This is a genomic window from Bacillus cereus group sp. BfR-BA-01311 (assembly GCF_022664295.1).
Classification (GTDB): domain Bacteria; phylum Bacillota; class Bacilli; order Bacillales; family Bacillaceae_G; genus Bacillus_A; species Bacillus_A cereus.
The window spans coordinates 1-57671 of sequence record NZ_JAKUHC010000005.1 but is presented as its reverse complement, the minus strand read 5'-3'; the positions used below and the strand labels follow the sequence as shown (position 1 = coordinate 57671).

Sequence of the window (57671 nt, the reverse complement as noted above, 5' to 3'; positions counted from 1 at the left end):
ACTCTCTGCCTTACGTATATGACGCTGTTCTGCACGTAACACAGCAATACGATGTAATTCTTTCTCTTCTTCTGTTTCAGGGATAACACGCGGTACTGGAACTGGATTATTTCCCTTACTAAGTGCCACAAAAGTAACGAATGACGTTGCCGCTATACGCTTCTCACCTGAAATTAAATCTTCAGCTACTACCTTCACAAACACTTCCATCGAAGTTCTTCCCGTCCAAATTACGAAAGATTCATAACTAACACAATCTGAAGAACGAACAGGATGTAAGAAATCGACCCAGTCCATAGATGCTGTGACACATTCCTTTCTCGAATGTCTGGATGCTGAAATAGAAGCAACCATATCCATCTCCGCTAATATCTTCCCACCAAATAGCGTGTTATGATCATTTAAATCTGTTGGGAATACTCGGCTCGTTTTGAACACCCTTGACTCATTGGCTGTTTTCCCCTTTACTTCTGTCATTGTTATCACCCCTTTAATGATTTATCCCTAATATTTCAATAATCACTATACTAAATGAACTACACGTTTAATATTAACAACATTCAGAACTTTTAGTCCACAAAAAAGAACCGATTTTATCAATCGGCTCCTCTAAATACATATTGTTCTTTCGGCTGTTCAACTTTATTCCATTTTGTTACTTCTAATACAGGAATATTCGCATGAAACGGCTGATAAAACTCAGTAGTTATCTCTCCTTCTACTTGAATCCAGTCATCATTATTCCACTCTACGCCTTCTGGCTTTTTCACTAACATACCATACACACCAGAATCTGCTACGCAATGTATAATACCGAAACGGAATAAGAAGTATTGTTCTTTTTTAGAAGAATCATCCCTAAAAACAAACCCTTTAAAAGATAATTTTTTCCCAGTAAACTCGCCAGGATAATTATAAATTGTTTCCATACCCTTTAGGAAGTCTTCATCTTTCAAATTAATATTGTCTTTCGTAACAAACTCTTTCTTCCCTTTTTCCATTACACCACGGTATCCTTCTTTCCCGTAATAAATGCTCGTATCAGGTCTTAGGAATTGTCTTGTCATAAATGGATCCTTACTTTCTGCTTGTGCAACAGGAAAGTGAAATCCTTTCGCTTTAACAATATCCGAATCTAACGTCGCAATTGGGAAAAATAACCCTGAGATAATTGGAAAACAAAATAATGAGTATGAAAATGCTTTTTTCCACCATGTATTCTCATCTTTTGAATGATCATGCCCGCAATGGCTATGGTCACAACTACAATCATTTTTCTCTTTTTCCTTTTGGTGCTCTTTTTGGAAAACGACGATAATTTGTACAATCGTTAAGAAACCTAAAATAATTGCTGCTGTTGTTGATAAATAGGCATACTTCATATTGATATACTTCGTAATGTTACCGGAAATATGAAGCTGCGCAATTAATATTGTAAAACCTAATAATATATATGCTCGAAACATAACCTACCACCCCATCGCATAAATGAGTAGTGAGCTTGCATAAACAACAAGAGTAACTGTAACTGTAACAACAATTACAAATTTCGTTTTAAATGTCGCAAGCATCATAAACATATTTTTAATATCCACCATCGGTCCGTAAACGAGAAACGCGACAAGTGAAGCTGTTGAAAACGTACTTTGGAACGAAGAAGCGATAAATGCATCTGCCTCTGAACAAAGTGATAAAATGTAAGCAAGTCCCATCATAACAGCTGATGAAGAAAACGGACCTTGTCCAATAGCAAGAAGTGTTGAAGTTTGTACAAACGTTTGTACCGCTGCTGCAATTAACGCACCTAGTACTAAATATTTTCCCATCGAGAAGAATTCCTCAACAGCGTGTGTACATACATCCCACATTTTTTTACGTAATGGACGCTTATTATTCACTTCCGGGAAGTGATTATCTCTTAATTGATGTTCTTTAAACATAAAGGATAATATAATTCCAACGATAATGGCGACGATAATCGCTACAATAGAACGATACCATACCATGTGCATACTACTCCCAAAGGCAACATAAGTAGCAAATAATACAACTGGGTTAATAATAGGTCCAGTTAACATAAATGCAATCCCTGCGTATGGCGGAACGCCTTTTCCGATTAATCGTCTTACAATCGGAACAATTCCACATTCACAACCTGGAAACAACATGCCTAAAAAAGTAGCTAATAAAACAGACAGAAATCGGTTCTTCGGCATCCATTTTGCCACCATATCTTCTGTCACGAACATTTGAATGAATCCTGAAATAAATACACCAATGAGCACAAACGGAAGTGCTTCGATTAATATGGAGATAAAAATTGTATTCATTTGCAGGAATGCTTTCGGTAATTGAAACAATTCCATGATGTATTTCCTCCAACTTTTCATTAACAATATGTAATTTTAACCCCATTTCATTAATTGAACAAGGTTTATATGGAATACATACCCTTTATATACATTACATTGTACAAGTTATATTCTATTCAAAATTTGAGATTTCATAGCAAAAAAGCTGCTCTAGCGTAGTTGTATAACTATGCTAGAGCAGCTTTCTTATCGTTAAAAGTAACGTTTCTTCCAAAAAACAAAAGCTAACGTGAAAGATAGTGTTACACATATGATGAGTACAATTACAAAACCGTGTGCTTCCCCTTCAAACGGAACCTTTACGTTCATTCCAAAGAAACTAGAAACCATAGTCGGTAAAGATAAAATGATCGTAATTGACGTTAACAGTTTCATAACACTATTTAAATTATTTGATATAACAGAGCTAAAAGTATTCATCATTCCACTTAAAATGTGACTATATATTTCCGCCATTTCAATAGCCTGTTTATTTTCAATTAATACATCTTCTAATAAATCTTGATCGTCTTCATACATTTTTAAAAATGTACTATTACGCATTAACTTTTGAATTACAATTTTATTAGCCTTTAATGACGTTGTAAAGTATACTAAACTTTTCTCAAGGCCTAATAATGTGAAAATCTCTTTATTTTTCATTGACTGATTTAATTGATGCTCTAAATCAATTGTTTTTCGATTTATTTGCTTTAAGTATCTTAAATAATAAGTAGAAATCGTATATAAGAGCTGAAGTGCAAAGCGCGTCTTCTTAAACGTATAAAATTCTTTAATACGTTGATTAATAAAACGTTCAAAAATTGGATTCTCTTCTAAGCAGATTGTAACAAAACAATCCGGCATCACAATCATACCTATTGGAATCGTGTCATAAATCGAATTTCCTTCTTCGTCATGTCTAACTGTCGGAATATCCACGATAATTAAAGTATTATTGTCTTCCTTTTCAATACGAGAGCGTTCTTCATCATCCAAAGGGTCTTTAATGAAATCTAAGTCTACATTTAAAGTTTGTACTAGATATTGAATTTCTTCTTCTGTTGGATGAAGTACATTAATCCAGCACCCCTTTTGCATTTCCTCAATCTCTTGTAGTTTTCCGTTTCGGTCTGTTAAATATATATTTAACATACTATCACCCCGATTCTTTTTACATGTAGGAATCTACCTCTCTTAAATCACAGTTTTTAAACCGCCATTCTCAGCATATGAAACATACGTTTAAATTTCAATAGAAAAATTATTTTGAAAACGTTTTTATAGGAAAAATATTATAAAGTGAAACTTTAATCAGTAGGTGGCTTTATCCCCCGCTGATTATTAGCCCTCACAAATCGGGCTTTTACGGGTAGCCCGCCCCCCAACCAAACTTCTTTTCTTTCGCTGTATTTTGAGGTGAGGGTCTCAATGCCCGTTAAAGCGGGATAAACATAGAAAAAGACAGAGTGCTCTCTGCCTTAAAAGCTTATGTTGCCTTTATAACATATTTAGAAAGCATCCACAAGTTAAACCCGACTGAAATCGTATAGCCCACGTATGTTGAAATGATAAAACTTACATAATCGAAATACGGAAGCAATACAATATTTAAAACTATCTTTACAATAATTCCAATCACTAGTCCTAGCACCGTCTTCTGCTGTTGATTGATTCCTTGTAGCATAGCAGCCGTTACTGTAAAAAGAGAAAATAGTATGCAAGCAGGAGCATAATACTGTAAAATGATTCTCCCCATCTCTGGATCATTTCCAGCACCGAATAAAAGAGTATATACAGGTTTGGCTAACACCATCATTCCAATTGCCGCCGGTACCGTAATCGCTACTACTAATACATTTGTTCTCGTAAAATGTTTGTACAATAGCTTCGTATTTCCTGCTGTGTAAGCTTTCGTCATCTCTGGTACGAGAGACATACTAAAAGCAGTGGCAACAGATACCGGGATGAGCACAACCATTTGAACAAGACCAATTATCGCATTAATTTTTTCCGCTTCTCCTTGCATATATCCTATTTGTATAAGTAGTTTATTTATTGTAAATGTATCAATCGTCTGATACAACGGAATTGCTAAGCCCACCACAACAAAAGGAATAGAATATGTAAAGAGCTCCTTATAAAGCGAGAAAAAAGATTTCGTTGTTTGTGGTATACTTGCCATTTCTTTTTTCTTTAAGTGCCTTCTCCTTCTCATATAATACGCACTTAAAACAGTTAATCCACCTACCGCTCCCATAAAGGCACCAAATGTTGAAATACCAACCGCTAGCGAGACAGATGCTTTTAAAATATATAAAACGACAAAGCTTCCTATTAAAATTGTTAAAACCCGAAAAAATTGCTCTACAACTACACTTAATGCAGAAGGCCCCATCGATTGGAATCCTTGAAAGAAGCCCCTTAATAAACTCATTACTGGCACAAGTATTAACGCAAAACTTACAATTCGAATATTAGTAGTAACCGCTCCTACACTATTCCCCGTTTGATCATTCCCATCGATGACAAGCTTAGCTAAATGCGGAGCTAGCATATATAACGCAAAACACGAAATGACTCCCATTATAAACATAAACACGATTCCACTTTTCAACACTCTCTTAACCGTATGATAATCATTCAGTTGATCATATTTTGATACCATTTTTGAAACTGCAAGTGGTAATCCCATTGTCGCAATGCTGAGCATAATTGTATAGGGGCGATATGCATACGTATATAAAACGTACCCACTCGTACCGACCATTGCTGTAAATGGTATGACATATATAAATCCTAACATTTTTGATATCATCGTTGCCATCGTTAAAAATATCGTTCCACGTATAAACGGTGACCCTCTCATCACATTCCTCCGCTACGCTTTATTATTATACATTATGGACAACTCTTTTTTTTTAGAACTGAACCGAAACAAATAAAAAAAGCCAATGAAAAATCATTGACTTTAACGCGCTGCTTTTTTCTTTTTGAAATACTTTAAACCAAAGTATAGAGCAATAAAAAGAACAGCTCCTATAATTATGTAATGTGTGTAATCAGATGCATACTCTTTAATTTGTCGCCAATTCCCACCAAGTTTTTCACCTAAGTATATAAATAGAATTGACCACGGAATGATCGCTACAACCGTATAAAGTGTAAATAGTTTTAATGGCATCTTAGCTAGTCCTGCTGGAATAGAGATCGCATGACGTACTACTGGGATAAAGCGTGCAGAAAATATTACGCCTGCTCCATAACGCTTAAACCAACCTTCCGCTATGTCTAAATGATGTTTATTAATAAGTAAATATTTCCCATATTTTTCTACAACCGGACGCCCTCCGTAGTATCCAAGCCAGTATAAAAAGATTTGTGCTAAAGTACCACCAATCGTTCCGGCGATAACTGCACCAACAAAACTAATTTTACCATTCGCTACTAAAAAGCCAGCATACGAAAGTACAATTTCACTTGGGATTACTTCAATCATTAAAGCAAGAGCTACTCCAAAGTAACCTAAGCTTGCAAAAAATTGCAATAACTGATCTATTATGTTTGCTAACATGTTCTTTTTTATCTCCTTTTTTCTTCACATACCATCCCATTATTACATAAAGGCTGCAATCTGCCAATATCTTCATTTTAACAATATGTACAATTCAAGCAGGATTAATCTATTAATTTCTCTTTCTGCGGGTCTTTCATGTAGGCAAACATCTCTTTAATTTGGTCTTCTGTATTTCTAGCAATTGATAAATTAGGCAATTCATTTTCACCAAAAAACTCCACCTCTTCTGTTTCAATACTAGTTTTCTTTTCTCCACCAATAATCTCGCATCCAATGAAAATCTTATATACATGCGTCGCCGATGGAGAGGGTTGATGTTTTTCTTTATCAAATATAGCTAGTAACTTAAAATGATCTACCTCATAACCAGTCTCTTCGAAAACCTCTTTTGCTGCAACTTCGGTTGGCGTATAACCGACATCAGCCCATCCACCTGGCAATGCCCATTTCCCATCGCTTTTTTCTTTCACAAATAATAACTTTTCATTTTGAAAAACAACCGCTCTTATATCAACTTTAGGTGTTTGATAGCCTGTCTCACTTGCAAATAAATTCTCTACGACTTCCCAATCTGTTTTCGTGTAATGTGACATCATTGAAATAGAAATATCTCGTAATTGCTGGAAACGCTCAATATCATACACATCCTTAGAATACGTTAAACCCGCTTGAGCTATAGATTGTATTTGTTTTACCCAATCAATCCATTTAATCGTCATATATCCGCATCCCCATTCTCTATCAAATATATTACTTCATTTTTATTGATACATCTTTATTATACAAAAAAAAGAGATTGATAACGTTTCAATCTCTTTCAAAATTAATCCAATTCATGTAAGTGGTCTTGTATATACTTTCTTCTTTTATTTATATATTCATAAATCATATCAGCCTCTTGATCAAATGTTTCTAATTTTTCTTTCATGTATGGATCTTGTAGTAAATATGGGCGAATCAATGCACACAACCCTTCTACTTTCGGCCTCATAAACGAAACTGTAAATTGATTTTCTAATATTTCTTCCAAAATACTTCGATACTGCTTTCTAAATACAGGTATGTCTAGCAATCTTGCACTTAACGTATTATACCCTTGAATGCGAATATATTCATGATTAAGCGGTCTCCCTTGTACATCTCGCCCCCAAGTCGCATCATAATCCCACGGTATAACTTCAAATAAATTTGTTTCATCGTTATGATATAGTGCATAGTTATGAACAAAACCATCAAAGTTTTGCGTAAAAATAACTCCTGCTAACCATCGTAAATATTTATCTACATGTAGAAACTTCCCAATCTCTTTTTCATAGGCTTCCCTCGTCAAAGTATTCGCTTGAAATACAAATTCACTCAGTTGTTCTTCACTATTTTTATTCGAATATTTAAATTCATAACCCGCAAAGAGCTCTGTCTTAACATCTTTATCCCGTTCACTCATCAATGAAAAATTCGCATCATCATCTATCGCATAATAAATAGAACCACTCGGTAATCCTCTATTTTTCAAAAAATTTTCATCAACCGATTCTAACTGTAAATACACACCTTGAATTTGACCATTAATTTTTATAAATACATGTTGTGATTTTGGCGAAAGTACACCAATATCATGAAAAAAATCTAAAGATAATTTATTTCGTATGAGAGACGGATCCATAAACTCCGAATTCAAATGAAACTCTTTCGCACCTTGAAATTTTTTAGGCTTATAAAACATAACATGATAAGACTTTTTCTCAAATTCGCGAATATGAGCTCCTCGGTATACGATATCAATATCATACTTCTTTTTTCCATAAGTTAATTTTGCTGGCACTGGACTATCTGACCAAATGTCCTTTTTCAATTCCACTAAGTACATTGGATGAACAAAAAAATCATATGAAGGCAGCATGTTTTCTCATCCCTTCTCAGTTCTCTTCCTTCAATGTATGCGCCTTTTCTTGTCCATACATCCGCAATCATCTATTTATATAAAATTACACTCTTGTCCTGTTCAGAAAGATGCCTACATACATATCATGTTAAGGAAAAAGAATACCTTTTCACTTTAATACATGATAAGGAGGATTTCTATGAAACGTGATATTAGAAAAGCTGTCGAAGAAATCAAAAGTGCTGGGATGGAGGATTTCTTACACCAAGATCCAAGTACTTTTGAATGCGATGATGATAAATTCACTCATCATCATTGTACAACTGGATGTAAATGTACAACTGGGGGTAAATGTCCAAGAACAAGATGTACTCGCGTGAAACATTGTACGTTCGTTACAAAATGTACGCACGTAAAAAAATGGACATTTGTTACGAAATGTACACGTGTACGTGTTCAAAAATGGACGTTCGTTACGAAAGTAACGCGTAGAAAAGAATGCGTATTAGTTACAAAACGTACTCGCAGAAAACATTGTACATTCATTACAAAATGCATACGCTTTGAAAAGAAATTTTTCTGGACAAAACGAAGTTTCTGTAAAAAATGCGAATTCTTCCCTAACAGACACGGTCACTCTTGCGATGATTCATGTGATCATGGTAAAGACTGTCACGATAACGGACACAAATGGAATGATTGCAAAGGCGGACATAAATTCCCATCTTGCAAAAATAAGAAATTTGATCACTTCTGGTATAAAAAACGTAACTGCTAGTTTTTATACCACCAAAAAAAGGCCGTTTTGCGGCCTTTTTTATATTTATTGAAAGTGACTTATATCTGCAAATTGTTGCACTTTACCAATACCCTCTTCAAATTCTATTATGCTCAAACTGGCACTATGCATAAATGGATCATCCCACACATTTTCTATTTCAATTCCCGCGAAATGCCCTACAAGTAATTTTGCTGCTGCCGCATGAGAAACAATCAATATGTTTTGTCCTTTATGCTTCTCTAAAAGAAGCTGCATCCCTTCAATTACTCTTTCATAAACGGCCTCAAAATTTTCGCCTGATGTTGACTGAAAAAGATGTGGCTCATTCCAAAACAGATGTACTTCTTCTGGAAATTGCTTTTCTATATCCGCGATTGTTTGTCCTTCCCATATACCCATGTTGATTTCATAGAAATGCTCATCCGCTATAATGGGTATATCACGTTCCCCCTTTATTAACTCTGCCATATGAAGTGTTCTTTCGCTCGGACTACTATAGATCGCATGGATTGGTAAATCTTTCATTCGATTCCCTAATTGTTTAGCCTGAACTATACCATTTTCAGTTAAAGCAGAATTTTTCCGTCCCTGCATTCGCTTCGCTACATTCCACTCTGTTTCACCATGCCTTGTTACATATATAGTTGTTTTCATTTCTTACTCCCCCTCACCATGTTGGTCGTAATTCCCACGGTTCAACTCTCCCTACAATCCACTCCGCTCGTTTACTTTCAATCCCTTTTATAACTCCATCAGCTATCTCTTCATGAGTAAGCCATCTTCCATATGTATCTTCTAAAATAAAACCTAAAATAATTCTATGATAAATACATCGCGTACTCCCTATTTTTTGTGCAAGCATACGTGATGTTTTACTACCTAAAATATGAAATAAACTATATGTTTTAGACGACAAATCTAGTTCTTTACAAATATTTGATAGTGCATGCTTTGCACTTGTGTGTACCCATGCAACAACTAATGTGATTGGGCCATTTTTCTTAATTGTACTTTTAATAGCTAGCTTTACATCTTCATCATTATGATAATCTAACGAAAGGCATGTAATATTTTCTGGTGCAGAACTCATTCGCTTAACATTTTCTAATTTCACTTCATCTCGCCCGATAATAGAAACATAAAATCCTTTCTCACAAAGCCACAGAGAAACTTTCTTTAGCATTCCTGTTCCACCAATTACAAGTGCATGCAAATGCTATCCCTCCCTAATAAAATGTCATATGAGGTTTCTCATCTCTATAATAATTTAAACGGTCTTGCAGTGTCCCTGAGTGAAACTCAAATTTATGACCGTCAGGATCAACAAAGTATATAGATTCGCAATCTCTTACATCACGTTCTCTTCCTTGTAAAATATGAACATCATTTTCTTCTAATCGCTGTATTAGACATTTAAAGTCTTCTTGTTCAACAGAAAATGCAATGTGCGTATAAGATTGATGAATCTCATTTCTCGGAATATGCGTCTCTTCATTAAGCGCTATCCATACTCCACATATGTTAAAATAAGCCAATTTTCTTCCTTTAACTAATAATTCTCCTTCTAATACTTTTTCATAAAACATAATAGAGTTTTCTAAATTAGATACCGAAAAACAAATATGATTGATTCCCCTTAACAACTATAATTCCTCCTTATACAAATAAAAGATGAGCGAAAATTCACTCACCTTTTATTATACTATTTTTTTGTAATATATGCCCATTTATAACTGAAGTCCCCGCCAAACGTATGGTTAGCAATGCCTTTTACAAACGGCTTCTCTAAATAAGCTGTACTTTGTTGGTACGTAGGAGAAATTGCTGCGTCTTGACCAATTAAGATTTTTTCAGCTTCCGCAAGTGCATTCCAGCGTGCTTTATCATCTTTTAATAGCTCTCCTTTTGATTTCGCTACTAAATCATCATACTTCGGATTAGAATAATCCATTTCATTAAATGAGCTTCCAGTAACAAACATATCAATATAAGTCATTGGATCCGGATAATCAGGACTCCATGCAGATAATGAGAATTCATATTGGAATTTCTTTTCTAAATCTAGCTTCTGCTTGTATGGTTGCTGTTTCAAATTCACTTTAATACCAGGCAAGTTTTTCTCTAGTTCTTCCTTAATAAAGTCGCCCACTTTTTTACGGCTACCGTTATCATCGTTTAGTAATTCAACCGTAATTGTATCTTGACCAAGCTCTTTCTTCGCTTCTTCCCATAATTTTTTTGCTTTCTCTGCATTATCTTTACTATCACGGAAGTTTTTATTTACAGAGCGGAAATCTTTTCCATCCGGACCTGTCGTGAATTTTTCAGGTACTAAGAAATATGCTGGCAATGAACCGTCATTTAAAATGACATCAGCAATTCCTTTTTTATCGTATGCTAAATCAATCGCTTCACGTACTTTTTGGTTTTTAAATGTTGCATTTTTTTGGTTAAAACGTAAGAAATATATGCGTGGATCTAACTTCGTTTTAAATTCATCTGGCTTATTCTTTTTATATTTATCAACAAATTCAGAAGTTAAAATAACTCGATCTGCTTGATCACTATCATATAAATTTACTCCCGTGCTTGTTTCCTTCACAATACTTACATTAATTTCGTCTAATTTTACAGTATCTTTATCCCAATAATTAGGATTTTTCTTCAACTGATAATTTTGTTCATGTTTCCATTGACTCATTGTAAATGGTCCATTATATACTAATTTATCTGCTTCTAATCCGTATTTATCTCCTTGCTCTTTCACATATTTTTCATTTAATGGGAAAAATGTAGGGAACGACGTAAGCTCAAGAAAATAAGGTGCTGGTTGCTCTAATTCTACTACCAACGTTTTATCATCCTTCGCTTTAACACCCAATTGATCTGCTGGTAATTCACCTTTATTTACTTTCTGTGCATTTTTCACATCAAATAAAATGAATGCATATTCTGCCGCTAATGCTTTATCTAATGTACGTTGCCATGCATATACAAAATCTTGTGCTCGAACTGGATCACCATTTGACCATTTCGCATCACGTAATTCAAATGTATATGTCTTTTTATCTTCACTAATCTTCACATCTTTTGCCATACCTGGTGTTGGTTTATTATCTTTATCTAGACGATATAAACCTTCCATTGCATTTACAAATACACGGAAAGATACAGAATCTGTTGATTTAGATGTATCCATTGAAGGAATTTCAGCTGTTTCTAGCAAATTTAAAACTTGTTTATCGGCCATTCCCTTATTTGATTCTTTCTTCGTTGTCGAAGCCTTCTCACCATTCCCACATCCTGCAACCAATACACTCGTCGTTAACGCAAGTGCAGCAATTGTTGTTGTCTTTCTCTTCATTCTTCCTTCCCCCAATCTATATGTATAAGTTAAATCCTATATAATATATTTCATTATACAAAAGATTCTGATTATTTTAAATATTTATTTTAACAAACATAGAAAAAAGCGATCGGAAATTTCTTTCCAGCCGCTTTCTTGAATAGCATTTACTTGTAATCCATCCTCTATATCAAATGGATTTTGAACTTTAAATATTTCTTCCATCAGCTTCAAAAACTCTTCTTCAGTTTTAGATTCACCATTAACCATAAGTGAGTATGGTTCCACTTCACCTAATTTATAATCGACAACAAATTGAATCTTCACCTTTTGTCTTGGCGTTCCGGTGTTATATCCTTGGAATTCTACTAATTCTAACCCTTCCGTTCCACGATAATATATCCAACCTGAATTTTGAAAATAATTTTCGAAAGATTCACCTATTGAAAAGAAAGGATATTCATAAAGCGAGCTTGTACGAACCTTTTGAATAACGTCTCGATCAGTCGGAAAAAAGAAATGGCTAAAAAATATGCTAGCAACTGCTAAAATAGTAACAATTGTCGCTCCCATTTTGCTCGTTCCGCCGCTATCATTGATTAGATAGTTTTCAACTGATTTATCTTTTATTTCTCTTGCTTTTATTCGGTATATACGTCTTTCCGCAAATTGATAGTATAATCCATTTGCAAAAATCCCCATTCCAAACAGAATAAAAATGAGTAATAAAAACGTAAGAGGCACCATATTAATGATTGGCAACGCTACATTAAATCCCATATAATACGAAAATGCATCACACGCTACTAATAACAACATAAATAAAGCAGCTGGTACATAATACTTACGATATCCTAGCCAGCCTATATTGAAAATAGCAGCCCAACCATTCCAGCTCCACCTAGCAATCCGCTTATTCTCAAGATCCCATTTCCTTTTGTAATACGGATATTGTCTCCCTACATATACTTCCAGTTCTTTATCTATTAACGAGCTACCTTCCTCTTGTTCATTATCCAAGTTTCGCTGACAACTTGCACAATTTAACTGTTCCTCCTCGCAAGGTTGCCCACAATTTATACATTTCAAAACAATCCCTCTTCCCATCCATACGTCATTTCAAAATACCTTCGTGTTTTAATAACCACTCTTTCCTCCATAAACCACCAGCATATCCAACAAGCTTTCCACTCTTTCCTATTACACGGTGACATGGAACAATTATTGAAATTGGATTCCGACTATTTGCCCCTCCTATTGCCCGTACAGCTTTTGTATTTCCAACTTTCTCTGCAATATCTAAATATGAAGCACTTACGCCGTACGGAATAGTATAAAGTGCATCCCATACATTTTTTTGAAATGCTGTTCCCTCGGCAGACAGCGGGACTGTGAACTCTTTTCTATTCCCCTTAAAATATTCATCGAGCTCATTTATACATTGATCTATCATTTCATTTGTATGTTCTCCTTGTCTCTCATCAACAAATATAACAGACATAATTCCTTTATCGTTCGCTGTAATTTCTAGCAAGCCTAATTCACTTTCATAATAAGCCCGGTACATAAGTCACCCTCCAATTCAATTCATATTAATTATTGTAACACGAATAGACAAAATTTTTCGTATAAGCATTTTATTAGAGAACCAAAAAAGAGAATGATACAATGTAAGAAAATTCAATCTAGGAGGCTATTGGATGAATTCCGAACTTTTTTCACCTTATACAATTAAGGACGTTACATTAAAAAACCGGATTGTTATGTCACCTATGTGCATGTATTCGTCGGAAAACGAGGATGGCCAAGTAACGAATTTCCATCTCATTCATTATGGAACAAGAGCTGCCGGTCAAGTTGGTTTAGTTATGATTGAAGCAACAGCAGTGTTACCTGAAGGTCGAATTTCAAATAAAGACTTAGGCATTTGGGATAACAATTTAATTGAAGGCTTACAAAAAACGACAACTTTTATACACGATAATGGTGCAAAAGCTGCCATTCAACTCGCTCACGCTGGAAGAAAAGCAGAATTAGAAACTGATGCGTTAGCTCCTTCAGCCATTCCATTTAATGAAACAATGAAAATTCCAATAGAAATGAGCAAACACCAAATTAAAGATACTGTATTAGCTTTTCAGCAAGCCGCATTACGATCAAAACAAGCTGGATTTGATGTTATTGAAATACACGGTGCTCACGGTTATCTTATTAATGAATTTCTTTCTCCGCTTTCCAATAAGCGGACTGATGAATATGGTGGTTCACCTGAAAACCGCTATCGTTTCTTACGCGAAATCATTGACTCGATAAATGAAGTTTGGAACGGACCGTTATTTGTCCGTATTTCAGCAAATGATTATCATCCTGACGGGTTAACAGTTCAAGATTATGTTGAGTATACAAAATGGATGAAAGAACAAGGAGTAGATTTAATCGATTGTAGCTCTGGGGCTGTTGTCCCTGCGCGCATCGATGTTTATCCTGGGTATCAAGTACAATATGCTAAACATATTAAAGAGCATGCTAACATTGCAACTGGTACAGTTGGATTAATTACGACTGGAGTACAAGCAGAGCAAATTTTAAACAATAACGAAGCAGATTTAATTTTTATCGGACGTGAGTTACTTCGCAATCCGTACTTCCCGAGAATAGCGGCAAATGAACTTGGCTTTGAATTGCAAGAACCTCACCAATATAAGCGAGCACCAGGAAAAATTCATACGAATAAATAAAACCGAGAAGTCATTCTTCTCGGTTTTATTTATTCTATCGTTGTAATTTCATTTGAATTATAAGTATGGATACCCGATTCTTCTCGCAGCGCGGTTATATACATCCCTTTCGCCACATCTTTAGCTGAAATTGGTTTATATTTTTTGAAAGCCCCTTTAAAGATAAACGGAATAATACGAGATAATTTTTCAGCCATTCGTTCGCCGAAACGAAATTCTTGTCGATTTCCTACTAATAATGATGGTCTAAAAATGTGAATACCACCGATCACTAACTTTTGCAATTCTTCTTCCATTTTTCCTTTCACTTGTGAATAAAAGAAAAATGATTTAGGATTCGCTCCCATTGAGGACACGACAAGGAAATTTTGTACCCCTTGTTTTTCAGCTAAACACGCAGCTCGTAACGTATATTCATAATCTACTTTTTTAAAATTTGCTTTTGTTTTTGCTTTTTTTATTGTTGTTCCTAAGCAACTAAAAACATCATCCACAGCAAAGAACTCTTTATATTCCTCTAATACCGAAAAATCAACTTGTTTCTGCTGTAACTTCTCATGTTGCAATTGCATTGGCTCTCTTACAAAAATAGTAACCGAATCGTAGTAATCTGATTCAAGTAATAGACGCGTTATCTCTTGTCCAACTAAACCACTTGCACCAAGTATTAACGCTGTTCGCTTATTCATATATGCATATACCTCTTATTTTACTTTTCTCTCCTTCAGTAAAATACAACCTTTAGGAGTTTCCTGCTCTTATTTTACCACAAGTAAAACACTATGCGTACGCATAGTGCTTTACTCACTCTTTTTTCTCATCTCTCTCTTGTAATTTCGTTATTGTTGTAGCGTCCCCTAAATTACTTATTAATCTTCTTAAAAAAATTAATACGAAAGATAATGGCAATACTACCGCTAATATTAATAAAATAGCTTCCATTAAGTAACCCAAGCGCTCATCCCCCTCTTTACCTCCTTTTCAATATATGAAAACAACGTTGTCACATATGCATGCATTTGCAAAAATAATACACCTATATTTGACAACTTTATAACAAAAACAAATCGGAATGATTATTATTTATTGCAACTTTATTAAAGATGTATTATACTAAGTTCGCAAACTAAAACGTAATTATTCCGTTTTGTATTAAAATGATATTTTTCTTCTATAATTGGGGAAAATATATCCGTAAAAAAGAAAAGAGGAGAACTTCATGCCTAAAAGATTGACTATATTTTCATTCTTACTTATTTTTACCTTAATTTTCGCTGGCTGCTCAAATAAAAAAGAAAGTAATGCCAAGAAAGATGGAAAGCTAACAGTTTATACAACGATTTTCCCACTTGCTGATTTCGCAAAGAAAATTGGTGGCGACTATGTAAATGTTGAAGCAATTTACCCACCTGGTGCAGATTCACATACATTTGAACCAAGTCAAAAACAAACAGTACAAGTTGCAAAAGCCGATTTATTTGTTTATAACGGCGCTGAATTAGAACCATTTGCTGAAAAAATGGAAAAAACATTACAAAAAGAAAATGTTAAAATTGTAAATGCATCTAAAGGTATTGAGCTTCGTGCTTCTACTGAAGAAGAGCATCATGATCATGGAGATGGCCATAAAGAAGATGAACATCATCACGATAAAGACCCACATGTTTGGTTAGATCCTACTCTAGCAATGAAACAAGCAGAAAAAATTAAAAATGCACTTGTAGAATTACAACCTGAACATAAAAAAGAATTCGAAAAAAACTTTGCAGCACTTCAAACTAAATTTACTGATTTAGACGATGGATTTAAGGCAGCTGTAGCGAACGCAAAAACGAAAGAAATTTTAGTTTCTCATGCTGCCTATGGTTACTGGGAACAACGATACGGCCTAAAACAAATTCCTATCGCTGGAATTTCAGCTTCTGATGAACCATCTCAAAAGCAGCTTGCTGACATTACAAAAACAGTAAAAGAACATAATCTAAAATATATTTTATTCGAAACGTTCTCTACTCCAAAAGTAGCATCCGTAATTCAAAAAGAAACTGGTACAAAAGTTTTACGCTTAAATCACTTAGCTACTATTTCTGAAGATGATGCAAAAAATAATAAAGATTACTTCACTTTAATGGAAGAAAACGTAAATACATTGAAAGAAGCAACAAACTAATCCATTATATTTTCTAGGCAGCTGAATCTGTTATTCAGCTGCCTTTTTATGTATTTATCCTTGACTTGACCAAAATAACAAGTAAAATTATCCATATTAGCTTGAAAGCTATATTAATTTAGAAGGTGAGTTGGAATTATGAATCTTCACATTTGTGAAGTAACAGCAAAAAATTGGCGTTCAGTAGTTGCTTTAGACGTCGCAAAAGATCAGCAACAATTTATTGAAAGTAACGCGTTTTCTTTAGCAGAATCATTATATGAAGGAAACGGAACGTCAGTAGGTTTATATGATGGCGAAACACTTGTAGGATACGCAATGTATGGATGGTATTCAGTAAAACATAAAAGTGTATGGCTCGATCGCTTTATGATTGACCAACAATATCAAGGAAAAGGATACGCAAAACGTTTCCTTCGCTTACTCATTCAATTCTTACAAGAAAAATTTGAATGTAAAATAATTTACTTAAGTTTACATCCAGACAACAAACTTGCAATGGGACTGTATGAATCATTTGGTTTCCGCTTAAATGGGGATATTGATGATGAAGGTCCAGTTGTAGGTGTTGTAATGGAGTTACTAATAGACGAAAATACAAGCCTGTGAAAACAGGCTTTTTATTATACAGTTATCAATTTTTAGTTTCTTTCCCTTTTTTAATTCTGTTTTACAATCTAATAGAGTGCTCATAAAAAATAAGCCTGCAATTTACGCAGACTTATTTCACACACTCCTCGAAATGTTCTTGGAACCACTCTTTATTAATATCTCTTCCGATAAAAACTACTTCACTTACTCGCTCTTCTCCCTCTTGCCACTCTCTATCGTACGAAGCAGCAAATAACGTATGTACACCTTGGAAAACGATACGTTTATCTACTCCATCTATCGATAAAATTCCTTTGTAACGATATAAATATTCCCCTAGCTCTTGAACGACAGCTGACATCCACTCATTAAGCTTTTGTAAATCCAGCGGACGTTCTTCACGTAATACAAATGATTTCACACCTTCTAAGTGGTTATGTTCTTTATGAGGGTAAATTTGCAACTTATCTTTCGTTTTAAACGTTTGGATTTGTAATAAAGATGGTATATCTACCTCACAGTTAGTCGCCTCAATTAACTTTGCAGTCGGGTTAATTCCTTGAATTTCATGCAAGAGATTTTCTTTCTCATTCTCTTCAATTAAATCTAATTTATTTACTAAAACGACATCAGCAAACGCAATTTGCTCTTTTGCTTCTAATCCTTTTTCAAAATGTTTATGTATATGATAACTATCTACTACCGTTACAACACCGTTAATTTGGTAAGCAGATTGAATGACTGGATCTAAAAAGAATGTTTGAATAATCGGGCCTGGATTTGCAAGGCCAGTCGTTTCAATTACTAAACCATCAAAATCCATTTTCCCTTCCGCTTTTACGTCCAGTAACTGTTTTAAAGCAACGAGTAAATCTTCACGTACAGTACAGCATAAACAGCCATTTGTCATTTCCATAATTTCTTCTTCCACATTCATAATCAACTGATTATCAATGCCAATTTGCCCTATTTCATTTACAATCACCGCTAATTTCTTACCGTGATTTTCTGATAAAATACGATTTAATAATGTCGTTTTCCCAGATCCAAGAAAACCAGTTAATATTGTTACTGGAATCATTTCGTACATCTCCTTATAGCTATATGTTTCTACATTATAACATATAGAGAAAATCGTTTTTGTAGCAAAACATATTTATTGTCTGTACACCTAATTAACTATATAATAATATGTAGTAAGAAAGCCTTTTCAAAATAATAATCATTCATCAAGGGGGTACTTATAATGGAGCGAGTTCAAATGGCTGAAACGCTAGAATTTTCTCGTATTATTCAAGGATTTTGGCGTTTAGCAGAATGGAATATGACAAAACAAGAATTACTTTCTTTCATTGAAGATTGTATGGATATGGGAATTACTACTTTTGATCACGCTGATATTTACGGCGGATATACGTGTGAAGGGTTATTTGGCGAAGCTTTACAATTAAAGCCTTCCTTACGAGAAAACATGCAAATTATTACAAAGTGTGGAATCGCTCCCCCATCACCGAAATTTCCAGAACGATATGTTGCTCACTACAATACTAGTACAGAGCATATTATGCAAAGTGTAGAAGCATCACTTAACAATTTACATACAGATTATATTGACGTATTACTTATTCATCGTCCCGATCCTTTTATGGATCCAAATGAAGTGGCAAAAGCCTTTTCACAATTAAAACAAGAAGGAAAAGTTCGTCACTTCGGTGTATCTAACTTCTTACCTTCACAATTTAATATGTTAAGTTCGTACTTAGATTTTCCACTTATTACGAACCAAATTGAAGTTTCTGCATTGCAGCTTGAGCATTTTGAAAAAGGAACAATTGACTTATGCCAAGAAAAACGAATCAATCCAATGATTTGGTCACCTCTTGCTGGTGGTGAGATCTTTACTGGTCAATCAGAACGTGCTGTACGTGTACGCGAAACTGTGCAAAAAGTTGCTACTGAGCTAGGTGTTTCTAATATCGATACGGTTATGTATGCTTGGTTACTTGCTCATCCAGCTAATATGATGCCAATCGTTGGCTCAGGTAAATTAGATCGCGTAAAAACGGCTGCTCTTGCTACAAACGTTAACTTAGACCGTCAACAATGGTTTACAATTTTCGAAAGCTCTAATGGACATCCTGTACCATAATGCATAAAAAGAAGAGCTGTTTTCTTACAGCTCTTCTTTTTCATATGTATTTCTAGTCATGGCAAATACACACATATCCCTTAATCCGTTTCCATCTACCGCAACACTCGCACTTTCTAACGTACCTTCTAACTTAAAGCCTAATTTCTCAGGTATCGCTCTACTCTTCTTATTTAAAGAATCACAACGAATTTCTACACGGTTTGCTTTCAATTCAGAAAAAGCGTAATCCGTTATACCTTTCGCAGCCTCTACCATATAGCCTTTTCCGCTAAACCTTGTATCAATCCAATATCCGATTTCAAATTGAGGTATATCCCAATTAATACGATGTAATCCGGCTGAAGCAATAAATTCACCTGTTTCTTTCGAAAATACTAGTAATCTTAAATCCTCACGTTGCAAAAATTGAATATGTGATTTTCTAATACTTTCTTCTATTTCTTGCTCTGTTTGCTCTTTTTGTGCAAACACCATCCAAGGTTTCAGTTCTTGTATTGAAGCCTGAATTGCATCATATACAACTTTACCATCTCCTGGTTTCGGCATTCGAATAAAAAGCCTGTCAGTATAAAATTCAGAAGGAAAATCGAATAATAACGGATTCACTGTAAACACTCCCCATAATTCTTTTATATATAATAATATCCATCTCAAGTTATATAGTAAAGAATTTTCTGAATTAAAAACCTTTTACTCATTCACTTCCGCCGCTACACGAATTCCAGATTCAATCGCACCTTGAATCCATCCGTGATATAGCGTTGTATGATCTCCAGCGAAGAATATTCTCCACTCTGGTTTGACAATCGCTGGTTGCAGCTCAGATTCTTGACCTGCTTGAAAAAGTGCAAATCCTCCAAGCGCATACGGATCCAATGTCCAGCTTTTTGATATTCCAGATATAAACTCATCATACACTTGACCACCTAATATTGTTGCTAAGTTGTGTAATGCGTAATAAATACGATCACCTTTCGATAAACCATCCCATAACAATGCGTCATAAGACCATGTATAGCTACCTAACATCATAGCCGGTCCTTTCTCACCAATTCCATAACTTGGATAATAGGCATAACGAATTGGCAAATCTGTTATAATTCTGCCACCTAATTGTCCTTGTTCTTCCCAAAATCGGCTTTTAAATTGAATTCCTATTTTCGTCGCAGGCATATAATGTAATTCACGAATTGCTTTCCATTTTTCATGAGATATAGAATCAAACGGATCTACTTCTACAAAACGCATTGTCGAAAACGGAATGGTAACAATAACTAAATCTCCTGTAATACTGCTATATTCAAAAGTTTCCTCGTTCCGATAGAAAGCTGTCACACCATTATCGTGTTGATGTAACTTCATTAATTTTTGATTATATATAATATTTTCTTCTAATTGCGGTAAAAATGACTTTGGTAATCTATCATTCCCGCCCACAATTTCACAAAATCCGCTCTCCTCTTGCATAATGTATAGAAAGCGTAAAGTCTCTACAAACGACCGTTCTAAAAAACCTTCTAGATCTAATAGAACACCGATCATCTCAATTGTTACTGGCGAAAAGTAAGTATTATACTGATAAGGATGATACTTCAAAAATTGTCCTGTGGAATATCTCCCAAAATCCTTTACTACAACGTCCCAATTTTTTTCTGGGTTCTTTTTTATAAAATTTATAATGGGCTGTACCGCTAACAATAATAATTCCTCTGACGTTTTTCCAACTTCATTCATTTCCACAGGATATCTTAGAATACTTGGATCTTTTTCATATTGTTTTAACGTCGTTTTCCGTCCATTTACGTATATAATATCCGTCTCATTCCTATTAATAAAAGGTCTCACCTGTAGCCCAAATTTTCTTATATATGTCATCGTTAATGTATGCGAATATGGAATCCTCATTGCTCCAACATCTAAATATAATCCGGTATCTTCCATTCTAACCGTTTCTATACGGCCACCTACCCGGTTATTTGCTTCAAAAATTTTCACATCATGTCCTGCAGCCTTTAATAAAGAAGCTGAAACTAACCCAGCCATACCAGCTCCCACTACAATAATTTGTTTTGGGCTTATCGTCTTCTTCAATCCTTTATCTATAACTTTTAACGCTTCATCCATTTCAGTGTTATACATTATATCTTTCTGCACAATTCCACCCCTTACTTCATCAAATGGACGTTAGTGGTTTAATGCATTTTATTCATACATCCCCATAAACATAACACCATTGCAATTTGAATATTTACTAAAAGTACATAAGAGACAGATCTCACATTTCTTTATACTTCGTATAATATAGCAACTGCAAAGAAGGAGTGGTTAAAAATGAAACATACTTATGACTACCATGCTACAAAAAAACATTTAGAATTAAAGAAACAAAACTTATGTAAAAAACTTAACAATATGACACTATCTGAAAAAGAACGTGAACAACTAAAACGTGAAATTGACAACTATGAATATATTTTAAATCTAGTCGAAATGAATCATTATGAACGCGGATTTTCTCGTTAAAAGCGGAAATAAGATTATCCGCTTTTCATTTTGAGCATTTCACTACGCATTTTTCATAAGTAAATATATAATAGGATGTACATTAAGATTGAGAGGTATATTCTATGATCAAGTTAAGTGTATTAGACCAATCACCTATTTCAGATGGTAGCACAGCAGCCCAAGCTTTTTCACATACAGTTACGCTTGCACAAGAAGTTGAAAAACTCGGATTCACACGTTTTTGGGTATCCGAACATCATAATTCCGTAAGCTTAGCTGGTTCAAGTCCAGAAATACTTATTTCTCATATTGCAGCAAAAACGGACCGTATTAGAGTCGGTTCAGGTGGTGTTATGTTACCGCATTATAGCCCATATAAAGTTGCTGAGAATTTCCGTGTTCTAGAAGCACTGTATCCGAACCGCATCGATCTCGGTGTTGGTAGAGCTCCTGGTGGTATGCCAATAGCAACTCGCGCACTTCAAGAAGGGAAAATGGTCTCACTTGATCAATATCCAGAACAAATTGCAGACGTTGCAATGTACTTACATGATCAAGTACCAGAAAACCATCACTATGCAAACTTAAAAGCCACTCCAGTTATCCCAACATCTCCTGAAATGTGGATGCTCGGTTCTAGCGGAGAGAGCGCTAAAATTGCTGCAAACAACGGAGCTTCTTTCGCATTTGCGCAATTTATTAATGGCTTTGGAGGCCCTGAAGTTATGAGGGCTTACCAAGAACAATATCAGCCTTCATTTTTAGGAGATAAGCCTAATTCAATCGTTGCCATTTTTGTTATATGCGGAGAAACAAATGAAGAAGCGGAAAAAATTGCTTCTAGTTTAGATTTATCAATCTTATTATTAGAGCAAGGAAAACGAACTACTGGTACACCTTCTATTGAAACTGCTCAAAATTATTCATACAGCGCTTATGATTTATTCCGTATAAAAGAAAATCGTCAACGTATGATTGTTGGTGATCCGTCTTCTGTAAAAGAAAAAATAATAAACTTAAGCAAAGCATACAATACTGACGAATTTATGATTGTCACGATTACTCATCAATTTGAACATAAATTAAAGTCTTATCGCTTATTAGCAAATGCTTTTAATTTATAATTCTAAAAAGAGATGCATCACATATGATGCATCTCTTTTTCTTACTACTTATTGTTTTTATTTCCTATATATTCAATAGCTTCTTTTAATAGCTCTTCAAAGTTAATAGGATAATCATGATCTAAGTCAGGCACAACTTTATACTTATGTTCTATATTCTTCTCTCTTAATAGTTGTACAAATTGCTGCGTGGATTCGAAACAATCTTCATCTTGATCCCCGCATACTATATATCCTTTTATATGTTTATCCTGCAGCACTCTTAGCAACTCATCCCATTCTTCAATCTCGGGAAGCCATGGTGCCATAAAAACAAAACCATCAACCTCTATATCTTTTTGCAAAATCGTATATAAAGCTACTCTTGCCCCTGCAGAAAAACCACCAATGATTACATTTTCTACTGTATGGTTTTCTATAAACTTATTGTAATGCCCTTTTAATTCTTCTTTCCCTCTCTCTATATCATCCCAAACAAATCCATCTGAAAACTGAATTTGTGAAGACTGTGGTAAAGCTAACGTGTAATCTTGTGTCAAAACTGATTTCCAATATGGCTCTACTATTTGAATATTTTCTTGGTCACCGTGTAATGTAAGTAGTAGATTTCCTTCTTTCTTGCTGTATATATATTTCACATCTGGTCTTTCCTTTTTATGTACTAATTCTTCTCTTTCTTTACATAATTGCACCATTGTATGAAATTCTTCAAATTTATGTAGTGATTTTAAATCTTCGTCGGAAATTAAATACTCATTTCCATACCAGAATCCCTTTTCTATAATGGCCTCTCTCATTAAATGTAATGCTTCTTTTTCAAGTCCCGATGCACTTGCGAGTGCATACTTAAAATTATATATTTGCGCCTCATTCCCTATTACACCTGTAGCGTTTTCCATTATATAATTGTACGCTTCAAAACTTCCTTTATTTGCATAACAACGTAACGTTTCATTTAATAATTGAATGTAGGTCATGCTATTTTTCATGTACCAATTCCCCCGAAACCTTTTATAATATTTTTTGCGAATCTTTATACCACTTTGTATAACCCACGCTAACAATACCTTATTCTCAAAATGATGCTTAATAGTTACTCTTCCCTGTCCAATACATTTAGTATAAATAATAATAGACTGAAAAATCAATATTTTAACAAACAAAAAAAGACAACAATATATGTATTGTTGTTTTCATTACATCTACCCGCTCTTTTGTTTTTTTCTATCTGGTTTACTTGAAACTAAATAATGTTTTTCTGAAATATATAAGTCTCTTTTTAAGCTACGATTTAAGTAAGGTCCTAGCTTCATTCCGCATATGAGGCGATCTTCGCTACCTTCAACAATTGGGAACATTTCTTTTTCTGTTACGTATTGGTCTACTGCTTTTTGTACGACATCAATTTCTTTCACTAGGCTTAAATTTTCTGCTGTATGTTCAAATACCTCAAGCGTTTCCTTCGTTATGAGAAAATCATTTGTTGGAAATGCAGGTAAATACGGTTTTAACAAATCATAATTTACTGTATAATCTTCATTTACTAATACTGTATAAACGATATTGGCATTCGTTTCTAAAAACTGAGCCATCGCTTGTTCTAATTCATCTTTCGTAATTTCCCGCTCTTCTTTTCCAGTTCTGAAAAAGCGAAACATCGCATCGCCTCCTTTTTACTATATTATAGCATAAAAGAAAACTGAAAAATCATAAAAAAACCCATTGAAATAATTTTTCAATGGGTTTCTATTATATTTATCGTTATTTTAAGAATGCACTTAGCATCCATACATGCTGTTCTAATGTTGTATGAATTGCTAACAGCATGTCAGCTGATGTTTCATCGCCAGCTTCACCCGCAACTTCCATACCTTCTTTTAATTCTTGAATAAGTGCAGAATAATCATTCACTAATGTTTGCACCATTTCTTCTGCAGATTCTTTGCTTGTCCCTTCGCTGACACTAGATGTTGCGAGATATTCTTTCATTGTCGCTAATGGCTTACCTTCTAAAGCTAAAATACGTTCTGCTAACTCATCAATATACGTTCCAGCCTCATTATAAAACTCTTCAAATTTCTCATGTAACGTAAAGAAGTGTGGCCCTGTCACATACCAGTGATAATTATGTAGTTTAACATATAACACATTCCAGTTTGCTACCTGCTTGTTTAATACTTCAACAACATTTGTTTTCGTACTCATACAATCACTCCTCTTATCATTTTGTAATCTTTATCTTTTAATAACCTAATTACATTTTACCATACATTCCCTTTCCTTTCGAACAATTGGCTTATATGTAACAAAGTTTTAACACCTTTAATGCTTCCCTAATATCATTAAATTCATGTATTTTTTCAAACACTTCATACGTCTAATTGTCCAAGCTCATACATATGCATAATAGTACATCAAGCTCATCATAATAGAAAGAGGGATAACATGGACAATCAACAATGGCAAGTAGCAAAGAAAGTAGCCGCTACTTATATCGGAACTGTCGTTGGAGCTGGATTTGCTACTGGACGAGAAATTGTTGAATTTTTCACAGTGAATGGATTATACGGGACAATTGGCATATGTGTAAGTGGATTTTTTTTTATTTGGCTTGGCACAAAGATGATGTTACTTTCATCACAAATCGGGGCATTTTCAGCGCAAGAATTTAACAAATATTTATTTGGGGATGTATTTGGGAATGTTGTAAACACATTATTATTACTCGTTTTATTCGGCGTAACGAGCGTTATGTTATCAGGGGCTGGTGCAGTATTTGAAGAGCAACTTCGCTTACCAAGACAACTCGGTATTCTTATTACAGTTATCGCTTGTCTCATTATAAGTAGCCGCGGATTACAAGGTGTTTTTGAAGTAAATACACTTGTCGTACCTATTATGATGATTTTTATTATCGGACTTGCTATTACAACCTTTTTTCACGGTACACCTTCCATTAATAACACTATTCCTGCAGAGAGCTGGAATATGAAATGGATTACTAGCCCTATTACATATGTCGCCTTAAATCTTTCTCTCGCCCAAAGTGTTCTCGTCCCATTAGCCAGTGAAGTAAAGGATCGAAAAGCCATTTTTTGGGGTGGGATTTTAGGTGGTGCTGGACTTTCTTTAATTTTATTATGCAGCCATTTAGCAATCTTATCAGTCGATCAATTTTATCAATATAACATCCCAATGGCTGAAGTCATAAGAAGATTTAATGCAACTTTTCACTTCTTCTTTGTTCTCATTATTTTCGGTGAAGTTTTCACAACTTTAGTTGGTAATGTGTTCGGTATGACAAAACAGATGCAATCTATTACTGGGTGGAAAAATCACAATATTATTTTCTTCATTTTACTAATTAGTTATTGCTTTAGTTACATCGGTTACAGTGACTTACTTCACATTCTATATCCTATCATCGGATGGGTAAGTATTGTTATACTTCCAATCATTGCGTTTAAACAACTTCAAAAAACATAAAAAAGCATCCATGTTATTGGATGCTTTTTTATGCTCATTCACAATCATCACATACTTCCCAGTACGGTCCCATTTCTAATGCTAAATATGGCTTTAACTGCAACCGAATCATTCGACTAGGCATGCGCTCTAAAACAAACTGAATACCTTCTTCATCTTCGTCTAATTCAACTTTTGAAATCGCAATTCTTTGCATAGTCGTAATGGGAATTCCATCTTTATATAAAGTGATTTTCACCTCATCATATTCATTAAAATATAATTCGACACTCATTTGATTTTTCAGTATTTCATCAACAATTTTAAATGTATTATTTTGTTCTTGGATTATATATTTCCATCCGCCTCTATCTTCTTTCGGAGCTGTTTGAAATAATGTCTCCAAATCCTCGTATAGCATAAGATAACCCCTCTCTTACTAAAAAACGATGAGTATTTTATATACCCTTTATCTCTATCACTATCCATAGCTATTGTACCATATATCAACGTTCTTACCGTATTCATTTGCTTCATACATACTTATAAAATAACTAATTCTATCTCCATTATTATGTATATTCCCTCATTACTCCATACACTCTTACAAGTTTAAATAACGACAGACTTTAATCCATGCAAATATTGTCTACTCTCTGCTTTTATTAGCTCACAGCATTCACACTTTTACATATAGTAAGACTACCACAAATAAAAAAGGAGAGTGACTTATACCACTCCCCTCAAAAGACCTTCCCTATAGCTGCTAAAACTAATACAATTATTAAAATTGCAAATAATAATGAGACAATGAAACTAAAAATAGGTAACGCTTTCTTTTCATTCTTCTTAAATAGTAACTTTAAACTAAGAAAAATATTTACTGGTACAAATATAAAATAAAAATATTTAACAATTTGCACCGAGCTATTCGAAAGTGTTTTTAATATAAACACTTCAATTAGAAAAACAATAAAAAATGAAATACTTAGCCAAAATGAGACGTAACTAAGCCAAGAATGTCTTTTTGTCCCCCAATACACTCCCATAATACTCTCCTTTTATTTGTATTCTATACGTTAATAATTATACACAAAGCTAACAAATACCTCTATTTTTCGACAAACATTATGCAAAATACCATTTTAAACGTCATAAAGGAAGTTTACATCTCCATTTGATTTTACACAATAAAACAGACTACCCTCTATTGGCATAATGCTACTAGAGGTAGTCTGTTCTCTATTAGACTTTAAATCTGTCAATTAGTCCTTGCAACTCTTCAGCCATTTGAGATAACGTGCCTGCTGCAGATCCAATTTCCTCCATCGAAGCTAGCTGTTCTTCAGCTGAAGCCGCAACATTTTGTGTGCTTGTCGCATTATTTTGTGCTGTCATTGCAATTTGTCCTACCGAAATAGATACTTCATTTGCCCCTTTTGACATTCCATTAGCCGTTTCAACCATCGTCTTAATTTGATTAGCTATTTCATTTGTAGATTGTAAGATTTCAGCAAAGTTTTGCTTCGTTTCATTTGCGATAACAAGTCCAGATTGAACTTCCTCATTTACATGATTCATAGATTTGACTGTCTTACCCATATCATCTTGTATTTCACATATTAATTTACTAATTTCACTAGAAGATACGCTAGACTGCTCTGCCAATTTACGCACTTCATCTGCAACAATTGCGAAACCTCTTCCATGCTCACCGGCTCTTGCGGCTTCAATCGCCGCATTTAGAGCTAGAAGGTTTGTTTGATCTGCAATATTTTGAATTACTTCTAAAATATCACCAATTTGTTTTGATTTATTATTTAGTAATTGTATAACTGCATCTGATTGTGAAACCGATTCTGCAATAGACTGCATCTGGTTTACTGTTCTTCCTACTAGTTTCCCACCATCTTCTGCTTTTTCACGAGTATGTGCAGAAGCCGTATTAATAGATGATGAACTATTTGCTACATGTTGAATTCCTTCCGTTACATCAAACAGTAACATAGCGCCATTTTCTACGCTTGTTGTTTGCGTCGTTGCCCCACTTGATATTTCATCCATTGCGATTGTGATTTGCTCAGTCGCTTCACTTGCTTGCCTTACACTTGCAGTTAGCTCTTCTGATGCCGCTGCAACATGCCCAGCTGAATCGTTAATTCTTCCAATTAACGTCCGTAACGAATTCGTCATCTCATTAAAGCCTTTAGCAAGTTGGCCGATTTCATCATTAGAATGAATTTCAATTGTTTGCGTTAAATCCCCTTCGCTTATTTCTTTAGAGGTAACAACTAATCTCTTTAAAGGCTTCGTAATTGAAAGTGTCACAAAATAAATAAGTGCCCCGCCTACTACTAATGAGATAAGCATAACAATTAACATATTATAAAATACAGGTTGAGCAGCTTCAATTACTTCAGTTGCGTACATCGTCCCACCAATTTTCCAACCTGTTTTTACGTTTGTAGCAAATACCATATTCTTTTCACTACCACCATAAGAATATGTAAAAGCACCATGATTATCTTCATAAATTTTTTTTGCCCAAGAATCAGCTGCTTTATCCCCTGATTTTTCTTGTGGATGAGCAATGATTTTTTGCTTTCCATCTAAAATGAAGGCATATCCTTTTTTACCAATATTGATTAACTTTGTTGTTTTTAATAAATTGTCTAAACTTAAATCTAGCGCAACAACCCCATTTTTATCTTCTGTTTGTTTTGCAATCGTTACGACAATATGTCCATTTCCTTTTGCCTTATATGGCTCGCTAACAACAATACCACCTTGTTTTGCCACTGCATCTTTATACCAAGGTCGTGTTGTTGGATCATAATCTGCTGCCATTTGTATATTTGGTTCCTGTACAAATTTCTTATCATTACCGGCAACATACACTTGTTCAACATCTATATTCAAATTGATATACTGAGATAATGTCTTTCTTAGCTCATCCTGATTATCCCCTTGATACATATTCCCTTGAATTACTCGTGCAAAGTTATTCACATCGTTAAATTTTGCTTCAATCATTTGATTGATTAAATTATCTAATATTTTTATATTATCGTTAGCACTACTCGTAATTTGTGATTCAAAATTCTTTTTAGCAGTTTGATAAGACATGCCCCCGATTATAGAAACGGCTGCAATTAAAATTACAAAGAATGAAATTAATAGCTTTTTTGCTACTTTCATATCACGAAACAAATTTAATAGTTTACCCATTATGAACCTCCTAATTTTAAAATTTAAAAGTTAAATTGAGTTAATTATGAATATTTCCCATTCCTTAATTATTATTTTCATAACCTATTATGGTGAATACTTTGTAAAGTTTAAACAATTAATTTCTCTTTGTCTATATATACGAATAATATTATTATAAAATTTACAAATAGAAAAAACCAAAGGGGCCCCTTTGGTTTTTACATTTTTTTATGTTGTTTAGAAATTTTCTTCCATTTATCACGCTCTGCTCTGGCAAGGATTGCATCTTGTTTCCTCATAAAATACGCCAGTTCTCTTTGTAATTTTTTATAGCTTTTCAAACGATCTATCGTAATAAGTCCTTTTTCAATTGCACTATACACCGCGCATCCTGGTTCATTCTCATGCTTACAATCACGGAAACGACATGTTGTCGTAAGTTCTTCAATATCAGAGAATGCTGTTTGAATCGCTTCGCTTCCTTCCCAAAGTTGCAATTCCCTCATGCCAGGCGTATCAATCACGAGAGCGCCACTAGGCAATTGGAATAATTCTCGATGCGTTGTCGTATGCCTCCCCCTACTATCCTCTTCACGTATATCTCCCGTTTTTGCTACATCAATTCCTATTAGAGCATTTAACAAAGTTGACTTTCCTACCCCTGATGATCCAACTAAAGCAATTGTTTTCCCTGAAGAAACGAATTGTTTCAACGAATCTATACCTGTATGCTCTAAACTATCAACAACGAAAATAGGAACACCAATTGCTATAGCTTCCGTTTCTACAATTTTCTCTTCCACATCATTACATATACTACTCTTTGTTAAAACAATAACTGGCATAGCGCCACTTTCATACGCTAATAATAAATAACGTTCCATCCTTCTAACATTAAAATCATGATTAAGTGCATTCACTAAAAATAAATAATCTACATTTGCTGCTATAATCTGTTCTTCTGTTCTTGTTCCAGCCTCTTGTCTTGAGAAAGAGCTTCTTCGCTGGAAAATACGATGAATAATCGCTTTCTTTTCATCTTCTATTTTCTTTATATACACCCAATCACCAACTGCTGGATAATCGCCTTTCGTAACTGCTTCATGCCGAAACTTCCCAGACAGTTCTGCCATATACTCACCATCATTACAAATAATTCGATATATATGCTTATGCTCGAGTAAAATTCGTCCTACTTCAAAGTTCTCAACAGCTTGTTCCTCAAAAAAAGAATCCCAGCCGAACGATTCTAAAATATTTTGATTCAAATTGATATCCTCCCTAGTGTAAGCTAAGCGGAAGGATCGTGCGCTCACTTATATAGTCTCGCCCTTTCCATCCACCTTTGTATTTGGTTTATTATTCATATAAGTTATTTTCGCCATAATACATCACCCCGTTCTTCTTTTAATTACTCTCATTATATGGAATTCTCCTATAAAAAGCTACATTATTTAACATAATTTTCAAACAACTTTCTTTTGAGCATTCTAATTTGTCCTCGGTGACTAATTTCATCTTCTAGCACATGATACCAAAGATAGTGCTGGTTATATATTACACCGTTAGGCCACTTTCTTTCTGACACGAGCCACTCATCACTTTGTTCACTTAAATACTTCAGAGATTCTTCTCGAACACTTTGTAGAAGTTGTACATAATACTGTATTTCATGACCACGGATCGCTCTACCTGCTTCCCCTAAATACAGTGCATCTTCCCAGATTTCTAATTCTTCTTTTGTAAAGTCACGATCTTGAAATGAAATAAGCTGATGAACTTTTTCAATAGCTGCTATATGCTTTAATAAGGCGCCAATTGAATTTCCGCTGCTTTGCATAATTAAATCTAATTGCTCAACTGATAAATTTTTTACTTCGCTTAATGTTACAGCTCTCGTATGCTCAAGCAGGCTTACTAATTCCCCTATTTTTTTGTATAACCAACTACACTTCTTATTCGATAATCTATATTCATATCACGCACCCCTTTCTGCATTCATATTATTGTAAAAATGATTCATATAATAGACTGAAACCTTTCGAAATTTTCTGTTATAATTAAATTGAATACAAAATATACCCAAACAAACTTTCTCAATATGCTTATATGAAATATTAAAAGGAATCAATATAAAATAATCGAATCTTATTCACTAAAAGGAGTGGATTCGATGGAAATGTATCAATGGCTAACCGCTGTTCTCGTTGGTGGCATTACCGGCTTCGTTTCCCATCTAATCAATAACCAAGGTAAGTTATTGCTTCCACGCCGTTTGAAAACATTTTTTCATTTTGGATTTTTAACTGACATTTTTACTGGTAGCCTAGCCGCACTTCTTGGGCTCGTTTTATTCGATGTCACCGCAATAAAAGAAATTATAAAAGTATCCATTGTAACTGCTATTTCTGGCCAAACTTTCTTACTACATCAAGCTCTTGGTGGCGAACAGGCTAAAAATACGCAAATTGGGAAAGCTGATGAGAAGATTCAAGAAATTGACAAATTATTGCGACGTTAGTGTATACTTTCTTTTAAAATTATTGTTATAATGAGAAATAAATATTTTCTATTGCGTCGTTTGTCAGGAGAAAGGGTGTTTCGTATGACAAAAAAGAAAATAGAAGATTTCTTAACAAACTCCGAAAAAGAGGAACTGCTAGAAAACTATAAATGTTTACGAGAAGCCCGCACAAAAAGCGAAGCTAACTATTTTGGTGAAGCAGTAAACCATCTATTAAATAAAGCAAAACAACGAATTATTAAAGATGCAGGTATACATGATGAAAATGCTGCAACTGTTCAATCAAAGAGAAAAGCACTGTTTTAGCTACATTAGCTAAAACAGTGCTTTTTATTTAGAATTTTTTTCTTTCCATGCTATATTCTCTCTGCCTTTAGCTTTCCATTTTTACAGTTTCAAAAGTCATCTAGACCTAAAGATCAACCTAATAATATTAGCCCACGCAAACCATTTTAATAATAGATAAAATAATTGAACTAGTAATGCTACAAACTAAATAAGTTTATTAAATCGCTTCTTTTAAATCTGAATGCGGATTTGGTCCGTATTGATTGTCATTTTCTTCACTTTCAATGATAAAAAATACAAGTAAAACAACGCTACCAAACGGTACAAAATTTAATAGTTGCCACCATCCCGTTTTCCCAATATCATGTAATCGTCGTGCACCAACCGAAAAACTTGGTATAATCATTACTAACATAAATAGCAACGCAATAATAGCAACTAACACCTCTGAAAATGATGATAAAAATAACAGTAGCCAAAAAATTACGATATTGGATAAACTAAAAATCCAGTACTCTTTTCGCGTAGCTCTACCACTAAAATTCCCATAATTCTTTAGAGCTTTCAAATACCATTGCATTTAAACCTCTCCCTTTTATCCCCAATAAAATTAAAATATGTAATTATTAACAGATAAGTAGAAATATAACACAACATTTATGTAAAATCCATATCCCCATCTAAATTGCCCTCTATTTAAATAGTTTTTTCCTTCGGCATTTTTCACATTACTTTCACATCTATTTCACAAATATAAGTAGTCCGATATGCTAAACTAAGTATATCCTTTTCCAAGGAACTATATGCCGATATATAAATCCCTATCTTTATAGGGATTTTTATTTTTTGATTCCTCATAACTTTGTTACAATCCATTTCTTCTACTATTTCTATACTTTTAGTAACTACTTTAATTAAAAGCACATTCATGTATTCACACTCTTATTAATTCTGATTTGCGAAATATTTATACAAGCTTTATGATGCAATTCCTGTTTCACTACTTTCAGTAAGTTTTTCACTTTTTCTAAACAAAAATAAAGCTCCTATATATAGTAAAGCAGTAAAACTACCTATAAGTATAAAATTGTGAGATACTGCAAATAACATTCCTGCTATTGCCGCACCAATCATTTGACCAATATACATAGAAGCATTTGCAAGCGCGGCTCCTGTTCCTCTTGCTGCACTAGATATGTTTTGTAAGTGCCTCATCATTAATACAAACAAAATTCCTGTCCAAAAAAACAAAGCATAGAACGATAACTCCACCAATACAATGTTCTTTACATGTGGAAGTAATACATATAGCACTGCTGTAAATATAATTCCACCATAGAAAGAAAGGTTATAACCAATTTTATTTACGATTCTAGGACCAAAAATATTACCAGTTAAATTTCCTAACCCTAATACGAGCATAGCTGTACCTACTTCATGAACTTGTAAGCCAAATTGAATGGAAAGCCATACACCAAAAAATGAAAATGCAGCAAAATTTCCGGTTTGAAAAACAAAGTATGCAAAATAAGAAAGTGAAACCTTTGAATCTGTAAGTAATTGTTTATAACGCTGTAAAATCGCTTTTTTATTTCCACCTATATGAACCGACTGGATTTCTGGTAATACAACATAAATAAGAATGACAAGTAGTGCTGATAATATACCAATGAAATAGAATGGGATTGTATAATGTATCGTTGCTAAATAAGCTCCCAGTGGCAGCCCTAAAATTTGAGAGATTGATAACCCTGCTGTTGCAACCCCAATTGCTTTCACAATTTGCTTCTTCTCTATAAGGAGCGGAATAGATGCCCACACTTGTGGAGATACAAAAGCTGCACTTACACCTGCTAAAAATCTAAATGTTAGCATCCATAAAAAACTCGGTGCAATTCCACACAAAAACGTACTTACTGCAAAAAAACTCATACCTAGTACCATCACTTTTTTTCTGTTTAATCCATCTGATATAGGACCAGCAATAAGCGCAAATCCAGCATACCCTAAAGCATACGAACTCACCATCCATCCTGACAACTCAGTTGAAACATGATACACCTGTTGCAATGTCGGCAACAGTGGTGAAATTAAGAAAGTATCTGTACCGATCATAAACATTATCATAAAAAATACAGCTAGTACTCTGTTCATTTAGACCTTCTCCTTATATAAACAGAGGGTACTCTCCCTCTGTTTAACTAATCTTCTAAAATAGATTGGATTTCTTTCATGACTCTTTCATTCAATGCAACGTCTACCGCTTTCACACTTTCTCTTACCTGCTCTGCCCGCTTTCCACCAGGTATAACAGTATCAATTCCTTCTTTATTTAATAACCATGCTAACGCTAAATGAGACACTTCAATATCATTTTCTTTCGCTAGCCCTTTTAACTTATTCACTTTCTTAAAATTACTCTTATATGTATTTTCTTCAAATAGATTTACATTTTGACGCCAATCGACTTCATTTAATTTGAAATCTTCTGTATATTTTCCACCTAATATTCCAAAAGCAAGAGGCCCATATGGAATAAATGAAATACCCGCTTCTATACAATACGGCAACAGTTCTTCCTCAGCTGTACGTTCTAACATATTGTATGAAGATTGTACAACATCTATATGACCATGTTGATTCGCCTCTTTTAATTGTTCTATGTTTACGTTCGATATTCCAATTGAACGAATTTTCCCTTCTTCTTTTAAATGAGTAAGCTCTCCGATTGAATCTATGTAACTTGTTTCAGGATTTGTAAAGTGTAAATAATATAAATCAATATATTCAGTCTGTAATCTTCTTAAGCTATTTTCCACAGCATTCCTTAAATAACTTGGTTCATTGTTAATATAAGTTTCTCCATTTAACAACGGTTGAATTCCACCTTTTGTAGCAAGTATAAACTCATGACGTTTTCCCTTTAATACTTCTCCTACTAATTCCTCTGATCTACCGAAACCATATGAATCTGCCGTATAAAAAAATGTAATCCCTTGCTGAATAGCTTCTTCTACTAATCGCTTTCCTTCTTCTTCATTCACATCAGCATATAAATTATGTCCCCCTACTGCATTTGTACCTAAACCCAACTTTGAAATATTTAATCCTGCCTTTTGCAATTTTGTATACTTCATTTTTTCTCCCCCTATATTTCTATTGTTCGAATATATTCGAACAATAGAAATATACCACTTTATATGTTATAGTGCAAATATCTTAACTTATACAAGTAGGTGAAATATGCGTACACTCTATCATCCAAATCGAGAAGAAATTCAATTTTCTTCTGTCTTATATGCACTTAGCGATCAAATTCGTTTACAAATTGTAAATATGTTACTAGAGAAAAGTGAACAATCTTGTGGTGCTTTAAACATCCCTATTGCGAAATCAACTTTATCTCACCATTTCAAAGTTTTACGTGAGTCAGGTGTTATGTACACGCGCCTTGAAGGAACACAACGTTTCATTTCAATTCGTGAAGAAGATTTAAATGCTAGATTCCCAGGTTTATTACAAGTTGTATTACATGCGACAGAGCCATATTAAAAAAACATCTCATATTCATATGAGATGTTTTTTTAATATGGCTATTCTTTTAATAAATCTAATAATCCATTCCCTTCGGATGTACGTTCATACCCTAAAGGTACAGTTCTTTTAATAAGTTGTGCATATATTTCCGGCTCTGATAACTTTCGACCGTATTCTTTCTCACACTGTTTAATGAGCAAGGCAAGCGCTCCAGCAACATGCGGCGTCGCCATGGAAGTTCCACTTAACACTGCATATTTCCCATCTGGATACGTAGATAATATTTCATCACCTGGCGCTACTAAATCAATTTCTTGATTTGAATTACTAAAACATGTGATTTTCCGTTCTAAATTGACAGCGCCGACTTCAATTACTTCCGAGTAAGCACCTGGGTAATCTAGTTCCTCTGTATTATCATTACAATCTCCATTATTCCCAGCAGCACATACGACGAGAACATCCTGCTTTACCGCATTTTGAATTGCTTCATGTAATTCTGGAACATCTTGCGGACCACCAAGTGACATTGAAATAATTCTCACTTTCTCTTGATTCGGCCCTCTCCAATTTACAGCATAATGAATTGCCTCAATAATTTGCTCGTAACTTCCAGAACCATCTCCCGCTAAAACTTTTAATACTAACATTTTAGCAAGTGGTGCAACTCCTAATACACCGACACCATTTTCAGTTGCTGCAATCGTCCCCGCGACATGAGTACCATGTCCGTTATTATCAAGATACACATTTGGATCAGCTTCATAATCTTTTGTGAAATTTCTTCCGCCGATAATACGATCTTTTAAATCTATATGATTAGTATCACACCCTGTATCTAATACGGCAACGACTACATCTTGCCCCTTCACACTCTTTCCCCATACTTGCGGAGCGTGAATCAGTTGTACACCTGGTGGAATTTCATTTACTTGTTCTACAACCTTATTTACGGTAAATGGAATCAATTGTATACCTTTTTGTTTATTCACTGTACTACTCATCGTAATCCCTCCTGAAAATGTATTATTTTCATTTCAGACCACTTTTGAATACGTGTAAATGTAACATTCGTTTTATTCTTTTTGTTTTCCTTCTTTTCAAATATTTCTCAACATCATTTACTAACTCTATACTACTTTTGTATTTCCCCTATGATTTATAGGAAATAACAGCCTGGGTCATTCAACTAATAACCAAAATAAAAGGACCAATTAATGGTCCTCTTACAGTCTTTTAAAAGAATGATATGTAATTTGAAAAATAATATAAATTAAGACTAAACCTCACTCTTGTTTAAAAACTTTTCTATTTCTTTTACTAAATATTCCGCTCCCTCTATCCCAACAATAATATTTCCATTTGCTAATGATATGTTCTGCTCTGAAACATCACCTGTGATTTGGCAAGCATTGTAAGGTTGATATTTTTGTAAAATGATTTTATCTGCTTCTACAAAAATTTCAAGCGGTGATTTGATTTGTATTCCCAATACATCGCGTAATTCTTTAGGGATAACAATTCGTCCTAATTCGTCTACTTTTCGAATAACTCCTGTTGCTTTCATATTTCTCCCCCCTTTCTCTCTATTAATTTTTTTCACCTCGCTTTTTCCATTTTATCACTTTTTGGCAATACTTGCCTCTTTTTAGAAAATTTTGTACTCGAGTTAAAAAAACACATTTAATGCATACGTAATCTCTCTTTCAATTGTTTTACATAACGGGATCTTATAAGTAAGAAGTATACAACTTGAATACCTATGAAAATACTTAATACAACTGTATTTTCTTTAAACAATGAGTACTCAAACATTTGCCCTAACGCCGTTAAGGCTACTGCCCCATGTAATGTTGCAACACCAATTGGAACGAAGAATAAAAGCGCCAATCGAATTGTAACTACCTTCGATAATTCCCTACTCGTCAATCCAACTTTTCGAATCATTTCGAACAAGCGGACATCATCCTCCAAATCGGAGAATAAACGGAAGTAAAGGAAACTTCCTGCGCAAACGAAAAATACTATACCAATAAAGAAACCTACAAATAAAATCGGTCCTGCAATTTGTAAACTTTGGTTTTGTTCGTACTCTTCCGCACTAAACGTTGACTGTTCTTGATACGGTTTAATTTGATGAGTAAGCTCTTTACCAATTTCAATCTCATCTTTCGTTCTTTCAGTTTTATACATATAATCTTTTGTCTCTATAAATCCATCTTGTAATGAATCATATTGATTATTAGAGATTACATAAACATTTCCTCTTAATATTTTCCCCAATGAAGATGAAGTAACTTTTTTCACCTTTAAACTTTCATTCATATTGGGTAAAGTAATTTCTTTTCTTTCTTTCATCGCTGGCCCTGGTATATCAGCTGACAAAAATACAACCTCTTTATTTGCTACAGTATTAAATGGTTCTCCTGTTAACTTTGCATATTCCTTATAATCTGATTCTTTTATAAAAGTGGCGCTTCTTAACGACTGTTCCTCCGTTTTCTTTGTCGAAATATTAGTTTTTGAAGCTGCTATATTATGTTTCTTTAATCCTTTGTCAATCATTTGTATATGTTGTGATTCGTTACTATTCCCTTGCTTAGAATGGTAATGAAACGCAATTGGTCTCTCCATTATCCCTTTCGTCATGGATGCGAAGCCGACTAATGTCCCTATTGCGGAAAATGCTACAGTAGAAATAATGGTTACAATAAAGAACATTCTTGCGTTATCTCTCATGCGATACGCTAAATCTGATAACGTAATAATATTAGTCTGTGTCCAATAGAAACGTTTACTTTTTTTACATAATCGAATAATAAAGACACTCAGCTGCTTGTACAACAAATACGTCCCAATAATAACTACCGTTGTAACAGGAATCATCATAATAAATACCATTGCGCCATGCGATAGAAGAGCTCCTACATAGCCAGCACTAAGCAATACTACTGCTAATATTGAAGAAATGATTGATGCTTTCGGTTCCGGTTTCGCCTCTGCTGATCCTCTAAACAACTTCATAATCTTATTTTTACGAATCATTCCTGCACTAAACAATGATATGATCATAAATAAAATAAAAAACATAATACCCGTTACAACAATTGCTTTCATCGGTATGTAATAGGATAAGGAGATATCTAGTTTCAATATCATCGGAGCGACAAATAGTAATACCCCTGAAAATAACATACCTGAAAGAATACCAAAAATAATTGCCCCTATTCCAATCATAATATTTTCAAAAAAGATAAGACGCTTTAATTGATATTTCGTCATACCTAGCATCATTAAAATTCCTAGTTCACGCTTTCTCGTTTTTAAAAACATTCCCATCGAATATAAAATAAAGAAGAATGTAAATAAGTAAATAATAGACTGTGCAAAAGACATACTTACGAATACGTACTGACCCAATTCTCCTGCACTTAATGCCGGATGAAACGCAAAAAATGAATACACAAAAAAGGCCATAATAGCAAATGCACTACTCAAAAAATAGGCTGAGTATGTCCGTCTATTTCGCGTTACATTCCGATATGCGAGTTCTCTAATGTTCATATTACTTCTCCGCCCTTCTTTCTACTAACTATGTTTTTATATTAGTAAAGTACGGAAATACCTTCCATCGATTCAAATGACAAAAACCTTACAGTTTTGAAAGGTTTAAAAAAATTGCTTATACGTAGTACTTTATTTATAATGACTACATTCATATTCATACACACATCCTATTGTATATTCGTTAGTTTTGCGAAATAATAAAGGATAGAAGTATGTACCATTATACATATAAACTTATTTACCGCTTTAATATGAATAGGAGGAAAACATAATGACATTACAAGAACAGATTATGAAAGCATTACATGTTCAGCCTGTAATTGATCCAAAAGTTGAAATTCGTAAACGAGTTGATTTCTTAAAGGATTATGTAAAGAAAACAGGCGCAAAAGGATTTGTACTTGGTATTAGCGGCGGCCAAGACTCTACATTAGCAGGACGCTTAGCACAACTTGCAGTTGAAGAAATTCGTAACGAAGGTGGTAAAGTAACGTTTATCGCCGTGCGTCTTCCTTATAAAGTACAAAAAGATGAAGATGATGCACAATTAGCATTACAATTCATTCAAGCAGATCAATCTGTTGCATTTGATATTGCTTCAACTGTTGATGCTTTTTCAAATCAATATGAAAACTTATTGGGTGAGTCATTAACAGATTTCAATAAAGGTAACGTGAAAGCACGTATCCGTATGGTTACTCAATATGCAATTGGTGGACAAAAAGGGTTACTTGTTATCGGAACAGATCACGCTGCAGAAGCTGTAACAGGGTTCTTTACAAAATTCGGAGATGGTGGTGCAGATTTATTACCATTAACGGGATTAACGAAGCGCCAAGGACGTGCATTATTACAAGAGTTAGGTGCAGACGAGCGACTTTACTTAAAAATGCCAACAGCTGATTTATTAGATGAAAAACCAGGTCAAGCTGACGAAACAGAGTTAGGTATTACTTATGATCAATTAGATGATTATTTAGAAGGTAAAGCAGTTCCAGCTGACGTTGCAGAGAAAATTGAAAAACGTTACACAGTGAGTGAGCATAAAAGACAAGTACCAGCGTCAATGTTTGATGATTGGTGGAAATAAATAAAACATAAAAAAGAAGCTAATCTTCATTTAGCTTCTTTTTTATATGTTAACGATATACCCCTACTCTTTTCTCCAATAAATCTTGCAAGCAATCTTCATGTTGTTTACAAAATAACGGTGGCATGTCGTCTAACGGGAAAAACTTCAAATCCAACGTTTCATCACCATCTACTTTTTTGTCACCTCCAACTATTGAGAATGAAAAGAACATCACAATTGACTGGGCCTTGTCTCCATTTGGATATGATTGAAAATATTTTGTATACACTCCAATAAGCTCATTTATTTCTACATCATACCCGGTTTCTTCTTTTATTTCCCGGATTGCAGTTTCCGCAGCTGATTCTCCTATCTCCATTGCACCACCTGGAAATCCCCAAGCGTTAAAGTCTCCTCTTTTTTGCAGTAATACTTCTCCATCTTTATTAAATACACAACCACCGGCAAAGTTTAAGAAAACATAATCATGTCCTACTTTTTCACGTAATTCTTTTATATAATTCGCCATTCTCTTTCCCCTTTTCATACTTCTTCTATCGCTATTTTTTATCTTTTTCAAGCAATTCAATGATTCGATCTAGCTTCTGGTTCATATTAATCACGTGGTGTTTCTTTGCAACGCTGCTTTGTAATACTCTTCTAATAAACAAAGTAAATGATATGAAAAACAAAACGATAAGTCCGATTACTAAACAAGTATATATCAATGTGAAAATATTACTTTCGAACAAGTTCATTCAGCATTCACATCCTCTCCTTTTTATTTTATCACATAATTCCCAATATTTTAAAGTGATCAACAAATATAAAAAGAGCATCTTTTACAGATGCTCTTTCTCATTGCTTAATACGTAAATGTAATTGTCGCCAATGAATAACCAGCCAATGCACTATAAGGCGCTACTTGATAAGACACACGCTTTGCACCTTTTGGCCAATTTATTTCATTTAATACTTTCTTTATATCTTGCATCGTCCCATCCATGGACTGCTTATATCGTACTTCTACTTTTTCTGGTTTGGCTGCAAACTGTTGCTGCAACTTTTGCTTAAATTCATTATAATTTTCTGCTCCGTATTCTGCAGATAAGTATTGTAAATTTGTTTCTTTTAACATCTGCTCATATACGACAGTCTTTGAGCTACCAGCTTTTATTTTATTTGTTAATTCACCAAAATAACTTGTAGTTGCCGCTGGATATTTGCTACGATCCCATTCATGATCTTTACTTAACTGTTCGTCAGACATATTAAAATATGAGTAAGTTACACGCCCTGCTTTATCTGGTACTGGATCATCAAATGTAGTATCTAGGTGATACCATTTGTTTTCAATGTTCACTAAATTCCACGCGTGAGCTTGTCCATTTCCTGTGCCTGTTACAATATGATTTTGAATACCTGCCTCTTTTAACAACTCATACGTTAATAATGTATATCCTTGGCAAACGGCAGAACGATTCGCTAATGCTTCATATGCTGTATACGCTTGATAAGACGTATCATAAGACACATGCTTAACAACGTAATCGTGAATAGCTTTTACTTTCTCATGCTCATCCATCCCTGGTTTTACAATTGATCCAACAATTGATTTCGCCTGAGCTTTTACATATTGAGTTTGTTCTTTTGATTCACGGTATTTTACTTGCAGTGTAAACGTATAGTCCCCTGGCATTCCTTTAATAGAATATCTAGTAGACGCTACATTATATTTTACATACTCATCAGCATCTACAATTTTATTAAACTCACCATACAATTGATCCATAATATTTCTAGCATTTCTATCTTTTGTTTTATATGTGATTGTAATATTTTCTTCTCGATTATCAATCTGTTTTTTTAATTCTTTTCTGAAATCATCTAATAACTTTACATCTGATTGCGCTGTCACTGTAGTCGGATTTGTAGCTGCATAAGATACAGATGATGCTTGTAAGCCTCCCATTACTATAGTTGAACAAAGTGCGGCAGCTGTCACATACTTACTTGTCTTTCCCATCTTGTCACTCCTTATATTCTATAACTATACGAAAAGGTATCGTATAGTTTCAGAGTATACAATACTTTTTCGTATAGGTCATATGAGATTATGCATATTAACTAATTCACATAAAAAGGTTGTTCTTTTTAAAAGAACAACCTTTTTTCATTAGCATGTTTGTAATACACAGCATGTATTTTCAAAACGTTGATTTTTCAAATCTTCATTACTAATACAGAAATATAGCATCCCTAATTCTCCCCAAACCATATTACAATTTTTATGATCTGAATCAATTTGGAATAAAAGAGTCATTTGCTGCGGGTCTACTCCCATATATTCTCCTGTCTCATATAACACTTCTTCTTGTACAGAGAATGGCTCACCAAACATTTGATGGTTATCGTAGTTATCTGGAATTAGCTCTTCAAGTAATTGCAAGAAACGATCTGAATCAGCCTCATCTTCAATGAAAAGTTCTGGTAATTTGTATGTCAGTTCAAAAGTAATTGCACACTGGTTATATTTCGCTTGTATTTCATTTTCTCTTCGTAATTGCTCTACAGGAACATCATAATAAAGTACACGCCCAGCTTCTGTTATATTCACATTTTCTTCAAAATAATTTTCAATGCAAAAGAAATACAGCATGCCCGTCTTAGGAAGATTGTGATCCATACCAACGTTTTGTAAATCACTTAAGTTAAATTGCGCGATAAATTGTAGTGGATTTCCTTTATGCTTTGGATATTCAAATAAAGCTGGTAGATCAGGAACTCCTCCCATTTTCGAACTACCTATCGCAACAGTTCCCTGCTGCTTTGGCACAACTTTTATACAAGGAAATACAGTATTAATAAGTTCTTCTTTCAAGTGTGTTAGTTCATATTTATCAATTAATACTTCAATTTTTTTATTCATAAATTCTCCTTACATTTACATACTTATTTATATCATAGTACAAAGATTATACTTCATTCTTTACAAAATCAACAAGCCTCCCAAAAACGGGCTTATCCTTCGTACGCGAACAAGTTTAAAAAAGCATACTATACATTGTTCCTACAAACACGATAATTCTTTAGTTCTTCCAGTACATTTTCCCCTCGTTCATTTTTAAATATAAGGAGGCATTCCACATGGGTTACGGATATAGTTGCTGTGGTTACGGATACGGTGGCGGCGGTTGTGGTTACGGAGGTTTCGCTTTATTAATTGTTTTATTTATCCTTCTAATCATCATCGGAGCTAGCTGTTGGGGCGGCTTTGTAGGCTGCTAGTAAACTAAAAACTATTGTAAAAAAGCACGTACAATACGTGCTTTTTTGCCATTTCTAAATCTTTCATTCGAAAGGAAGTATGTTTAATGAAGATTGATGGTGTTTTTGAAGGAGGCGGTGTGCGCGGTATTGCGCATGTCGGGGCAATTTGCGCGTTAGCCGAAAAAGGTTATGAATGGGAACGTGTAGCTGGTACATCGGCTGGTTCGATTATTGCAGCGCTCCTAGCGGCAGGATATTCTTGTTCAGAGTTAAAAACGATTATAACTGATATTGATTATAATAAATTTACGAAAAGAACTTTTATTGATAGAATTCCTTTTATCGGCAAGGGACTCAGTGCATGGACTACTCTAGGTATATACTCTAATGTATTTATAGAAGAATGGATTGAAGAATTACTTCGAAAAAAAGGTGTTCATTTATTTACTGATTTACCGGATCTAAACAAACTCAAAATCATCGCCTCTGATATTAGTAATGGTAAAATGGTTGTCTTTCCTGACGACTTACCAAACTACGGATTTTTAAATTATCGCTTCTCTATCGCTAAAGCGGTAAGAATGAGTAGTACAATCCCCTTCTTCTTTGAACCGGTAAAATGGAGAACTCCAAAATGGAAACAGCCTTGTTATATGGTTGATGGAGGAATTCTAAGTAATTATCCAATTTGGATCTTCGATTCACCTACCGCTCCTCGCTGGCCGACTTTCGGATTTCATTTTGTAAAAGATGAGATTCAAGCTGATCCTGCTCACTATAACGAGCCTATTTCCATGTTCAAAGGACTATTTAAAACAATGATGCAAGCTCATGATTTACGTCATTTAGATAAGGAATCAAAAGCAAGAACCATTACAATTCCAACAGGAACGATTACAAGTACTAATTTTGAACTGACAAAGGAAGAAAAAGAATGGCTTTACAATTCTGGTTATAACTCTGCTAATAAATTTTTACAAGCTTGGAACTTTAGGCAATATATCGATGAATATAGAAAAGGAAATCAAGACCGAAAGACAAATCGATTTTTTCGTCAACTTGACTCATAATATTATTACTTTGCGTATAAATACGAGAACGTTTAACAACTTAATAATAAATAAGCCTAGTAATTTCTTATATTACTAGACTTATTTATTATTATATAATCTCGTACATTGTTTAAGGATACGTTAACCCTTCGGCTTCCTCTGCAGTAATAACTATGTAACGATTTCCCGTTCTTAATCCTAACAGTTCTGCTTTTTCAATCGCTTCTTGCTTCGTCTCTGCATAAGCAGCTAAATATTTTTCTCCATTGATCATTTGGCAAATTACATATTGTTTCATTACTTTCTCCTCTTACTTTTTCATTAGTTGTGCAAGTTTTTTTATACCTATTTCAATTTCTTCTAACGTTGCGTATGAATACGATAGGCGCAAAAATTGATTTGCACTTCTATCATATAAAGTACCTGGGTTTAATAAAACCTTTTCTTGCAGAGCTTTATCAAATAAACTGCGATATGAAATGGGTACTTTTATATGTACCCATATATAAAATCCCCCTGTTGGTTCATGCCAAGTTGCTATTTCACGAAGATATTTATCTAACATTAGTAACATAAAATCTCTTCGTTTTTTCAATTCACTTCTTACAAAGCGCAAATGCTCATCATATAGACCATTTGTAAACCACTCTGCTGCAATTTGCTGGGATATAGTGCTTGAACCATAATCTGTTTGCATTTTTATGTCTGACAATCTTTGAATTACTGGCTCAGGTCCAACAATCCATCCAATTCTTAATCCTGGACTAATTACTTTGGACATGCTTCCAATATGTAGTACGATTCCATTTTTATCATAGGCTTTTAAAGGTTTCGAACAAGGTGCATCAAACCATAAGTCTTGATACACTGCGTCCTCTATAATAGGTAATCCAATTTCATTACATATTTCTATCACTTCTATTCGTTTCTTCGCATTCATACTAAAGTTCGTTGGATTATGAAAAGACGGGATTGTATATAAAATAGATGCATTAAATTGCTTCTTATATTTTGTAATATATGATGTATTTAAACCGTTCTCATCCATTGGTATTCCAATGAAACGCATTCCTGCGGATTGAAAAACATTAAGCGAGTATAAATAGGATGGTTTTTCTAATAAGATGGATGCCCCTTTTGGAAGAAGCCCCATAGAGATAAGTTGCAACGCTTGAATTGCTCCTGAAACAATTAATATAGAGTCAGGAGATACACATATACCATGCCCCTTTAAGTATTCGGAAATCTTTTCCCTTAAATAAAAATTTCCTTTCGGCTCTTCATACCCAAGCTTCACATTTGACTTTAAAAGCTTATTCATAATTTCTTTCATCTTTTTCTCAGGTAAGAGACTCAGCGCGAGCTCACCTGTTCCTAATCGAATTACATGTGGATAAAATTCAGCTTGATTAATCTCCTGAATAGCTGGGAGATTCGGATAATGAAGTCCTGTTTCTACATAAGACTGCCAATTAGGCGGGGGTGCGTAAGTTGAAGCATTCTCATTATTATTTACAACAATTGTTCCTTTCCTGCCATTCCCTTCAATGTATCCCTTTGCAACTAGTTCATCAAAAGCCATTACAATTGTGCTTCGATTCACACCAAATGTATGTGCCAAATCTCTTTGTGAAGGTAATTTCGTTCCAACGGTCCATTCTCCATTAACGATCCTTTCTTTTATATACGTTTCTATTTGTTTATAAAGAGGAGTCGCTAGAGACATATTCGGTTTCCAAACGAATCTTTCCATTATATCACCTTATATTCTTTTTGGTTGGTAACCTCCCCCAACCATATGGATGGATACAAATTTTCATTTCTTCTATACAATATACACTATCATAATGAATTAAAATAGGAGGTAATATGATGAGTGAAGCAATTATTCATGGTATCATTCTTGCATTTGGACTTATCATTCCATTAGGTGTACAAAATGTTTTTGTCTTTAACCAAGGTGCGAGCCAACCAAACATTTGGAGGGCAGCCCCCGTAATATTAACTGCCTCTATATGTGATACGTTACTCATATTGATTGCAGTGCAAGGTGTCTCCCTTGTACTCCTTACTTTTTCTTGGCTAACTAACTCGTTATATATAGTTGGATTTTTCTTTCTCCTATATATGGGCATTGTTATTTGGAGAAGTAACCCTTCCAACGATGTAAAACAAGAAAAAAGTATGCCCTTAAAAAAGCAAATCCTTTTCGCAGCATCCGTTTCGTTATTAAATCCACATGCTATTTTAGACACAATCGGTGTAATTGGAACAAATTCTATTCAATACATAGGAAGTGAAAAATGGGCTTTCACACTTGCAACTATTATCGTTTCTTGGATTTGGTTTATAAGCTTAGCGTTAGCGGGGAAATTTCTAAAAAGACTAGACTCAACCGGAAAGACAATTTTATTATTAAATAAATTTTCTGGTCTCATCATATGGGGTGTCGCGCTTTATATGTTAAAACAAGTTATTTATTCTTAATGAACGAAAGAGAATTGCATGTTACTCAAAACATCATGCAATTCTCTTACAAATTATGAAGTAGGCTCTGGTTTCTGTTTTACCGTCTTTGCATCCTTTGCTGGTTTAATCCAAATGATTGCTATGACAGCACCAATGGCAGCGAAAATACTTGTCAAATAAAACACTTCATGGTCCGCCCCTTTCATGAAAAAAGAATATAAAGGTGGTCCAGCTGCTACACCGATAAATCGCATTGAACTATAAAATGACGTAACCGTTCCCCTTTGCTCCTTTTCAATTCCTTGTGTAATGAGGGCATCTAAACATGGGAGTGCCATACCAATCCCTATCCCCATAATAACGAGACAAAGAAGTAGTAAATAAATCCCTTTTATAAATAAAGGAATGATGACTGATGCAGCTGCCATTAAAAAACCAATATAAATACACTTCTTCATAACATTTTGATTATCTCCAATTTTTTTACCGGCCATATAGGAACTAAGTGACAGTACAAGTAACGGGATAGCAAGCACACACCCTTTCCATATACCATGAATGTCATACTTTGATTCCAGTATAGTCGACAAATAAAAGAGAATTCCGAATAAAATAAGCATAATAATTGCACCTAATACAAAAATGGCAATTAACCATCTTCCTTTTTCTCGAAACGTAGACAGAATAGATTTTATAAACTCTTTAAGTGGTGGTACTTCTCCTTCTTGTTTCTTTGCCTTTACTAGAACAAGTAACAAAACAATTGATACGACACATAAAACTGGAATCGCCCAAAATGGTAAGAACCATACAATGGCAGCAAGAGCAGATCCTAAAATAGGGCTCAGCACTTTTCCAAATGTATTGGATGTCTCAATGATTCCCAAACCTGTACTAACTTGTTTTTCATCTTTGTATAAATCACCAACACACGGTATAACAACCGGCATTGCACCAGCAGCACCAATACCTTGAATCGCTCTACCGATTAGTATCCAAATGTAGGGATTATCAACTTTCCATGATACCCAACCAGTTATCGCTCCTCCTATAGCCGCAATCAGCAAACTCGGAACCATTACCATCTTTCGTCCCCATCTATCTGATAAATAACCAGCAATCGGTATAAGTAAAATGGCTACGATAGAGTAAATTGTAATAATCATGGATACTTGAAACGATGAAATATGTAATTTCTTTTCAATTGTCGGCAAGATTGGAATGAGCATTGAATTCCCTAATGTCATGACAAGTGGAACTGATGCAAGCGCAATTAAACAACAGTTTTCTTTTTTTAACATGTTGATTTCGGAACCTTTCATCATATATTTCTTACCATATAATAGCCCTGCTGGAACATAATTTTCATTCCACCAGGGCTATTACATCTTTAATACTTCCCATTCACAACAAAAGAAATTGGGTAAAATATAGTATTACTTCTATTCTTTGAATTCTGTTCACTATATATCCATACCAATTAATTGAAAAAAAAAGAAAGGAAGAATCCTTCCTTTCTCCTATAACCTTATGCATTTAGCGAGTATATCCGCCACCAAGCTGTTGTTCTGCCATCGCTACTAGGCGTTTTGTGATTTCACCGCCTACAGAACCGTTTGCACGTGAAGAAGTATCAGCTCCAAGTTGTACACCGAACTCTTGTGCAATTTCATACTTCATTTGATCTAAAGCTGCTTGTGCTCCATGTGATGCTAATTGATTAGAATTACGATTTCTAGCCATTACCAATCACCTCCTTATTTATATATAAATTGTGTTAAATTCAAATTAAAATACATGGAAATTTTTGGTTATTTTTTACCATAAAAAAAGAGCCTCTAAACGAGACTCTCACATCATTTCACATTACGAAGTTACTACTTCTAATTTTCTATTTATTAATACTTTCATTTCTTCTTTTAATATCTCTTTTGAATTATGTCCAAACCATTCTAAGGAAGCAAAAAGATCCGTATTTCTCACTTCCTGAATAATCTCATCATAATTTACAATACCTTCAAATAACGGAACCATACCTATACGACTTCCTGCTGCAGCATATACATTATTAGGTTCAAACACATGCAAATAATCCGCTGAAGATATATTCTTAAAATGGTAATGTAGTGTCCACGGCTTTAATCGATGGAAACTGTCTAGTGGATCTGCGCCAGACTCCCATATATGAAGAAAATCAAGATTTATTTTTAAATTCGGATGGTTTACTTCTTCTAATAACTCTATAGTAGAAGGCAATGTGTCCGTTAGTGTATTGGGATGTGTTTCTAACAGCACATACATATTGTTCTGAGCAAACACATCACAAATCTTACGTATTCGCTTCACATACTCTTTTCTCTCTTGTTCCGAGAAGTCCTTGCTCCCTTTTTGCCCAGCAAACGTGCGAATTTTATTCGTATTAAACCAATTAGCTAGTACTACAAGTTGTTCACTTTTCTCTATCGTTTTTTCAAAATCTGCTGATAATGATATATCTAAGTAATCACTTATCATCGTAATTTCTAAGTTTTTATCCTTTAGAAAATTCAATTCTCGTTCTGTCGTTTCACGTTCTTGCATGTACAAATTTTGTGCATGCGTCCCCCATAATTCAATTCCTTCAAAACCGTTTTCATATGCAAATTGAACAATATCAGTAAATGAAATTAATTGATGACGAAATGAAATGGTACATAGCGAATATTTCATAGTATTAAACTCCCCTATCTTAAATTCAGTTAGCTTATTAAAGAGTTGCGACAGATTGATTTGTTTTCATACCTTTCCATGATAGAAACTGTCTCTCTAATTCCTTCTTAATTTGCAGTTCAATCGCATTCATTTCATCCAGTTTTTCAATAATCGATACTAGCATACCTTTATTATTCGTCATTGCCATTTTAATTGCACGATACTGTACATTTGTAAATCCTTGTACAATATCCTCTACCCGATCACACCAATAATCAAATTCTTGCTCCGAATATTGCAACGTTTCACGGAAGTATGCAAAGGCATGCTCATAACTATATTTACGAATTGCAAGTACTGGTATTTGTTTTACTGCTGCTACAAGTCCAGAAAGCGCATATCCTTCTTCCTCATTTGCCATTTTTACAATTAAATTTTTCAGTTCCATAGTCAGTTCATTGTCGTTCTTTTTGAATGTTTCTGTGAAATAACTAGCTACTGTTTCTTGCGTTGGCTCCCCAATTCCTTCTATATCAATGAAATAACCTCCACCAAATGGGTTATCTTGAATAGAGTGAAGTACTTTTTCTCTTTCCATATTTCCTTCCCAACGAAAATCAGGATCTAGCATGAACCACTCTTCTTCTTTCTCTGTTTTTGATATCATTAAATAATGTGGAAACGGTTTTTGATGAAATTTATTTTCCCTCTCTGGTAATAGAGACATATCAACCATTACAATGACATAACGATTTTCCGGCTTGTTTTCTACTAATTCTAAAAACGTTTCTACATTGCTATCTTTATCTTTTGCATGATCATACCATTCGTTTACTTTAATACCGTACAATTTTTCAAACCAAAGTAAATAATGATCATGGTTAATGTTTTCAGAGTGATATGAAATAATTCCGCCTTCTGTTATATCAAAATCTCCATCCCATAGTCCAAAATAAAATGGACGAAAATCAATGTCGCTACGCCTTTTTATAATTTCACAAAAACAACTCACTAAACAGTGCACTTTAATTGAAGTCATACTCTCATCCACTTTCCTAAAGGTTAGTTATTCACATTTACTTCCTGTAACGGCTCTAACTCCTCCATAAAATCAAGCAAAGATCCTACAGTAAGAAATGCCTTTGGATCTACCTCATCCTCTGGAACGCATAGCTTTACATCCATTTCTATGTATACAATAAGCTGTAACATCATGACCGAATCTATATATAAATCTTGATTTAAGCGCATCGTTTCTTCTAAATGCGTTACATTTTTCAGTTCCATTTTTTCTATCATAATTTTTAACACGGCATTCTTTAACGCTTCCCGTCTCATGTTGTAACCTCTCCCATCTCTAGTAACTTTCTACTTACTTTTCCAGTTTTATTTTTAGGAATTTCATTTACACTTTCAATTTCATGCGGAACTTTATAAGAAGGTAAGTGCTGAATACACCATTCTCTTATTTTCACTGGATCAACATGAGAGATCACTTTCGCTTTAACTATTTCGCCCATCACAGGATGTTTCCCCCGATATACAATTGCCTCTTGCACACCTTCCAATCGAAGCATCGTTTCTTCTACCTCTATAGGAAAGACTTTTAATCCTGAGACATTAATTACATCGTCCATACGCCCCATAAAATGAATGCCACGCTCAGATTTATACCCTAAATCCTTCGTGAAAATTTCCTTATCATTCATTTTCACGACGATTTCTTCCGGTGCATTTTCATCTGAACCTATGCTTATACTTGCATGAGGTAGAGGGTTTCCTAAATCTAAATGGCTTTTCATATCATGACATATACTAATACAACCTGCTTCAGAACAACCGTATTGCTGCATCATATATGTTGTCATTTTTTTTAGTTTATAAAATAGTGCTTCTGGCAAAGGCGATCCTGATGTCATAATTTTATGAAACTGGAACGTTCCTAATGGAAAACTCCCCATAATGTGTAACATAAGTGGTACTGCATATATAATATGTTTTTCTGTATTGCGAACTATATTTAATGCGAATTTAGGATTTTTGTTCGTAATGATTACAGGCTTGCTCCCCCTCGTAATTGCTGATAACGTACCACATATTAGTCCGTATGAATGTGAAACAGGAGCCATAACGATTGGCACTTCATCTACTTCACAGTTTAAAGCTTCATTATAGGCAGTAATTTCTGTATCAACTTCCGTCCATGCTCTACGAATCAGTTTCGGTTCTCCCGTAGTTCCCGAACTATATTGCAATAAAGAAGGCTCTTCTAGTAAAAAGTTCCCTACTTCTAATTTTGTAAAATCGCCATATTCTCCATATAAAATCCCTACACAATTGGCACGCTTTGCCATTTCAATAGCCGTTTCTTTTGGCGTATCTTCATGTATAAGTAATACTGATGATTTCTTTTCTTTTAAGAAAAACACAAGCGTAATAATATCGAATGGATCTTTCAGACAAAGTGCAAATCTATTTCCTTCTGCTTTTTGAAATTGTTCCATTTCCTCATAAACTTGTAATCTCAATTCAAAATCACTTTTGCTATACTCTTGTTTATTAACGATTAGCATAATTTCCCCCCTGTAACAGCTGATTTTTGTTTCATAAGTTGTCTTACTCTATACAATGGATTCGGAACTTCATGAACAAGCGATTCCACATCCATATATAATCGACGTTTCGTTAATTGTTCAGCATAGAATGTAGGTGCATATAATTGAATATTTTCAAATCTACCTTTCAAATGTGGATATATTCTTAAATGATTTTCAATTTCTTCAACAACCATCATCCAAAAATGTTCTTCTTTCAATCCATACTCATCCGCAAGTACGAATGCTAATTCTCCTAAATTAAACAGAAATAGTGCATCTAACACCATCTCTTGCAAACATTCAATGCGATCCATTTCAAAGAAATCATTCATTTTTCCATTCGCATATGTTTTATGCATTTTAGTAAAGTCGGGACATTTGTCAACTTCTTTCAAATATGGACGATAAAACTCAAGCCCTTCATGAAAATCCTTTAACGCAATACGAACAGGCACCCCTTCTTTATGGACTAGAATCATATTTTGTCCATGTGATTCCAGTGCGATGCCATGCTCTACAACAAGATGTATAACTGGTATTATCGCTTTTTGAATAAGTAATTGTAGCCAATCCTTCATTCCATATTTATTCAACCACGCATCAATAATTGGTGTACCATCTTTCTCTTTAGCGTATAAACCATTAAAAGGAATTGCATCCTCTTGTGCATCTAAATACTTGTGAACGCTTTCGCGCCAAATACATCCTAATGAACCATATATAGCTTTCTTATTCGTGTCATACGTTACACTTGAAAACTCACTTAACAAGATTAAACGTGCTTCATCGATTAAATAGGCGTCATTACTTACAACATCATTTAACCAATTTGATATTACTGGTGCACTTACAACAGAGTATGGTTTCAGCGTACGAAGTGTTGAAGTGTTGAGTAAATTCATCGATAATTTAACGTACGGTTTCTTTGGACTCGTAATATTTCTTAACGTTCTCATTGACTGTTGCGCGCAATAATCGTCCTCTGATGTTCCTAAATAAATAATAAATTTACCCTGTATATGATCCGCATAATTTGAAATGATGAAATTCTCCCACTGCCATGGGTGAACAGGTATAAACACGTACTGTTTTGGATTACATCCCTTATTACGAATTCGTTCCATAAACTCTTCTAATTTACGATCGCCAATCTCCTCTTTTAAAATGTTGTTATACATCACTTCATTCTCATAACCTACAGTCGCATAATTCTTATGTGCTGCAATCCATATGAGTTTTATTGGCTGCATAAATTCATAACCATATTGAAAATTGTCACGATATTGAAATCCAACACGTGCTTTATAACTAGGATGATATGGATGGCCATCTATTAATTGGCTTTCAAACTCATCGTAAGATTTTTGAGTATATTCTCTCTTATTATTTCTTTCATATTGTGCAATCGTGTCTTTAAATATTGTTTGTTCTAATTCGTGCATAAAAGAATCTAATTTAGCTTGTTCTACACTAGTAACCCGAAAAACTTCTTCTAGAAATTGCGAGACAGACTGTATTTCTTGCTGTTCATCTTGGACTCTTACTATTAATGAGTCTAATGAAATACGTCCAAATGTCATCCGTTCCCTGCCATAGCATTTGTACGTGACACTTTTGTCTTCTTCATCAAGTCCTTGTATTATAAAAAGAATTTGTTCTTCTTTTTCTATGCGAACCGGTGTAATAATCCCCTCATAAATTAACGATTCTACTAATTGACGTAGCACTCTTCTTCGTACTGAAATGTAATCTTCTGATTCGAGCGCCTTCAATACTTTCGTATGATACATGTCCACTCTCATAAAACCCTCCACCTTATGACAAAATACCATTATTTGTATTACGTGAAATTTTAACGCTATTTATGAACGAACAGCCACTTCTCTAACGAGCGGATTATGTACTTGCACATAAATTGCTTGCTCTAATGGATTACTTAACTCATCGACATCGAAAAATCTCGTTAGTAAATTTGCTTTACACGCTAACTTATCTTCGTCCAATAATTCTCTTAAAAATGTTGAAGGTTCCCGGTTATACGGAAGGAATGATTCAAGTACAGACCTTAATTCCGAGAGAAGAATTTCCTCCTTAATTAATCCTGCTGTGCCAAAACCATTAATGAGGCCAAACATATGATTGAAAATTAAGTAGTAACGAAATCTCTCATCCACAATATAGTCGTCATATAAATTTCCAGTACGTTCTCCAATACCAGCTAATTCATTATTAAGCTTTTCTTTCATTGAATTACAGAAATAAAATCCTTGATTATCACGGAAATAATATTTGACCGGATAACCATCTTTTAGCTGAACAACGCTATTTTGCTGATGAGCTTCTAATGCAACACCATACTGTAAATACATCCATACCATTGGCTTTAAAGAAATATTCATATATCGTCTAAACCACTCTAAGCTTACTTCTTCACAGCTTTTACTTTCTAAATCTGCTAGGCGATGAATAATATTCGATAACCGCGTATGCTCCCCAGGTATAGCGTCTTGAACTAGCCCAGCAATTAATGTTGCGTCGTTTGCATGTTCACTATAAAAAGGATTCTCACGAATAATCACTTCAAATCCAGATTCTTGTGTTCCATAATTTAATGTAATAAAGGCTGGATCACAAATAAAATCAAATCCTGGAAATCTTTCTCGTACTTCACCAATAGCCGTATTTAACATTTCCTTCCCTTCAAGACCACTCTCAAGTTCTTTCAGTTTATTAATACGCATTGAATTCGTTACTTTCACCGGAAATGAAAACTTAAGCATATACTTCGAATTGGGATGATATAGCGTCCTTAGTGATGATGTTGCCATATAATACTTACCTACAGGACCAATATACTCAAGCAATTCTTGAACTATCCAATCTTGTACGTAAGCTTGATGCAAGAGCCATTCTGCCTGAAGCGGATGAATTGGAATTAATGCATATTGATCTTCCTTACAGTACTTCGTTATAAATTCTTTACTAACCATCTCATCATTACTTAATTCTTCTTTTATAATCATTGTTGTAGAATCTGATAATAATGATTTTTCATTTACTATACTTTTATGTGCCCGAAAATAATGAAGCTGACATTCTCCTTTTAATTCTGGAGAATACATTGCACTTTTCCAATCCAATATCCCCTGTCTACTCTTTGGTGTAGGATGAGTTAAATGCCCAAATAATAAAGACTGCTCCGCTTCTATAAAAGTTGTATGGAAACCGTATAATGCGGATGTATCTTCTATTCTCTCCTTTGTAAATTCCTCAATATTTTGACAACTACGAATGACTCGAAGCATAAGTTCCGCAGGATTCGTTCCTTCTCCGTAGTTGATAGACATCTCTTTTATTAAAAATGTAATAACTGTAACATAATCTGCTGTAATAACAGAATTACTATCTCCAATTTGATAATAAAATTGTTCTCCAAACAAATGGCGATCTGTTGATGATTTATATATAACTTCTCCATACAAAGTAACGTTCTGTGCCGATAGCCGACAACATAAATATGTGGGGACTGTATCTCTATTCAACGTATTACTGAAGATACTCTTCATTCTTTCATCCTCTGTAATCCATTCTCCACTCCCTGTTTCTCTTAAATAACAGTTTAAAAAGCTTTGTAATGTTGCATGTTCTGCGATTTGTTTCGCATGCTGCATACTGGTCCTCCTCTTTATATTAAAGCTATCGAAATTTTATATAATAAACGATAATTGAATGTCGTTATCAATTATGATTCTAATTGATAATGATATTCAATTCAAGAGTATATTTCAGAATTTTTTTATCTGATTTAATTTTTCTTGTTTTCTCTCTTTTCTTTAATCTAGTTAAAAATACACGAAAAAAATACTCATTTTCAAACTACATACTTACTATTTTTCATTAGTAATCTATCCAAAATGGTTAAACAAAAGAGGTATACCTTAATTGGTATACCTCTTTCAAACATAAAGTTTACATAATAATATTATTTAAGCAAATCTATATAACTGTTTGTATAACAAATTCAAATCTCTCCAACAATACGCTGTTTCTTCTACCCTTACTCTCTCTAAAAATTTTGTATCAATTTTTTCTGGGTTAAATTTTTCATAAAACTTTTTAGAAGGATTATTCGTAACAACCCAAACTAAAAGTGATTGCATATCATTCTTTACACATTCTGATAGTAACGCTTGAAATAACTTTTGTCCTATTTTCATTCCTTGATACTCTTGTAAAAGGTAGATTGCATATAATTCTCCATCACAATTATATGTATCAGTTCTTTCTATCCCCCCATCGATGAATCCAACTATTTCTCCATTTAAATTCTCTGCTACAAATCTAAATTGATGATTACCTTCTTTTTGAAAAATATCTTCCCATTGTTTTTCTCGTTTCTCATATGCTATATTATCTAGAATTTCGTCAGCAAATATCCCTTTATACGTTGTTTTCCAACTATCAACATGCACCTTTGCTATACCTTGTATATCATCCTTTATTGCTCTTCTAATATGTATTCCCATCATTTCTCCCTCCTTGTTACTCATCATTATATCAATTTCATTCCTTAAGAATCCAAATAAAAAAGAGTGAATTCATGGTCATCTCCCTGTCAAGTAGACAGTAATAAAAAGAGTATTATGCCACGGCCTTTTCCCGATATTCTATCGGGGAAAGGCCGTGAAGTTTTTCTTGGAACCTTTCTGTAT

Annotated in this window: 63 protein-coding genes and 3 pseudogenes (1 of these 66 running past the window's edge); 15 read left to right on the top strand and 51 right to left on the bottom strand. The window is 34.2% G+C overall.

Features of this window, described 5'->3' with window-relative positions:
• The 8 genes from MR136_RS13435 to cotH all read right to left on the bottom strand — a co-directional run.
• Window positions 1-477, bottom strand: partial view of an acyl-CoA thioesterase gene (locus tag MR136_RS13435; protein ID WP_053564687.1) — the 5' portion only. The gene continues 30 nt to the left of window position 1, outside the view; the window shows 477 of its 507 coding nt (coding positions 1-477); it begins with the start codon at window positions 475-477; its stop codon lies beyond the left edge, outside the window.
• A gap of 119 nt (window positions 478-596) precedes the next feature.
• Complete coding sequence (locus tag MR136_RS13430) at window positions 597-1466, bottom strand: TIGR03943 family putative permease subunit (RefSeq protein WP_000488059.1); 870 nt, start codon at window positions 1464-1466, stop codon at window positions 597-599.
• A 3-nt stretch (window positions 1467-1469) separates the two neighbouring features.
• Window positions 1470-2366 (bottom strand): permease, encoded by an 897-nt coding sequence (locus MR136_RS13425; RefSeq protein WP_016081955.1) that lies wholly within the window; start codon window positions 2364-2366, stop codon window positions 1470-1472.
• 198 nt (window positions 2367-2564) lie between these two features.
• On the bottom strand, window positions 2565-3506 hold the full coding sequence (locus MR136_RS13420) for a magnesium transporter CorA family protein (protein WP_000932389.1): 942 nt from the start codon (window positions 3504-3506) through the stop codon (window positions 2565-2567).
• Between the two features lie 334 nt (window positions 3507-3840).
• The gene (locus MR136_RS13415; protein ID WP_242259461.1) at window positions 3841-5220 is read right to left on the bottom strand and encodes a putative polysaccharide biosynthesis protein; all 1380 of its coding nucleotides are present in this window, start codon (window positions 5218-5220) and stop codon (window positions 3841-3843) included.
• Window positions 5221-5322: 102 nt separating this feature from the next.
• Window positions 5323-5925, bottom strand: coding sequence for an undecaprenyl phosphate transporter UptA (gene uptA, locus MR136_RS13410; protein WP_000880691.1), 603 nt, complete (start codon window positions 5923-5925; stop codon window positions 5323-5325).
• Between the two features lie 104 nt (window positions 5926-6029).
• Entirely contained in the window at window positions 6030-6647 is a 618-nt protein-coding gene (locus MR136_RS13405) for an NUDIX hydrolase N-terminal domain-containing protein (protein WP_000153591.1), read from the bottom strand.
• 104 nt (window positions 6648-6751) lie between these two features.
• The gene (gene cotH, locus MR136_RS13400) at window positions 6752-7828 is read right to left on the bottom strand and encodes a spore coat protein CotH (protein WP_242259460.1); all 1077 of its coding nucleotides are present in this window, start codon (window positions 7826-7828) and stop codon (window positions 6752-6754) included.
• A gap of 181 nt (window positions 7829-8009) precedes the next feature.
• Here cotH and exsB point away from each other — a divergent pair, with 181 nt between their 5' ends.
• The gene (gene exsB, locus MR136_RS13395; protein ID WP_025687476.1) at window positions 8010-8588 is read left to right on the top strand and encodes an exosporium protein ExsB; all 579 of its coding nucleotides are present in this window, start codon (window positions 8010-8012) and stop codon (window positions 8586-8588) included.
• 45 nt (window positions 8589-8633) lie between these two features.
• Here exsB and MR136_RS13390 read toward each other — a convergent pair whose 3' ends face one another.
• From MR136_RS13390 to MR136_RS13365, 6 genes are all read right to left on the bottom strand, one after another.
• Window positions 8634-9245: a phosphoserine phosphatase 1 gene (locus MR136_RS13390; protein ID WP_242259459.1), complete on the bottom strand. Its 612-nt coding sequence runs from the start codon at window positions 9243-9245 to the stop codon at window positions 8634-8636.
• 13 nt (window positions 9246-9258) lie between these two features.
• Window positions 9259-9804, bottom strand: coding sequence for a short-chain dehydrogenase (locus tag MR136_RS13385; RefSeq protein WP_242259458.1), 546 nt, complete (start codon window positions 9802-9804; stop codon window positions 9259-9261).
• A 13-nt stretch (window positions 9805-9817) separates the two neighbouring features.
• A complete protein-coding gene (fosB, locus tag MR136_RS13380) occupies window positions 9818-10234 on the bottom strand; it encodes a FosBx1 family fosfomycin resistance bacillithiol transferase (protein WP_000943769.1) in 417 nt (138 codons plus the stop codon).
• A 59-nt stretch (window positions 10235-10293) separates the two neighbouring features.
• On the bottom strand, window positions 10294-11955 hold the full coding sequence (locus tag MR136_RS13375) for a peptide ABC transporter substrate-binding protein (protein WP_000824278.1): 1662 nt from the start codon (window positions 11953-11955) through the stop codon (window positions 10294-10296).
• A gap of 84 nt (window positions 11956-12039) precedes the next feature.
• Entirely contained in the window at window positions 12040-13044 is a 1005-nt protein-coding gene (locus MR136_RS13370) for a DUF2628 domain-containing protein (RefSeq protein WP_002023926.1), read from the bottom strand.
• Between the two features lie 7 nt (window positions 13045-13051).
• Window positions 13052-13504, bottom strand: coding sequence for a methylated-DNA--[protein]-cysteine S-methyltransferase (locus MR136_RS13365; RefSeq protein ID WP_063536147.1), 453 nt, complete (start codon window positions 13502-13504; stop codon window positions 13052-13054).
• Window positions 13505-13637: 133 nt separating this feature from the next.
• Here MR136_RS13365 and namA point away from each other — a divergent pair, with 133 nt between their 5' ends.
• A complete protein-coding gene (namA, locus tag MR136_RS13360; RefSeq protein WP_242259457.1) occupies window positions 13638-14675 on the top strand; it encodes an NADPH dehydrogenase NamA in 1038 nt (345 codons plus the stop codon).
• Between the two features lie 29 nt (window positions 14676-14704).
• Here the strand turns inward: namA and MR136_RS13355 are convergent, their stop codons facing one another.
• Both MR136_RS13355 and MR136_RS13350 read right to left on the bottom strand, forming a co-directional pair.
• Complete coding sequence (locus tag MR136_RS13355; RefSeq protein WP_001042736.1) at window positions 14705-15364, bottom strand: oxidoreductase; 660 nt, start codon at window positions 15362-15364, stop codon at window positions 14705-14707.
• Between the two features lie 115 nt (window positions 15365-15479).
• Entirely contained in the window at window positions 15480-15629 is a 150-nt protein-coding gene (locus tag MR136_RS13350; protein ID WP_000540932.1) for a hypothetical protein, read from the bottom strand.
• 265 nt (window positions 15630-15894) lie between these two features.
• Between MR136_RS13350 and MR136_RS13345 the strand changes: the two genes are divergently transcribed.
• Window positions 15895-16845: a metal ABC transporter substrate-binding protein gene (locus tag MR136_RS13345; RefSeq protein WP_001126148.1), complete on the top strand. Its 951-nt coding sequence runs from the start codon at window positions 15895-15897 to the stop codon at window positions 16843-16845.
• A gap of 138 nt (window positions 16846-16983) precedes the next feature.
• Window positions 16984-17454 (top strand): GNAT family N-acetyltransferase, encoded by a 471-nt coding sequence (locus MR136_RS13340; protein WP_001048677.1) that lies wholly within the window; start codon window positions 16984-16986, stop codon window positions 17452-17454.
• 112 nt (window positions 17455-17566) lie between these two features.
• Here MR136_RS13340 and MR136_RS13335 read toward each other — a convergent pair whose 3' ends face one another.
• Entirely contained in the window at window positions 17567-18517 is a 951-nt protein-coding gene (locus MR136_RS13335; RefSeq protein WP_000613421.1) for a CobW family GTP-binding protein, read from the bottom strand.
• A gap of 165 nt (window positions 18518-18682) precedes the next feature.
• On the opposite strand from MR136_RS13335, the gene MR136_RS13330 reads away from it, so the two are divergent.
• The gene (locus MR136_RS13330; RefSeq protein ID WP_000442799.1) at window positions 18683-19585 is read left to right on the top strand and encodes an aldo/keto reductase; all 903 of its coding nucleotides are present in this window, start codon (window positions 18683-18685) and stop codon (window positions 19583-19585) included.
• 24 nt (window positions 19586-19609) lie between these two features.
• Here MR136_RS13330 and MR136_RS13325 read toward each other — a convergent pair whose 3' ends face one another.
• Entirely contained in the window at window positions 19610-20194 is a 585-nt protein-coding gene (locus MR136_RS13325; protein ID WP_016124471.1) for a GNAT family N-acetyltransferase, read from the bottom strand.
• Between the two features lie 84 nt (window positions 20195-20278).
• Window positions 20279-21742 carry a flavin monoamine oxidase family protein gene (locus tag MR136_RS13320; RefSeq protein ID WP_242259456.1) on the bottom strand — a complete coding sequence of 488 codons (1464 nt, stop codon included), beginning with the start codon at window positions 21740-21742 and terminating at the stop codon, window positions 20279-20281.
• A 177-nt stretch (window positions 21743-21919) separates the two neighbouring features.
• Between MR136_RS13320 and MR136_RS13315 the strand changes: the two genes are divergently transcribed.
• Together MR136_RS13315 and MR136_RS13310 are read left to right on the top strand one after the other, a co-directional pair.
• A complete protein-coding gene (locus MR136_RS13315; protein ID WP_000683361.1) occupies window positions 21920-22111 on the top strand; it encodes a DUF3896 family protein in 192 nt (63 codons plus the stop codon).
• A 104-nt stretch (window positions 22112-22215) separates the two neighbouring features.
• Window positions 22216-23217 carry an LLM class flavin-dependent oxidoreductase gene (locus MR136_RS13310; protein ID WP_000594045.1) on the top strand — a complete coding sequence of 334 codons (1002 nt, stop codon included), beginning with the start codon at window positions 22216-22218 and terminating at the stop codon, window positions 23215-23217.
• Window positions 23218-23261: 44 nt separating this feature from the next.
• Here MR136_RS13310 and MR136_RS13305 read toward each other — a convergent pair whose 3' ends face one another.
• The 3 genes from MR136_RS13305 to MR136_RS13295 all read right to left on the bottom strand — a co-directional run bounded on the left by MR136_RS13305 (window position 23262) and on the right by MR136_RS13295 (window position 25422).
• The gene (locus tag MR136_RS13305) at window positions 23262-24206 is read right to left on the bottom strand and encodes an alpha/beta hydrolase (protein WP_063536143.1); all 945 of its coding nucleotides are present in this window, start codon (window positions 24204-24206) and stop codon (window positions 23262-23264) included.
• Between the two features lie 213 nt (window positions 24207-24419).
• Window positions 24420-24875 (bottom strand): DUF3939 domain-containing protein, encoded by a 456-nt coding sequence (locus MR136_RS13300; protein ID WP_000488210.1) that lies wholly within the window; start codon window positions 24873-24875, stop codon window positions 24420-24422.
• Window positions 24876-24978: 103 nt separating this feature from the next.
• Entirely contained in the window at window positions 24979-25422 is a 444-nt protein-coding gene (locus MR136_RS13295) for a Dps family protein (RefSeq protein ID WP_000105199.1), read from the bottom strand.
• 240 nt (window positions 25423-25662) lie between these two features.
• Here MR136_RS13295 and MR136_RS13290 point away from each other — a divergent pair, with 240 nt between their 5' ends.
• Window positions 25663-26703 (top strand): YkvI family membrane protein, encoded by a 1041-nt coding sequence (locus MR136_RS13290; protein WP_000370207.1) that lies wholly within the window; start codon window positions 25663-25665, stop codon window positions 26701-26703.
• 34 nt (window positions 26704-26737) lie between these two features.
• Here MR136_RS13290 and MR136_RS13285 read toward each other — a convergent pair whose 3' ends face one another.
• From MR136_RS13285 to MR136_RS13265, 6 genes and pseudogenes are all read right to left on the bottom strand, one after another.
• Window positions 26738-27103 (bottom strand): DUF3979 family protein, encoded by a 366-nt coding sequence (locus MR136_RS13285; protein ID WP_000965068.1) that lies wholly within the window; start codon window positions 27101-27103, stop codon window positions 26738-26740.
• A 322-nt stretch (window positions 27104-27425) separates the two neighbouring features.
• Window positions 27426-27731 carry a hypothetical protein gene (locus MR136_RS13280; protein ID WP_000539569.1) on the bottom strand — a complete coding sequence of 102 codons (306 nt, stop codon included), beginning with the start codon at window positions 27729-27731 and terminating at the stop codon, window positions 27426-27428.
• A gap of 196 nt (window positions 27732-27927) precedes the next feature.
• On the bottom strand, window positions 27928-28746 hold the full coding sequence (locus MR136_RS28765) for a methyl-accepting chemotaxis protein (RefSeq protein WP_406741423.1): 819 nt from the start codon (window positions 28744-28746) through the stop codon (window positions 27928-27930).
• A 123-nt stretch (window positions 28747-28869) separates the two neighbouring features.
• Window positions 28870-29808, bottom strand: a pseudogene (locus tag MR136_RS28760) (HAMP domain-containing protein); the annotation flags it as partial.
• A 302-nt stretch (window positions 29809-30110) separates the two neighbouring features.
• A complete protein-coding gene (rsgA, locus tag MR136_RS13270) occupies window positions 30111-31160 on the bottom strand; it encodes a ribosome small subunit-dependent GTPase A (RefSeq protein WP_242259455.1) in 1050 nt (349 codons plus the stop codon).
• A 182-nt stretch (window positions 31161-31342) separates the two neighbouring features.
• A pseudogene (locus MR136_RS13265) lies at window positions 31343-31869 on the bottom strand (DinB family protein).
• Window positions 31870-32065: 196 nt separating this feature from the next.
• On the opposite strand from MR136_RS13265, the gene MR136_RS13260 reads away from it, so the two are divergent.
• Together MR136_RS13260 and MR136_RS13255 are read left to right on the top strand one after the other, a co-directional pair.
• Window positions 32066-32413: a DUF4257 domain-containing protein gene (locus tag MR136_RS13260; RefSeq protein ID WP_000426317.1), complete on the top strand. Its 348-nt coding sequence runs from the start codon at window positions 32066-32068 to the stop codon at window positions 32411-32413.
• An 84-nt stretch (window positions 32414-32497) separates the two neighbouring features.
• Window positions 32498-32722, top strand: coding sequence for a hypothetical protein (locus tag MR136_RS13255; RefSeq protein WP_000162602.1), 225 nt, complete (start codon window positions 32498-32500; stop codon window positions 32720-32722).
• Window positions 32723-32921: 199 nt separating this feature from the next.
• Here the strand turns inward: MR136_RS13255 and MR136_RS13250 are convergent, their stop codons facing one another.
• The 4 genes from MR136_RS13250 to MR136_RS13240 form a co-directional block, all read right to left on the bottom strand.
• Window positions 32922-33284 carry a DUF805 domain-containing protein gene (locus MR136_RS13250; RefSeq protein ID WP_001198796.1) on the bottom strand — a complete coding sequence of 121 codons (363 nt, stop codon included), beginning with the start codon at window positions 33282-33284 and terminating at the stop codon, window positions 32922-32924.
• A 143-nt stretch (window positions 33285-33427) separates the two neighbouring features.
• Window positions 33428-33634 (bottom strand): hypothetical protein, encoded by a 207-nt coding sequence (locus tag MR136_RS28570; RefSeq protein WP_001101738.1) that lies wholly within the window; start codon window positions 33632-33634, stop codon window positions 33428-33430.
• A 48-nt stretch (window positions 33635-33682) separates the two neighbouring features.
• Window positions 33683-34858 (bottom strand): MFS transporter, encoded by a 1176-nt coding sequence (locus MR136_RS13245; protein WP_242259454.1) that lies wholly within the window; start codon window positions 34856-34858, stop codon window positions 33683-33685.
• 47 nt (window positions 34859-34905) lie between these two features.
• On the bottom strand, window positions 34906-35841 hold the full coding sequence (locus tag MR136_RS13240; protein ID WP_242259453.1) for an aldo/keto reductase: 936 nt from the start codon (window positions 35839-35841) through the stop codon (window positions 34906-34908).
• A 106-nt stretch (window positions 35842-35947) separates the two neighbouring features.
• On the opposite strand from MR136_RS13240, the gene MR136_RS13235 reads away from it, so the two are divergent.
• Window positions 35948-36256, top strand: coding sequence for an ArsR/SmtB family transcription factor (locus MR136_RS13235; RefSeq protein WP_001259909.1), 309 nt, complete (start codon window positions 35948-35950; stop codon window positions 36254-36256).
• A gap of 41 nt (window positions 36257-36297) precedes the next feature.
• Here MR136_RS13235 and MR136_RS13230 read toward each other — a convergent pair whose 3' ends face one another.
• The 3 genes from MR136_RS13230 to MR136_RS13220 all read right to left on the bottom strand — a co-directional run bounded on the left by MR136_RS13230 (window position 36298) and on the right by MR136_RS13220 (window position 39805).
• Complete coding sequence (locus MR136_RS13230; protein WP_000099761.1) at window positions 36298-37245, bottom strand: serine protease; 948 nt, start codon at window positions 37243-37245, stop codon at window positions 36298-36300.
• A gap of 275 nt (window positions 37246-37520) precedes the next feature.
• Window positions 37521-37808 (bottom strand): AbrB/MazE/SpoVT family DNA-binding domain-containing protein, encoded by a 288-nt coding sequence (locus MR136_RS13225; protein ID WP_242259452.1) that lies wholly within the window; start codon window positions 37806-37808, stop codon window positions 37521-37523.
• A gap of 116 nt (window positions 37809-37924) precedes the next feature.
• The gene (locus MR136_RS13220) at window positions 37925-39805 is read right to left on the bottom strand and encodes an FtsX-like permease family protein (RefSeq protein WP_063536141.1); all 1881 of its coding nucleotides are present in this window, start codon (window positions 39803-39805) and stop codon (window positions 37925-37927) included.
• 274 nt (window positions 39806-40079) lie between these two features.
• On the opposite strand from MR136_RS13220, the gene nadE reads away from it, so the two are divergent.
• Complete coding sequence (gene nadE / locus MR136_RS13215) at window positions 40080-40898, top strand: ammonia-dependent NAD(+) synthetase (protein WP_000174896.1); 819 nt, start codon at window positions 40080-40082, stop codon at window positions 40896-40898.
• Between the two features lie 49 nt (window positions 40899-40947).
• Here the strand turns inward: nadE and MR136_RS13210 are convergent, their stop codons facing one another.
• The 4 genes from MR136_RS13210 to MR136_RS13195 all read right to left on the bottom strand — a co-directional run bounded on the left by MR136_RS13210 (window position 40948) and on the right by MR136_RS13195 (window position 43809).
• Window positions 40948-41409, bottom strand: coding sequence for an NUDIX hydrolase (locus MR136_RS13210; RefSeq protein ID WP_000024992.1), 462 nt, complete (start codon window positions 41407-41409; stop codon window positions 40948-40950).
• Window positions 41410-41440: 31 nt separating this feature from the next.
• Window positions 41441-41638 carry a DUF4083 domain-containing protein gene (locus MR136_RS13205; RefSeq protein ID WP_001048104.1) on the bottom strand — a complete coding sequence of 66 codons (198 nt, stop codon included), beginning with the start codon at window positions 41636-41638 and terminating at the stop codon, window positions 41441-41443.
• Window positions 41639-41745: 107 nt separating this feature from the next.
• Window positions 41746-42906 (bottom strand): transglutaminase domain-containing protein, encoded by a 1161-nt coding sequence (locus tag MR136_RS13200; protein ID WP_000520865.1) that lies wholly within the window; start codon window positions 42904-42906, stop codon window positions 41746-41748.
• A 150-nt stretch (window positions 42907-43056) separates the two neighbouring features.
• Window positions 43057-43809: a YwqG family protein gene (locus MR136_RS13195; RefSeq protein WP_242259451.1), complete on the bottom strand. Its 753-nt coding sequence runs from the start codon at window positions 43807-43809 to the stop codon at window positions 43057-43059.
• Window positions 43810-44027: 218 nt separating this feature from the next.
• Between MR136_RS13195 and MR136_RS13190 the strand changes: the two genes are divergently transcribed.
• Complete coding sequence (locus tag MR136_RS13190) at window positions 44028-44168, top strand: YjcZ family sporulation protein (protein WP_000540419.1); 141 nt, start codon at window positions 44028-44030, stop codon at window positions 44166-44168.
• An 86-nt stretch (window positions 44169-44254) separates the two neighbouring features.
• Window positions 44255-45220 (top strand): patatin-like phospholipase family protein, encoded by a 966-nt coding sequence (locus MR136_RS13185; RefSeq protein ID WP_000686807.1) that lies wholly within the window; start codon window positions 44255-44257, stop codon window positions 45218-45220.
• A 112-nt stretch (window positions 45221-45332) separates the two neighbouring features.
• Here MR136_RS13185 and MR136_RS13180 read toward each other — a convergent pair whose 3' ends face one another.
• Both MR136_RS13180 and MR136_RS13175 read right to left on the bottom strand, forming a co-directional pair.
• Window positions 45333-45500, bottom strand: coding sequence for a DUF3933 family protein (locus tag MR136_RS13180; protein WP_000816389.1), 168 nt, complete (start codon window positions 45498-45500; stop codon window positions 45333-45335).
• A gap of 12 nt (window positions 45501-45512) precedes the next feature.
• A complete protein-coding gene (locus MR136_RS13175; RefSeq protein WP_242259450.1) occupies window positions 45513-46955 on the bottom strand; it encodes an aminotransferase-like domain-containing protein in 1443 nt (480 codons plus the stop codon).
• 119 nt (window positions 46956-47074) lie between these two features.
• On the opposite strand from MR136_RS13175, the gene MR136_RS13170 reads away from it, so the two are divergent.
• Window positions 47075-47689, top strand: coding sequence for a LysE/ArgO family amino acid transporter (locus MR136_RS13170; RefSeq protein ID WP_242259449.1), 615 nt, complete (start codon window positions 47075-47077; stop codon window positions 47687-47689).
• A 53-nt stretch (window positions 47690-47742) separates the two neighbouring features.
• Here the strand turns inward: MR136_RS13170 and MR136_RS13165 are convergent, their stop codons facing one another.
• From MR136_RS13165 to MR136_RS28565, 10 genes and pseudogenes are all read right to left on the bottom strand, one after another.
• Entirely contained in the window at window positions 47743-48972 is a 1230-nt protein-coding gene (locus MR136_RS13165; RefSeq protein ID WP_002183485.1) for a bacillibactin exporter BcbE, read from the bottom strand.
• Between the two features lie 235 nt (window positions 48973-49207).
• Window positions 49208-49414: an alpha/beta-type small acid-soluble spore protein gene (locus tag MR136_RS13160; protein ID WP_000113545.1), complete on the bottom strand. Its 207-nt coding sequence runs from the start codon at window positions 49412-49414 to the stop codon at window positions 49208-49210.
• A gap of 123 nt (window positions 49415-49537) precedes the next feature.
• The gene (locus MR136_RS13155) at window positions 49538-50380 is read right to left on the bottom strand and encodes a sugar phosphate isomerase/epimerase family protein (RefSeq protein WP_242259448.1); all 843 of its coding nucleotides are present in this window, start codon (window positions 50378-50380) and stop codon (window positions 49538-49540) included.
• A 37-nt stretch (window positions 50381-50417) separates the two neighbouring features.
• The gene (locus MR136_RS13150) at window positions 50418-51401 is read right to left on the bottom strand and encodes a DUF6005 family protein (protein ID WP_000200705.1); all 984 of its coding nucleotides are present in this window, start codon (window positions 51399-51401) and stop codon (window positions 50418-50420) included.
• A 23-nt stretch (window positions 51402-51424) separates the two neighbouring features.
• Window positions 51425-51700 (bottom strand): petrobactin biosynthesis protein AsbD, encoded by a 276-nt coding sequence (gene asbD / locus MR136_RS13145; protein WP_001250560.1) that lies wholly within the window; start codon window positions 51698-51700, stop codon window positions 51425-51427.
• Window positions 51697-52935: an AMP-binding protein gene (locus MR136_RS13140; RefSeq protein ID WP_000909573.1), complete on the bottom strand. Its 1239-nt coding sequence runs from the start codon at window positions 52933-52935 to the stop codon at window positions 51697-51699. Before MR136_RS13140 ends, asbD begins: the two co-directional genes overlap by 4 nt.
• Window positions 52922-54761 (bottom strand): annotated as a pseudogene (locus MR136_RS13135) (IucA/IucC family protein). The gene MR136_RS13140 and the pseudogene MR136_RS13135 overlap by 14 nt, the downstream one beginning before the upstream one ends.
• Before the next feature lie 60 nt (window positions 54762-54821).
• Entirely contained in the window at window positions 54822-56630 is a 1809-nt protein-coding gene (locus MR136_RS13130; protein ID WP_001163353.1) for an IucA/IucC family protein, read from the bottom strand.
• Window positions 56631-56945: 315 nt separating this feature from the next.
• Complete coding sequence (locus MR136_RS13125; RefSeq protein ID WP_170879453.1) at window positions 56946-57512, bottom strand: GNAT family N-acetyltransferase; 567 nt, start codon at window positions 57510-57512, stop codon at window positions 56946-56948.
• Between the two features lie 88 nt (window positions 57513-57600).
• Window positions 57601-57671: IS3 family transposase (locus MR136_RS28565; RefSeq protein WP_325782447.1), on the bottom strand; the 71-nt coding region annotated here is incomplete at its 5' end.

Excerpts from the sequence above, each read along its gene's own strand:
- MR136_RS13430 (WP_000488059.1), bottom strand. The coding sequence starts at position 1,466 with ATGTTTCGAGCATATATATTATTAGGTTTTACAATATTAATTGCGCAG.
- MR136_RS13425 (WP_016081955.1), bottom strand. The coding sequence starts at position 2,366 with ATGGAATTGTTTCAATTACCGAAAGCATTCCTGCAAATGAATACAATT.
- MR136_RS13420 (WP_000932389.1), bottom strand. The coding sequence starts at position 3,506 with ATGTTAAATATATATTTAACAGACCGAAACGGAAAACTACAAGAGATT.
- MR136_RS13415 (WP_242259461.1), bottom strand. The coding sequence starts at position 5,220 with ATGAGAGGGTCACCGTTTATACGTGGAACGATATTTTTAACGATGGCA.
- uptA (WP_000880691.1), bottom strand. The coding sequence starts at position 5,925 with ATGTTAGCAAACATAATAGATCAGTTATTGCAATTTTTTGCAAGCTTA.
- MR136_RS13405 (WP_000153591.1), bottom strand. The coding sequence starts at position 6,647 with ATGACGATTAAATGGATTGATTGGGTAAAACAAATACAATCTATAGCT.
- cotH (WP_242259460.1), bottom strand. The coding sequence starts at position 7,828 with ATGCTGCCTTCATATGATTTTTTTGTTCATCCAATGTACTTAGTGGAA.
- exsB (WP_025687476.1), top strand. The coding sequence starts at position 8,010 with ATGAAACGTGATATTAGAAAAGCTGTCGAAGAAATCAAAAGTGCTGGG.
- MR136_RS13390 (WP_242259459.1), bottom strand. The coding sequence starts at position 9,245 with ATGAAAACAACTATATATGTAACAAGGCATGGTGAAACAGAGTGGAAT.
- MR136_RS13375 (WP_000824278.1), bottom strand. The coding sequence starts at position 11,955 with ATGAAGAGAAAGACAACAACAATTGCTGCACTTGCGTTAACGACGAGT.
- MR136_RS13370 (WP_002023926.1), bottom strand. The coding sequence starts at position 13,044 with ATGGGAAGAGGGATTGTTTTGAAATGTATAAATTGTGGGCAACCTTGC.
- MR136_RS13365 (WP_063536147.1), bottom strand. The coding sequence starts at position 13,504 with ATGTACCGGGCTTATTATGAAAGTGAATTAGGCTTGCTAGAAATTACA.
- namA (WP_242259457.1), top strand. The coding sequence starts at position 13,638 with ATGAATTCCGAACTTTTTTCACCTTATACAATTAAGGACGTTACATTA.
- MR136_RS13355 (WP_001042736.1), bottom strand. The coding sequence starts at position 15,364 with ATGAATAAGCGAACAGCGTTAATACTTGGTGCAAGTGGTTTAGTTGGA.
- MR136_RS13345 (WP_001126148.1), top strand. The coding sequence starts at position 15,895 with ATGCCTAAAAGATTGACTATATTTTCATTCTTACTTATTTTTACCTTA.
- MR136_RS13340 (WP_001048677.1), top strand. The coding sequence starts at position 16,984 with ATGAATCTTCACATTTGTGAAGTAACAGCAAAAAATTGGCGTTCAGTA.
- MR136_RS13335 (WP_000613421.1), bottom strand. The coding sequence starts at position 18,517 with ATGATTCCAGTAACAATATTAACTGGTTTTCTTGGATCTGGGAAAACG.
- MR136_RS13330 (WP_000442799.1), top strand. The coding sequence starts at position 18,683 with ATGGAGCGAGTTCAAATGGCTGAAACGCTAGAATTTTCTCGTATTATT.
- MR136_RS13315 (WP_000683361.1), top strand. The coding sequence starts at position 21,920 with ATGAAACATACTTATGACTACCATGCTACAAAAAAACATTTAGAATTA.
- MR136_RS13310 (WP_000594045.1), top strand. The coding sequence starts at position 22,216 with ATGATCAAGTTAAGTGTATTAGACCAATCACCTATTTCAGATGGTAGC.
- MR136_RS13305 (WP_063536143.1), bottom strand. The coding sequence starts at position 24,206 with ATGAAAAATAGCATGACCTACATTCAATTATTAAATGAAACGTTACGT.
- MR136_RS13300 (WP_000488210.1), bottom strand. The coding sequence starts at position 24,875 with ATGTTTCGCTTTTTCAGAACTGGAAAAGAAGAGCGGGAAATTACGAAA.
- MR136_RS13295 (WP_000105199.1), bottom strand. The coding sequence starts at position 25,422 with ATGAGTACGAAAACAAATGTTGTTGAAGTATTAAACAAGCAGGTAGCA.
- MR136_RS13290 (WP_000370207.1), top strand. The coding sequence starts at position 25,663 with ATGGACAATCAACAATGGCAAGTAGCAAAGAAAGTAGCCGCTACTTAT.
- MR136_RS13285 (WP_000965068.1), bottom strand. The coding sequence starts at position 27,103 with ATGCTATACGAGGATTTGGAGACATTATTTCAAACAGCTCCGAAAGAA.
- MR136_RS13280 (WP_000539569.1), bottom strand. The coding sequence starts at position 27,731 with ATGGGAGTGTATTGGGGGACAAAAAGACATTCTTGGCTTAGTTACGTC.
- MR136_RS28765 (WP_406741423.1), bottom strand. The coding sequence starts at position 28,746 with ATGGATGAAATATCAAGTGGGGCAACGACGCAAACAACAAGCGTAGAA.
- MR136_RS13260 (WP_000426317.1), top strand. The coding sequence starts at position 32,066 with ATGGAAATGTATCAATGGCTAACCGCTGTTCTCGTTGGTGGCATTACC.
- MR136_RS13255 (WP_000162602.1), top strand. The coding sequence starts at position 32,498 with ATGACAAAAAAGAAAATAGAAGATTTCTTAACAAACTCCGAAAAAGAG.
- MR136_RS13250 (WP_001198796.1), bottom strand. The coding sequence starts at position 33,284 with ATGCAATGGTATTTGAAAGCTCTAAAGAATTATGGGAATTTTAGTGGT.
- MR136_RS28570 (WP_001101738.1), bottom strand. The coding sequence starts at position 33,634 with ATGAATGTGCTTTTAATTAAAGTAGTTACTAAAAGTATAGAAATAGTA.
- MR136_RS13245 (WP_242259454.1), bottom strand. The coding sequence starts at position 34,858 with ATGAACAGAGTACTAGCTGTATTTTTTATGATAATGTTTATGATCGGT.
- MR136_RS13240 (WP_242259453.1), bottom strand. The coding sequence starts at position 35,841 with ATGAAGTATACAAAATTGCAAAAGGCAGGATTAAATATTTCAAAGTTG.
- MR136_RS13235 (WP_001259909.1), top strand. The coding sequence starts at position 35,948 with ATGCGTACACTCTATCATCCAAATCGAGAAGAAATTCAATTTTCTTCT.
- MR136_RS13230 (WP_000099761.1), bottom strand. The coding sequence starts at position 37,245 with ATGAGTAGTACAGTGAATAAACAAAAAGGTATACAATTGATTCCATTT.
- MR136_RS13225 (WP_242259452.1), bottom strand. The coding sequence starts at position 37,808 with ATGAAAGCAACAGGAGTTATTCGAAAAGTAGACGAATTAGGACGAATT.
- MR136_RS13220 (WP_063536141.1), bottom strand. The coding sequence starts at position 39,805 with ATGAACATTAGAGAACTCGCATATCGGAATGTAACGCGAAATAGACGG.
- nadE (WP_000174896.1), top strand. The coding sequence starts at position 40,080 with ATGACATTACAAGAACAGATTATGAAAGCATTACATGTTCAGCCTGTA.
- MR136_RS13210 (WP_000024992.1), bottom strand. The coding sequence starts at position 41,409 with ATGGCGAATTATATAAAAGAATTACGTGAAAAAGTAGGACATGATTAT.
- MR136_RS13205 (WP_001048104.1), bottom strand. The coding sequence starts at position 41,638 with ATGAACTTGTTCGAAAGTAATATTTTCACATTGATATATACTTGTTTA.
- MR136_RS13200 (WP_000520865.1), bottom strand. The coding sequence starts at position 42,906 with ATGGGAAAGACAAGTAAGTATGTGACAGCTGCCGCACTTTGTTCAACT.
- MR136_RS13195 (WP_242259451.1), bottom strand. The coding sequence starts at position 43,809 with ATGAATAAAAAAATTGAAGTATTAATTGATAAATATGAACTAACACAC.
- MR136_RS13190 (WP_000540419.1), top strand. The coding sequence starts at position 44,028 with ATGGGTTACGGATATAGTTGCTGTGGTTACGGATACGGTGGCGGCGGT.
- MR136_RS13185 (WP_000686807.1), top strand. The coding sequence starts at position 44,255 with ATGAAGATTGATGGTGTTTTTGAAGGAGGCGGTGTGCGCGGTATTGCG.
- MR136_RS13180 (WP_000816389.1), bottom strand. The coding sequence starts at position 45,500 with ATGAAACAATATGTAATTTGCCAAATGATCAATGGAGAAAAATATTTA.
- MR136_RS13175 (WP_242259450.1), bottom strand. The coding sequence starts at position 46,955 with ATGGAAAGATTCGTTTGGAAACCGAATATGTCTCTAGCGACTCCTCTT.
- MR136_RS13170 (WP_242259449.1), top strand. The coding sequence starts at position 47,075 with ATGAGTGAAGCAATTATTCATGGTATCATTCTTGCATTTGGACTTATC.
- MR136_RS13165 (WP_002183485.1), bottom strand. The coding sequence starts at position 48,972 with ATGTTAAAAAAAGAAAACTGTTGTTTAATTGCGCTTGCATCAGTTCCA.
- MR136_RS13160 (WP_000113545.1), bottom strand. The coding sequence starts at position 49,414 with ATGGCTAGAAATCGTAATTCTAATCAATTAGCATCACATGGAGCACAA.
- MR136_RS13155 (WP_242259448.1), bottom strand. The coding sequence starts at position 50,380 with ATGAAATATTCGCTATGTACCATTTCATTTCGTCATCAATTAATTTCA.
- MR136_RS13150 (WP_000200705.1), bottom strand. The coding sequence starts at position 51,401 with ATGACTTCAATTAAAGTGCACTGTTTAGTGAGTTGTTTTTGTGAAATT.
- asbD (WP_001250560.1), bottom strand. The coding sequence starts at position 51,700 with ATGAGACGGGAAGCGTTAAAGAATGCCGTGTTAAAAATTATGATAGAA.
- MR136_RS13140 (WP_000909573.1), bottom strand. The coding sequence starts at position 52,935 with ATGCTAATCGTTAATAAACAAGAGTATAGCAAAAGTGATTTTGAATTG.
- MR136_RS13130 (WP_001163353.1), bottom strand. The coding sequence starts at position 56,630 with ATGCAGCATGCGAAACAAATCGCAGAACATGCAACATTACAAAGCTTT.
- MR136_RS13125 (WP_170879453.1), bottom strand. The coding sequence starts at position 57,512 with ATGATGAGTAACAAGGAGGGAGAAATGATGGGAATACATATTAGAAGA.